General features: G+C 57.6%; 49 protein-coding genes and 6 tRNA genes (2 of these 55 running past the window's edge). 17 read left to right on the forward strand and 38 right to left on the reverse strand.

Annotation, left to right across the window (positions count from 1 at the left end):
• A protein-coding gene (locus tag MUM_RS1000000133555; RefSeq protein WP_081480130.1) for an anti-virulence regulator CigR family protein crosses the window boundary here: on the reverse strand, window positions 1-60 show its 5' portion. It extends 402 nt beyond the left edge of the window; the window shows 60 of its 462 coding nt (coding positions 1-60); the start codon lies at window positions 58-60; the stop codon falls past the left edge of the window.
• A 333-nt stretch (window positions 61-393) separates the two neighbouring features.
• Between MUM_RS1000000133555 and MUM_RS01000000132700 the strand changes: the two genes are divergently transcribed.
• Window positions 394-1,350 (forward strand): tyrosine-type recombinase/integrase, encoded by a 957-nt coding sequence (locus MUM_RS01000000132700; RefSeq protein WP_010175706.1) that lies wholly within the window; start codon window positions 394-396, stop codon window positions 1,348-1,350.
• 259 nt (window positions 1,351-1,609) lie between these two features.
• Here MUM_RS01000000132700 and MUM_RS0125710 read toward each other — a convergent pair whose 3' ends face one another.
• Complete coding sequence (locus MUM_RS0125710; RefSeq protein ID WP_238535551.1) at window positions 1,610-2,605, reverse strand: hypothetical protein; 996 nt, start codon at window positions 2,603-2,605, stop codon at window positions 1,610-1,612.
• Window positions 2,606-2,842: 237 nt separating this feature from the next.
• Here MUM_RS0125710 and MUM_RS0125720 point away from each other — a divergent pair, with 237 nt between their 5' ends.
• Window positions 2,843-4,324 (forward strand): hypothetical protein, encoded by a 1,482-nt coding sequence (locus MUM_RS0125720; protein ID WP_141629543.1) that lies wholly within the window; start codon window positions 2,843-2,845, stop codon window positions 4,322-4,324.
• A gap of 167 nt (window positions 4,325-4,491) precedes the next feature.
• On the opposite strand, the gene MUM_RS1000000134320 is transcribed toward MUM_RS0125720, so the two are convergent.
• Entirely contained in the window at window positions 4,492-4,905 is a 414-nt protein-coding gene (locus MUM_RS1000000134320) for a hypothetical protein (protein ID WP_141629544.1), read from the reverse strand.
• Between the two features lie 219 nt (window positions 4,906-5,124).
• Here MUM_RS1000000134320 and MUM_RS1000000133560 point away from each other — a divergent pair, with 219 nt between their 5' ends.
• Window positions 5,125-5,346, forward strand: coding sequence for a helix-turn-helix domain-containing protein (locus MUM_RS1000000133560; RefSeq protein WP_010175712.1), 222 nt, complete (start codon window positions 5,125-5,127; stop codon window positions 5,344-5,346).
• An 81-nt stretch (window positions 5,347-5,427) separates the two neighbouring features.
• Here MUM_RS1000000133560 and MUM_RS0125725 read toward each other — a convergent pair whose 3' ends face one another.
• On the reverse strand, window positions 5,428-5,793 hold the full coding sequence (locus MUM_RS0125725; protein ID WP_238535552.1) for a hypothetical protein: 366 nt from the start codon (window positions 5,791-5,793) through the stop codon (window positions 5,428-5,430).
• A 140-nt stretch (window positions 5,794-5,933) separates the two neighbouring features.
• Here MUM_RS0125725 and MUM_RS1000000134820 point away from each other — a divergent pair, with 140 nt between their 5' ends.
• Window positions 5,934-6,188, forward strand: a complete 255-nt coding sequence (locus tag MUM_RS1000000134820) for a hypothetical protein (RefSeq protein ID WP_443216251.1) — start codon at window positions 5,934-5,936, stop codon at window positions 6,186-6,188.
• Window positions 6,189-6,322: 134 nt separating this feature from the next.
• Window positions 6,323-6,943 carry a recombinase family protein gene (locus MUM_RS0125730; RefSeq protein WP_010175716.1) on the forward strand — a complete coding sequence of 207 codons (621 nt, stop codon included), beginning with the start codon at window positions 6,323-6,325 and terminating at the stop codon, window positions 6,941-6,943.
• A gap of 220 nt (window positions 6,944-7,163) precedes the next feature.
• Here MUM_RS0125730 and MUM_RS0125735 read toward each other — a convergent pair whose 3' ends face one another.
• A complete protein-coding gene (locus MUM_RS0125735; RefSeq protein ID WP_029616100.1) occupies window positions 7,164-7,958 on the reverse strand; it encodes a hypothetical protein in 795 nt (264 codons plus the stop codon).
• Between the two features lie 131 nt (window positions 7,959-8,089).
• Between MUM_RS0125735 and MUM_RS0125740 the strand changes: the two genes are divergently transcribed.
• Both MUM_RS0125740 and MUM_RS1000000134325 read left to right on the forward strand, forming a co-directional pair.
• On the forward strand, window positions 8,090-8,698 hold the full coding sequence (locus MUM_RS0125740) for a hypothetical protein (RefSeq protein WP_141629545.1): 609 nt from the start codon (window positions 8,090-8,092) through the stop codon (window positions 8,696-8,698).
• A 236-nt stretch (window positions 8,699-8,934) separates the two neighbouring features.
• The gene (locus tag MUM_RS1000000134325) at window positions 8,935-9,621 is read left to right on the forward strand and encodes a hypothetical protein (protein WP_141629546.1); all 687 of its coding nucleotides are present in this window, start codon (window positions 8,935-8,937) and stop codon (window positions 9,619-9,621) included.
• A 146-nt stretch (window positions 9,622-9,767) separates the two neighbouring features.
• On the opposite strand, the gene MUM_RS1000000134330 is transcribed toward MUM_RS1000000134325, so the two are convergent.
• Window positions 9,768-11,531 (reverse strand): NACHT domain-containing protein, encoded by a 1,764-nt coding sequence (locus MUM_RS1000000134330; RefSeq protein ID WP_141629547.1) that lies wholly within the window; start codon window positions 11,529-11,531, stop codon window positions 9,768-9,770.
• Between the two features lie 501 nt (window positions 11,532-12,032).
• Here MUM_RS1000000134330 and MUM_RS0125760 point away from each other — a divergent pair.
• The gene (locus MUM_RS0125760) at window positions 12,033-12,665 is read left to right on the forward strand and encodes a hypothetical protein (protein ID WP_010175727.1); all 633 of its coding nucleotides are present in this window, start codon (window positions 12,033-12,035) and stop codon (window positions 12,663-12,665) included.
• 302 nt (window positions 12,666-12,967) lie between these two features.
• On the opposite strand, the gene MUM_RS0125765 is transcribed toward MUM_RS0125760, so the two are convergent.
• Window positions 12,968-13,044 (reverse strand) — tRNA-Val (locus MUM_RS0125765).
• A 184-nt stretch (window positions 13,045-13,228) separates the two neighbouring features.
• Between MUM_RS0125765 and MUM_RS0125770 the strand changes: the two genes are divergently transcribed.
• Window positions 13,229-14,512: an NAD(P)/FAD-dependent oxidoreductase gene (locus MUM_RS0125770; RefSeq protein WP_010175729.1), complete on the forward strand. Its 1,284-nt coding sequence runs from the start codon at window positions 13,229-13,231 to the stop codon at window positions 14,510-14,512.
• Between the two features lie 165 nt (window positions 14,513-14,677).
• Here MUM_RS0125770 and MUM_RS0125775 read toward each other — a convergent pair.
• The 19 genes from MUM_RS0125775 to leuC all read right to left on the reverse strand — a co-directional run bounded on the left by MUM_RS0125775 (window position 14,678) and on the right by leuC (window position 33,565).
• Window positions 14,678-14,754: transfer RNA gene (locus MUM_RS0125775), tRNA-Asp, on the reverse strand.
• 105 nt (window positions 14,755-14,859) lie between these two features.
• Window positions 14,860-14,936, reverse strand: a tRNA-Asp gene (locus MUM_RS0125780).
• Window positions 14,937-14,991: 55 nt separating this feature from the next.
• Window positions 14,992-15,067, reverse strand: a tRNA-Val gene (locus MUM_RS0125785).
• 106 nt (window positions 15,068-15,173) lie between these two features.
• Entirely contained in the window at window positions 15,174-15,938 is a 765-nt protein-coding gene (locus MUM_RS0125790; protein WP_010175731.1) for an SDR family oxidoreductase, read from the reverse strand.
• Between the two features lie 11 nt (window positions 15,939-15,949).
• On the reverse strand, window positions 15,950-17,161 hold the full coding sequence (locus MUM_RS0125795; RefSeq protein ID WP_010175734.1) for an O-succinylhomoserine sulfhydrylase: 1,212 nt from the start codon (window positions 17,159-17,161) through the stop codon (window positions 15,950-15,952).
• A 66-nt stretch (window positions 17,162-17,227) separates the two neighbouring features.
• Window positions 17,228-18,733 (reverse strand): amidophosphoribosyltransferase, encoded by a 1,506-nt coding sequence (purF, locus tag MUM_RS0125800; RefSeq protein WP_003212683.1) that lies wholly within the window; start codon window positions 18,731-18,733, stop codon window positions 17,228-17,230.
• A 41-nt stretch (window positions 18,734-18,774) separates the two neighbouring features.
• The gene (locus MUM_RS0125805; protein WP_003212681.1) at window positions 18,775-19,332 is read right to left on the reverse strand and encodes a CvpA family protein; all 558 of its coding nucleotides are present in this window, start codon (window positions 19,330-19,332) and stop codon (window positions 18,775-18,777) included.
• Window positions 19,333-19,507: 175 nt separating this feature from the next.
• A complete protein-coding gene (locus MUM_RS0125810) occupies window positions 19,508-20,170 on the reverse strand; it encodes an SPOR domain-containing protein (RefSeq protein WP_010175738.1) in 663 nt (220 codons plus the stop codon).
• On the reverse strand, window positions 20,154-21,461 hold the full coding sequence (gene folC, locus MUM_RS0125815) for a bifunctional tetrahydrofolate synthase/dihydrofolate synthase (protein ID WP_010175739.1): 1,308 nt from the start codon (window positions 21,459-21,461) through the stop codon (window positions 20,154-20,156). Before folC ends, MUM_RS0125810 begins: the two co-directional genes overlap by 17 nt.
• The gene (gene accD, locus MUM_RS0125820) at window positions 21,458-22,378 is read right to left on the reverse strand and encodes an acetyl-CoA carboxylase, carboxyltransferase subunit beta (protein WP_010175741.1); all 921 of its coding nucleotides are present in this window, start codon (window positions 22,376-22,378) and stop codon (window positions 21,458-21,460) included. Before accD ends, folC begins: the two co-directional genes overlap by 4 nt.
• Before the next feature lie 243 nt (window positions 22,379-22,621).
• The gene (locus tag MUM_RS0125825) at window positions 22,622-23,254 is read right to left on the reverse strand and encodes a phosphoribosylanthranilate isomerase (protein ID WP_010175743.1); all 633 of its coding nucleotides are present in this window, start codon (window positions 23,252-23,254) and stop codon (window positions 22,622-22,624) included.
• Between the two features lie 63 nt (window positions 23,255-23,317).
• Window positions 23,318-24,142, reverse strand: coding sequence for a tRNA pseudouridine(38-40) synthase TruA (truA, locus tag MUM_RS0125830; RefSeq protein ID WP_010175744.1), 825 nt, complete (start codon window positions 24,140-24,142; stop codon window positions 23,318-23,320).
• A gap of 156 nt (window positions 24,143-24,298) precedes the next feature.
• A complete protein-coding gene (locus MUM_RS0125835; RefSeq protein ID WP_010175745.1) occupies window positions 24,299-26,860 on the reverse strand; it encodes a FimV/HubP family polar landmark protein in 2,562 nt (853 codons plus the stop codon).
• Window positions 26,861-27,020: 160 nt separating this feature from the next.
• The gene (locus tag MUM_RS0125840; protein ID WP_010175746.1) at window positions 27,021-28,031 is read right to left on the reverse strand and encodes an aspartate-semialdehyde dehydrogenase; all 1,011 of its coding nucleotides are present in this window, start codon (window positions 28,029-28,031) and stop codon (window positions 27,021-27,023) included.
• Window positions 28,032-28,279: 248 nt separating this feature from the next.
• On the reverse strand, window positions 28,280-29,392 hold the full coding sequence (gene asd, locus MUM_RS0125845; RefSeq protein WP_010175747.1) for an aspartate-semialdehyde dehydrogenase: 1,113 nt from the start codon (window positions 29,390-29,392) through the stop codon (window positions 28,280-28,282).
• Window positions 29,393-29,456: 64 nt separating this feature from the next.
• Window positions 29,457-30,539, reverse strand: a complete 1,083-nt coding sequence (leuB, locus tag MUM_RS0125850) for a 3-isopropylmalate dehydrogenase (RefSeq protein WP_010175748.1) — start codon at window positions 30,537-30,539, stop codon at window positions 29,457-29,459.
• 53 nt (window positions 30,540-30,592) lie between these two features.
• Window positions 30,593-31,357 carry a class I SAM-dependent methyltransferase gene (locus MUM_RS0125855; protein ID WP_010175749.1) on the reverse strand — a complete coding sequence of 255 codons (765 nt, stop codon included), beginning with the start codon at window positions 31,355-31,357 and terminating at the stop codon, window positions 30,593-30,595.
• A 134-nt stretch (window positions 31,358-31,491) separates the two neighbouring features.
• Window positions 31,492-32,136 (reverse strand): 3-isopropylmalate dehydratase small subunit, encoded by a 645-nt coding sequence (gene leuD, locus MUM_RS0125860; RefSeq protein ID WP_010175750.1) that lies wholly within the window; start codon window positions 32,134-32,136, stop codon window positions 31,492-31,494.
• A 10-nt stretch (window positions 32,137-32,146) separates the two neighbouring features.
• Window positions 32,147-33,565, reverse strand: a complete 1,419-nt coding sequence (gene leuC / locus MUM_RS0125865; protein ID WP_010175751.1) for a 3-isopropylmalate dehydratase large subunit — start codon at window positions 33,563-33,565, stop codon at window positions 32,147-32,149.
• 145 nt (window positions 33,566-33,710) lie between these two features.
• Here leuC and MUM_RS0125870 point away from each other — a divergent pair, with 145 nt between their 5' ends.
• Both MUM_RS0125870 and MUM_RS0125875 read left to right on the forward strand, forming a co-directional pair.
• On the forward strand, window positions 33,711-34,601 hold the full coding sequence (locus tag MUM_RS0125870) for a LysR family transcriptional regulator (protein WP_003212656.1): 891 nt from the start codon (window positions 33,711-33,713) through the stop codon (window positions 34,599-34,601).
• Between the two features lie 63 nt (window positions 34,602-34,664).
• Window positions 34,665-37,943 carry an EAL domain-containing protein gene (locus tag MUM_RS0125875; RefSeq protein WP_010175753.1) on the forward strand — a complete coding sequence of 1,093 codons (3,279 nt, stop codon included), beginning with the start codon at window positions 34,665-34,667 and terminating at the stop codon, window positions 37,941-37,943.
• Between the two features lie 3 nt (window positions 37,944-37,946).
• On the opposite strand, the gene MUM_RS0125880 is transcribed toward MUM_RS0125875, so the two are convergent.
• The 10 genes from MUM_RS0125880 to gltX all read right to left on the reverse strand — a co-directional run bounded on the left by MUM_RS0125880 (window position 37,947) and on the right by gltX (window position 47,059).
• Window positions 37,947-39,341, reverse strand: a complete 1,395-nt coding sequence (locus MUM_RS0125880) for a hypothetical protein (protein WP_010175756.1) — start codon at window positions 39,339-39,341, stop codon at window positions 37,947-37,949.
• 158 nt (window positions 39,342-39,499) lie between these two features.
• Window positions 39,500-40,438 carry a hypothetical protein gene (locus MUM_RS01000000132705; RefSeq protein ID WP_010175759.1) on the reverse strand — a complete coding sequence of 313 codons (939 nt, stop codon included), beginning with the start codon at window positions 40,436-40,438 and terminating at the stop codon, window positions 39,500-39,502.
• An 89-nt stretch (window positions 40,439-40,527) separates the two neighbouring features.
• The gene (locus MUM_RS0125890; protein WP_010175761.1) at window positions 40,528-41,526 is read right to left on the reverse strand and encodes a hypothetical protein; all 999 of its coding nucleotides are present in this window, start codon (window positions 41,524-41,526) and stop codon (window positions 40,528-40,530) included.
• 568 nt (window positions 41,527-42,094) lie between these two features.
• Window positions 42,095-43,072, reverse strand: a complete 978-nt coding sequence (locus MUM_RS0125895) for a tRNA dihydrouridine synthase (RefSeq protein WP_010175763.1) — start codon at window positions 43,070-43,072, stop codon at window positions 42,095-42,097.
• Window positions 43,073-43,112: 40 nt separating this feature from the next.
• Window positions 43,113-43,562: an acyl-CoA thioesterase gene (locus tag MUM_RS0125900; protein WP_010175766.1), complete on the reverse strand. Its 450-nt coding sequence runs from the start codon at window positions 43,560-43,562 to the stop codon at window positions 43,113-43,115.
• Window positions 43,563-43,612: 50 nt separating this feature from the next.
• The gene (locus MUM_RS0125905) at window positions 43,613-44,446 is read right to left on the reverse strand and encodes an alpha/beta hydrolase (RefSeq protein ID WP_010175768.1); all 834 of its coding nucleotides are present in this window, start codon (window positions 44,444-44,446) and stop codon (window positions 43,613-43,615) included.
• A 28-nt stretch (window positions 44,447-44,474) separates the two neighbouring features.
• Window positions 44,475-45,014 carry a TetR/AcrR family transcriptional regulator gene (locus MUM_RS0125910; protein WP_010175770.1) on the reverse strand — a complete coding sequence of 180 codons (540 nt, stop codon included), beginning with the start codon at window positions 45,012-45,014 and terminating at the stop codon, window positions 44,475-44,477.
• Window positions 45,015-45,198: 184 nt separating this feature from the next.
• Window positions 45,199-45,274: transfer RNA gene (locus MUM_RS0125915), tRNA-Glu, on the reverse strand.
• Window positions 45,275-45,354: 80 nt separating this feature from the next.
• A tRNA-Ala gene (locus tag MUM_RS0125920) sits at window positions 45,355-45,430 on the reverse strand.
• 147 nt (window positions 45,431-45,577) lie between these two features.
• Window positions 45,578-47,059, reverse strand: a complete 1,482-nt coding sequence (gene gltX, locus MUM_RS0125925) for a glutamate--tRNA ligase (RefSeq protein WP_010175772.1) — start codon at window positions 47,057-47,059, stop codon at window positions 45,578-45,580.
• Window positions 47,060-47,255: 196 nt separating this feature from the next.
• Between gltX and MUM_RS0125930 the strand changes: the two genes are divergently transcribed.
• A complete protein-coding gene (locus MUM_RS0125930) occupies window positions 47,256-48,302 on the forward strand; it encodes an HlyD family secretion protein (RefSeq protein ID WP_010175774.1) in 1,047 nt (348 codons plus the stop codon).
• Window positions 48,303-48,351: 49 nt separating this feature from the next.
• Entirely contained in the window at window positions 48,352-49,842 is a 1,491-nt protein-coding gene (locus MUM_RS0125935) for an MDR family MFS transporter (RefSeq protein WP_177325016.1), read from the forward strand.
• Window positions 49,843-49,912: 70 nt separating this feature from the next.
• On the opposite strand, the gene uvrB is transcribed toward MUM_RS0125935, so the two are convergent.
• On the reverse strand, window positions 49,913-51,928 hold the full coding sequence (gene uvrB, locus MUM_RS0125940) for an excinuclease ABC subunit UvrB (protein WP_010175778.1): 2,016 nt from the start codon (window positions 51,926-51,928) through the stop codon (window positions 49,913-49,915).
• A gap of 343 nt (window positions 51,929-52,271) precedes the next feature.
• On the opposite strand from uvrB, the gene MUM_RS0125945 reads away from it, so the two are divergent.
• The 3 genes from MUM_RS0125945 (at window position 52,272) to MUM_RS0125960 (ending at window position 55,316) form a co-directional block, all read left to right on the forward strand.
• Window positions 52,272-53,468, forward strand: a complete 1,197-nt coding sequence (locus MUM_RS0125945) for an amino acid aminotransferase (protein WP_010175780.1) — start codon at window positions 52,272-52,274, stop codon at window positions 53,466-53,468.
• A gap of 108 nt (window positions 53,469-53,576) precedes the next feature.
• A protein-coding gene (locus MUM_RS0125955) for an IS3 family transposase (protein WP_443216250.1) occupies window positions 53,577-54,799 on the forward strand; the annotation gives its coding sequence in 2 pieces (ribosomal slippage) (window positions 53,577-53,946 and window positions 53,946-54,799; 1,224 coding nt in all).
• Between the two features lie 307 nt (window positions 54,800-55,106).
• The gene (locus MUM_RS0125960) at window positions 55,107-55,316 is read left to right on the forward strand and encodes a hypothetical protein (protein WP_010175785.1); all 210 of its coding nucleotides are present in this window, start codon (window positions 55,107-55,109) and stop codon (window positions 55,314-55,316) included.
• Window positions 55,317-55,601: 285 nt separating this feature from the next.
• Here MUM_RS0125960 and ptrR read toward each other — a convergent pair whose 3' ends face one another.
• Window positions 55,602-56,471, reverse strand: coding sequence for a putrescine utilization regulator PtrR (gene ptrR, locus MUM_RS0125965; RefSeq protein WP_010175788.1), 870 nt, complete (start codon window positions 56,469-56,471; stop codon window positions 55,602-55,604).
• A gap of 104 nt (window positions 56,472-56,575) precedes the next feature.
• On the opposite strand from ptrR, the gene MUM_RS0125970 reads away from it, so the two are divergent.
• Window positions 56,576-57,671, forward strand: the 5' portion of a protein-coding gene (locus MUM_RS0125970) for an aldehyde dehydrogenase family protein (protein ID WP_010175790.1). It continues 296 nt past the right edge of the window; the window shows 1,096 of its 1,392 coding nt (coding positions 1-1,096); its start codon is at window positions 56,576-56,578; its stop codon lies off the right edge, out of view.

Consider the following 57,671-nt stretch of genomic DNA (forward strand, 5'->3'; position numbering starts at 1 on the left):
TGAGCCAATGGCCAAAGCAAGGCAGGTAACAGCGGCTACAAACGAGCGAGATTTCAACATGATCGTCTTATCCAAAAGGGAATACCCACTTGAAAGGTAGACGGTATTGCCGATTTTAGTTCCGCATAACTCTGAAGCGGCGGTTTACATGAAGGTGAAAGCCGACCTGAAAAGGTGGGACTTTTGCAAAAGTTTTGCAAATCGCAGGCAACAAAAAAGGGCCCACCTTTCGGTGAGCCCTTCTAGACCGCCCAGCAGAGCGGATTTTGTTTGGTAGGCGCGATTGGACTCGAACCAACGACCCCCACCATGTCAATGTCTGCTTGCGCAAGCTGCAAGCCTTGGTGCTCTTGGATTTCACAGAACGCCCATTCACATCATGAGGCGTCAAAAATGGCCACTTTCCGCTTACTTCCGTCCGGCAACTGGAATGCTCAGGTACGGATTCAAGGTAAATCTCCCCAGTCGAAAACCTTTAGCACCAAGGCCGAAGCAGAGTCATGGGCGAAACATATCGAAGCCGTGACGATGGACCGCAAGCAACACACCATCTATACGCTCGGAATGATTTACTGCGAAACGATGCTCAAGGGTAAAAGCAGCTACGACCACGCACTCAAAATCGTGGAACATCTGGGCAGACACTTCACTCAGCCAATTCACGAAATCACGCCGCAGATGGTTAACGACTTCAAGATTATGCGACTGAGGAAAGTGAAGCCATCTACGTGCAGGACGCAGCTAGCGTTCATGTCCCGCTTCTACAGGTTCGCCAAACGTGGCCTACTGATCGACGTTCGTAACCCTGTAAGCGACATTGCACTTCCCAAACCTGACCGGTCTTCCGACAAGGTGATCCGTGCGAGCGAACTTGAGCGGCTAATGGCGAAGCTATCTCCAACAATGAAGCTCATCGTTGAACTCGCATACGAAACCGCCATGCGGCGATCTGAAATCCTGAAGCTGACGAAAGACTGCCTGCACCTCAAAGAACGCATTGCCGATGTAATCGATGGGAAGAACGGCACTCGTTCAGTCCCCCTCACCCACCGTGCCGTTGAGATACTTGAACTCGCCCAGCTGTGGGCCACTGTGGAACGCCATCCAAATGGCATGATCTTCACTGTCACGCCACACGCCGTATCTCAGGCTGTGCGTCTGGCACGTGTAAAAGCAGGTTTGGGCAGCAGCGTCAGGCTGCACCAACTCAGGCATACGAGAATCACTAACGTCGCGAAGAAGGGGTTCAACAACGCCCAGATCATGATCGTCTCAGGACACAGAGATACTCGATCCGTAGCACGTTACTCCCACCTGAACGTCAGGGATGTGCTGCACCTGATCGACTGATCAAACACACGGGCAGCCATGATGTACCTCGGGATTGGCTGCCTCTAAAACCCCGTAAACCCTCCAAAACCCGGAAAATACGCCACCTACTTACCCAATACTTCAATCACTCATATTAGTTTCATCCCACATTTACTGGGGTGAATGAGCGTCCGAATCAAGCAGAGGCTGGATTCCTCAACAAAAATCAGTTTTAGAAAAATCTCCAGCACAAAAGCTCATTAACTGGCTGGTAAACGCAGCATGCGAGTACGGCACGTTACCGCAACTCGTTGAACAGATCACGCGCGGTCAATGGAACTCGATCTATTTGGCCTGACTCCAGCACCCTTACAATAGAACGACTTTCATCACCCTCAACACGACCATAGAAGAGATAATAACGATCTCGCTCAAAAGTTTTCCAACCTCGACTTTCGAAAATATCCAACTCACAATGGCCGCTTAGTTCATGCTGGGGTGATTGGAAGTTAAAGAAAACTCGATTAAACTTACCTTTTATGATGGAGGAGGGCTGACCGAAAAACAGGAAACTTTTCCCTAAGTACTGTTTTATATTACGCTGAGCCTTCTCGATAGATACTATGAGATCGCGCAACCTGATAGCGTCCTCACCTTCAAACTGGATAGCAATATCAAGGTTTATCTGAGCTAGTCGCACCAACCTACCTACAGTATGAAAGTGCCCCGGGTTGAGCAAATTTCCATCGGCATCAAAAAAATTTTCAAACCCGCGACCATTCACCGATGAACCGCCCCGCACCTCCTTCCTCTTACGCGGGTTTTGGTCCTGATCGTCTTCATCGTCGTCATCCTCCTCATTTTCCGCCAAGGTCTTCCAACCTGCGAATGTGACGAGGTTAATGGCTCGCCTCTCTTTGCCGTTATCTCCATCCCCTCCTCCTGCACTGGCTTTCTTCCTATGAGGGCATTCGACCGTTTCGAATCCGGGCATATGGAAGTAGAATGCAGGGACTCCATCTTTTCGTTTTGGCGTCTTGCGAGGACGTCTACCACACTTGACACCGCATTCAGGGCAGTAGATCAGCCCATGGTGTTCATCATCGAGATAAAACTCCGGAAGAAGCCTAGGAGCATCAACGAGTAATGCTGGTGCCACAGATGCTGGCTGAGGTTCGAGGAGTAGAAAGGCAACATGGGGGATTGAGACCTGTGACATACATTCCTTTGCTTGATCAGGATATTGATAGTCCAAAACTGTGTAAGCTCTGCTGGAATAGTAGCAAGAAGCCATCCATACGCTCTATCCACTCACAAAATAGAGCATGAGTCAACTATCCATTGACAGAAGCCGGTAAAACGTGCATTATGCTCGCCTGTCTCGACGGACAGACCGACACCTAGAATAGCCTCTCACGGACACTGTTTCGGCAGCGTTTTAGAAGAGGCTTTTTTGTGCATACGATTTACCAATTAACCGGCAATACCCGAGGTAACGCCAATGACGTGAACTTAAATAGGAGAAATGATGATGATCGGTTTCGCCCCCAATAAAGTGATCTACACCGCTGTATCCGCTCCAGGCGCGGGTAAGACTCAAGCATTTATTAACCAGATTCCATCCCTGCTTTCAGCGGGACGATCTATCGTTCTTGCACTCCCAACCCTCAACCTCACCGATAGCTTTGTTAGCCGCTTGCCTGCTGACCTTTCTTACCGCGTCATCAATTCCACCACCTGTGATCACGTTGGCTCGGAACTAGAGTCTGCTTTGAAAAAGAAAGAAAGCCATCTGATTATCACGACACATCACAGCATCTTTTCCATACAATCCAATTTGCTTTTTGGCTGGATGCTAGTCATTGATGAACTGCCGACTGTGGTTGATTTTCCAGCCTTTCCTTTCGAACCGTCAGAACTTGATCAGTTGCTGGTGAATGCGATGGAGCACGACGGGCGTCTATACATTCGAGAGGGTTGCTCTGAAGCGGTTGAAACAACACTCGCGACCTTCAAAGCTGTGTCAGCAGGTGCGGAACGCACATCGATGCTGAGTAAGGAAGGGGCTCGCATATACGAATGCCTAAAAGATGGGCATCCGGTCTTTATTGATTCGCCTATTCCTAATGGCAACAGGTATGTTCGAGCAGTTATTGAGTCCAGTTGCTGGGACACCTTAGCAGCGGCAGAAGAGGTGCACGTTCTTGCGGCCAGTGTAGCCGGTAGCCAGTTCGATGATTTTGCTCAGGTACATGGATTCACATACGCACGGTCGGAATTCACGCCAACATTTGATGGCTACACCTCTGCCGTCACGATCTACCCTGTCATGCCCAAGGGACGTAATTACAGTAAATCCGCAGTGACTGAGACTGCTCATAACAGCAGCACTACTGATCACCAGAAGCAGGGGGAAAATCTGGTGATTGACCACATTCTAGAGGTAGTTCTTAAGCAGGCTACTGGAACTCCACTGCTATTCTGCAACGGTTGGGCTAGTTTCAGATGGTTGCCAAGGGGGGCCGTTCACCGTTGCTCAATCGACAGTCGGGGCTTGAACGAGTACCAAAGCGAAACTGATGCCATTCTCTTGTTTGGTGGGAACCCATCGCCATCCGATCAGCTCGCGTTAGAGTTTCTGGCAGCCAAGTATGGTCGCGTATTTCGCCAAGGATTCATCGTCACCAGATTTTTGGAACCCAGCTTACAGGCAGCTACAAGGACAGCACTACGTGACAGAAGCAATACCAAGCCGATACAACTGTTTGTGCAAGATGGACGAGTAGCTGAGTATCTTATCTCCACCTATATGCCGGATGCAGTGATCGATTGGAGTCTATCTGAAATGTGTCCAGTGAGTGAGGACCGTAGAACGACTCTGGACGCACGCAGAGTTGAAGTCTATCAGCTGTTCGCACAAGGAAAGAGGAATGCTGAGATAGTTCGCCTAACCGGTGTGCATCGAAACACCCTACCAAGCTGGAGAGAAGACTGGCGACTTCAGATCGCCTGAGATAGAAGCAATGCACATTGCAATCTTAATAAAAGATCTCAAGATAAAATCTGCACATCAATCCTAAGAAGTCCATTAGGAAAGTTGTGCAGTCTCGACCACACCAACAAAAAACCACCATCACCAGAGAACAATCAGATAAATAATCCCAGCCAATGTAAAAGGGCCTATTTAAATTCAAAACACTTGAGCATATACCTCAAAACATCAGGAGCCACCATTTCGATCGGAGCTCCCATTAAAGTAACATTACTCTGAAACTCGCTTCTTTTCAGATAACCAATCAAACCACGCTGATAAGTATCATAATCAGGATAATTAGGCACCACACAAGATTTACTTTGCTCCCTGACAATCTCTACAGCCCTAATAATTTGTTTGCGACACCCACTTTCTCGAAGATATTGATTTAGGTCATCAACACCATCGACCAGCGTATTTTTTTTAGAGTTCTCATATACCTCTTCGTAGTCTGGATTGTAATTAGCACATGTTCGGTAATATCCCATGGTCGTTTGAGACCAAGCATCCACACAAAAAAAGCACGCAATTAAAAAAAACGGAACATTCGTTGAACGCATCGACCACACCTCTGGATAGTGATTACATTTTATTTTCAGTCGCCACCTAGCAATTCAATGACTCGTAACCTTCATCATTGCTGGTGAATGCAAATTTCTTTGCTCGCACCACACCTCTGATTTGCTCGCGTGTACAGATGGTTAGGATAGCAATGTATCATTTGGTGTGTCATCAGATGGTGTGTTCACGATTGGAGTGCATCCGACCATCATTCAGAGATGCAACCAAATCAGAATCTTAGAAAGGGCTTCGGCCAACGAATCCGAGAGCTACGCACCAGTCAGGGCTTCAGTCAGGAAGCTTTTGCTGATCGGTGTGGCTTCGTTCGAACGTACATGTCACGAATTGAGACGGGGACAGCCAACCCCAGCTTAGATGCAGCCAAGGTGCTTGCTGATGGACTGGGAATGACACTGTCGGAACTGCTGGAGGGGCTTTGACTGGTCTTGCCTTACCGAAGCTGGTCTGTGAAAGACGTTGAGATCGGTATACGTCATTTGGACATCGTGAACTGTGGTTGGTTATGCCGCCTTAGGGCGAAACCCTCGATACACCCAGCCCACCGTCGCACCAATTGCATACAGTCCCAAACAGAGCCCGAACCACACGCCAACAATGACACCTCTGATCTCGAGCTGGTCAGTCCACAGCGAATCAAATTCGGATTTGTGTCGGGTTTCTAAATCGAGAATCCTTACCTCGGTATCCTTTAGGGCAGACCCACCGAAGAAGTCCTGACTGAAAGCATCTGTGTTGAAACGCTTCTCCTTGATCTCTGCCAAGTACTGACGCTCTTCTGTCAGCGGCTTGTCGAATTTCAAAGCAATGCTTTCCTTGCTCGGTACAAGTCGCTCTCCAACCACCATTAGCGAAAGACCGATGATCATAGACACCACCTCCCACAACCGTTGCCATCCATTCATGTTGGTCACTTCCTCATTGTGATTGTTTGCTGTTGTTGGATGGCGGCTAAGGTAGCAGCGGCTGGAAGTCTCCTCCAACATCATAGACCCCATACTGCCTAGCACTGAGCTACGATCTTTGCCACCCCCTCAGGGACAACAGCCATGCAAGACACACAGACACTCATATAGCCACAGCAGATGTCCTCACTCTCCTGCTGCGCAACCAATACGCTTTAGCCGCAGCAATCGAAGAAGTAGCTCTGTGGGCTAAAGCCAGTGGTTCAAGCGAAGCCCACGAGCATGCCATCGCTGCAATGGAGGCACTGGATGCGAACGTATCCGTCATCACAGCTGGAATTCTTAAGCTTCGGCACTAGCTCGCTATCAAAGGAGTAGACCTATCCGATAGTTCGATAGCACCCCACCATCCACTATCAGATATCTATTGCGGATAGCTATGAGATTCTACTATCATTAATCTATACGCATTAACACCAAAGGATAGTCAGCCATGAACGCCCACCTCTACCTCCGAGCATCGACCAAAGACCAAGACGCCAACCGTGCAAAAGTCGCCTTGGAGTTGTTCGCTGTCGAGAAGGGATTGAGCATCGTTGGCGTGTACGCCGAGAACATCAGCGGCACCAAGCTCAACCGTCCTGAGCTGCTCGCCTTGCTCGACACTGCCGAGAGTGGAAGCGTGCTATTGGTTGAGTCCGTAGACCGCCTGAGTCGCCTCTCGCAGGCTGACTGGGAGACTCTCAAGGCCACCATTAAGGCCAAAGGACTTCGTTTGGTAGTGGCTGATCTGCCCACCAGCCACATGCTGGTTGAAGCTAAAGGAATCACCGGGCAAATCATGGATGTGATCAACAACATGCTGATCGATTTGATGGCAACCATGGCACGACTGGATCAGGAGAAGCGTGTGGAACGCATCAAGCAAGGTCTGGAGAACAAGCGTGCTGCGGATCCTGAATGGAAGCCAACAGGCAAAGGTAGAAATACCGCCAAATGGGCGGAGGTACAGTCACTAATGCAGGAACATCCAACCATGTCTGCTGACAAGATCGCTAAGCTGGCTGACTGTGGTGTCGCTACGGTGTACAGAATCAAGCGTGAGTGTTCTTGATACTTCCAACAGCCAGAGCTGTTCTATGGGGCTCTCAGGAGTCCCGAGACTTATTTCTAAACAGCCCAAACGCTCGAATCACGGCTTTATTCTTAGTTAAGCACCTCGAACACAAACTCCAATTCCAAGCTTCAACACGAGATTACTTTCCAGCCTAAAAAATCAAGCTTCATAAACAAGCGCCTGAAAAATTTGGCGGGATTGAGTTTTCACTCAGGATTTAGGGGTGATTTATGATGTAAAGTCGTGCTCCCAGATACCCTAGATTAATGAGATCTACATCAACCTCACCTTTGATAGAATCGAGGTTGTCGGCCTCATCCTTCTGCCAGCTGGCAAACTCGTATATCACGTAAACAGAGTGTTTCTCTAACCTCTCCGTTTCTTTGTTGTTGAAGTATGCTGTCCAATCAGGTCCGTCAAAATAGTTAGGCTGCATGGTTTCTAGGCAGTTTTTTGGGTCAAGTTTTGTCTGAAATCTTGAACGAACTAATCTTACTGACGTGGCATACACCTTTTGCACACTTTCACTTTTGATGTTGTTTGACAGCTCTTGTGCTGTGAGAATAAGCCTCGCTGATTCCAACCATGCAACTCTACACCTAAGAAGTCCTCCACCTCGAGGATCATTGAGCTTAAATAGTGCTTCGTTCAAGCACTCAATGGCTTGTTTCCTATACACCTCATCATCTCTAATCTCTTTCTCCTGCTCGATGCTGGACAGTTGAGCTTTGATTCCCTGAGCTTGCACTTTAATCGTAACAATAACAGCGATAAATCCTAGTGCAGAGATTACAGTAGATAGGACTCCACCGAAGTAGTCCCCGAACACTCCCCAATCACTGGGATCGGTACTGAGGGAGAAGCTTTGAAAGGTTAGAGCCCAAGGCAATAAAACTAGTGCACCACTCAATACCAATATCGAAAAAATCCCCATGATAAATTTTTTTGTCATTCTCTTGATGTCCCCTGCTTGGTTTTCTGCAATCAGATAAGCTATTTTTACTCTTCCCATTCACATGCAGTATACGCTCTGCAAAGTGATTCCTGTAAGGCGGCGGGGAAGGCTTCGTACTGAAAAGGACTGTGCTCCACCGCCATCATGCTCTGATAGAATGGCGCTTTGGCATACAGGGGAGCTATTCAGTGAAAGGAATGTGGAGAAAGGCCGTCGGGGGCGTGCTAGCCACCATCAGTGTAGTAGGAGCGGCACTGATCACCTACTTTGTCGAGAATGGGGCTCTCCCCGCTTGGCTGTCTCACATGCTGGACTGGCTTAAGGATGTTCTGACTCTGACCACTCCTATGGCCATATGGGAGCTGATCTTGCCTGTCTTGGTGATCGTTCTACTCGGTGCGAACTTTGTCCGATCCGAGGGTAGAAAAATTAAGGTGCGAGACGCTAAGATTTCTGAACTACACTCGGAGCTGACTCAGTTGGAAGCTCTTCGTGTGGAACTGGAAAATTCTAATATAGAACTCAGGCGCCAAGCTGAATTCCCAGTTCCGGCTCAGCCGATTTTAAGCTCCGACCAACGCCATATGTTATCGCTGATTGCTGACTTTGAGAATGGCGGTGCGGTTGCTACCCTAAGTAACCTACTGCCTCACTCAAAACTTCAAAAACTGGGCACTATAAGCGCCCTCGATGATTTGATAGAACATCGACTTGTTCAAAAGATAAAAATGTATATTGAATCGAAATATCAGCTAACAGCGGCAGGCCGAAAATTCGTCTTGAATGGTAACCAGTAGCTTTTCCATAGATTCCAGCCCCTGTCGGGTGATGCTGATCAAGAATATCTAGATAATTAAAGTTGAGGTGTCATAGTTGGGGATTTTACCTAGGCGCTGCCCGAACGCCGCAATCACACCAAAAACCACTCAAGGTCATTGCCTCACCGCGGCAAGTTCGGTTAGCTGAGCCGGGATCATGCTCCGCTCCGCCCCACTCAAGACCTACTAATATAAATCATCGAAAGGAACAATAATTGACTACAAACTGGAACCTAAATGAACTGAGGGAACGCGTTATCACAAACCTCCCTAGCAATTCCAAAAAACCAGTCGATCTCATCAACTCCATTGGCCGCTCCTGTGAAATATTCGAATATCACAAATGCCTTGCTCGCGATGCTTTTGAAGCCTTCAGCAAAGAGAACGACCCGAATGGAGTTAAATTTTTTAGCCACGCATTCAACTGTGTCGAAGATGATGACTCTTTCTGGAAAGCACGACTTGTAAGCGAAGCAAATTTGATTGCCTGCGTTGGCATCACTCGAAATTCCTTTGACAGTTTTGGCCAATTACTAAACACCCTAGTACTACCCACCCCCTGCACTGGGAATTTCTATATTTACCAAGTGTCCGAGGCACTACCCCATGGAAGACTACGTAACGAGTTAAAAGTAGCACTCTCTTCCGAATGGTTTAAATACCTAAATGCTTTTATGAATACAGCCAAGCACCGACAACTCATTACTCACACTCCATCCATATCGTTTGTAGATGGTAACCGAGGAGGAAAAGTTGTTGGTTTTGAGTACAAAAACTCCCGTTATCCAGAATACTGGGCTTATGAAGTGCTGGAAGGAACAGTGGCGGTGCAGAACTCACTAGTCAGCTGCGGCCGACTGCTGAACAGCCAGTATCTTGGGGGAGCACGCTTAGCGCCATAGCTTGGAGCGTGGTGAATCAGAGGATGAGATGCCGATGATGGTGCACCAAGGGCTTTGCACATCATTCCTAAGAGATCTATTAGGAACGATGTGCATTCTCAAGACTCTACAAGCAACCCTAAATATTGACACACCTTCAATATCATTTAAGAAAGGTCCATAAATTCGCTTTCTTCTTCATGCCTTGCCACCAAGCCACTCATTCTAATAAAATCCTTTTGCAAGTTCTCGATGGTGGTGACGACATACTGAATCATACCAGCCTCAAATTTTTCACCTCTATCAACCGCAATTTCATAGTACGTTCTTTCTGTACAGGACGGATCATTTCGAAAACCAACCATCCACTCGGGCGTTTCCGGGCTCCAAGTGAACATTTTTGAAAACACTTGTGTATCAATAGAAGCTAAGTGCTTAAAATTATTTGACCTAGTTTTTTCAACTAAATATTTTTCAGCACTCGTAGTGGTCCGAGGCTTCTTAACAACCTTCAATAACTGAAGATATTCTATCGCAATCTCACTCGTAACATTGGGCTGACCATCCAAAATATACAAGACCGTTCGCTCAGCATCAGGAATGTAAAAATACTTCATAGCTCTGTGAGAGTCTATCTGACGTAAAAAATTCAACTCTTCAGGCCATAGCGACCACTTACCATTAAGGACCTGAGCATAAAAACGCTGAGCAACGATGTCGGTGCGAGTTTTAATATATCTCGCCGCGAAAAACTCTTGGACACTTGCATGTACAAATGCCATTTTTTTACCTTCTTCAATCAGAAGACAGGTAATTTTTCTTATATCATCTAAGAACGGTTGAGGCTCTGCGTTAAATCCAACCTCACCAATACTATCAACAGCTATTTGATAAGCCAATTCTTGATTTATCGAAGTTAACTGCTTTTTTCTTGTAGAAAAACAAAATGCCTCGAATATATGCTGAATTTGGCGATCATCAAGCTTAGACTTTCTATGCCTACGCCAGCCCAGCTTAGATGCATCATGACGAATTAATAGAATTTGAAATAACTCATCATAAAACTCTGAAAATCCAAGAGGGATTTTTTGTGCACTACGATAGGAGATCGCCAGAAGAGTAGCCAATAACGGAGTAGTAACTAGCTCTCTAATCTTGGTTGGCGAAGCTTTTATAGCTGCGTGAATTCGTGCAGAAAACTCAGGGTCCTTTGTTATTTTCTTGTAGAAGCCGATTAAATCCTCATGATTCAAGGGTTGAATTTTATATGAATGAAAATTAGTGAGATGCTTACATTCCGAATCCGGCCTCGAAGTCAAAATAATTTTGCAGTCCGGGCACTTATAAGAAAGCTCCTCGATATCCAGCAACAATTTGGCAACGTTTCCCGGTTCAACTTCATCAAAACCATCAAGAAGGATCGATACTTTGCCCTCACTTGAAAATAAAGAAAAAAGCTCATCATCGGGAGCAATCCCCATCACTGCGGCAAACTTATCAATTAAATGCTCCCACAACGTTTTTTTATCAGCATTTCTAAGCTCGATAAATATAGGAATTCTGGTTCCAGATCGAATTTCACTCCCTAAAAGATAACGCAACAGAATAGATTTACCCTGCCCAACGGTACCAAATATTATATTATGATTACTCTTAAATGGTTCGAGATTCTTTAAACGAATAGGTTTTGTAGGCGTCGGTTCGTTTTTAACTATTTGAACCGGATAGAAAAATGATGTCAGACTGAGCGGCCGATCAGTATGCCAAATAGTTTTCACTCTTTGGCTTTCATATAGCCTCTTATGGAGTAGCTTTACCTTTGCAGCAGAGCGAATCACAGCAACTTTTTGCTTTAGTTCTTTATCAACCTTTAAATATAGCTCATCAATCGGTTTACGAAGCAAGGATATCGCTATTGAAAAATCAGGCATTCCATCACCATTTTCACTCAGCGCCCCTCTTGACTCGAGGCCTTAGGGGCTGGACCATTTCACGGGCCACCATTTGGCCTCTATCAACGCTTACAATAACGTCTCCCGCAACACGGGTAAACCAGCCGTGAGCTTATAATCAACAATTCCTTCATGCTTTGAGGTCAATTCAGGAGTGCGACCGAAAATACTCGTCGAAATACCCCAGACTCGGTGCCACAGGTGGCTTTGTAGTGATGCCTAAACAGCGTGTTAGCCGTCAGGCCATTAGTACCATTGAGCTACTGTACTGGCTTGAGCCGTAGCTTTAGCACTACCTAACTCACGATGAAAACTGTTATGCCGGCAGTCATAGTGAAGATAAAAATTCCCATTGAGAACCAATACTCAAGGATGTGAAACATGTCACCCCACCAAGAAGCAGCCTCAGCTATGCCGGCACCACTCCACCTTCTAGTTCACAACTCTGGTAAAGTCACGAGCTTTTACAAGGAGTAGTCCATGAACCGTCGCATTCTTATTGCTATCTTGGGATCAGCCCTGATCCTTATAGCCGTTGTCCTAACCGTGTACTTACTGTCGTTTGGCTTTCACCGTTCCGAGGATCAGGCCGTCTGGGGGGCTTTCGGCGATTACTTTGGGGGCATTCTGAACCCTGTGTTTGCCTTGTTCGCATTCGTTGCGGTTTTATGGTCATTACACTTACAGTCCAAACAACTTGGACAGCTTGCTCTGGATAAGCAAGGAGAAGAAGTTTTACAAGTGGTAAAGGATATAGACGCTAGGCTCACCGAATTGCTGAAAAAAACAACAGGCTCGACTGATTTTTTGCAAATAGTTGCAGAATCCGAGCGCATCTCGATCACTTCTGAGAAATCGGAGCCGTATTCAAGATTCCTTCGACACGCGAAAGAAGCGGGATCAGAAACTGAGGCAACGGTAAGGGATATGTGCATTCAGGTTTCAACGATGCACAATTTTCTACAGCGACACCCCCAGCAGCAGAGCGGAGGGTTCACTCCGGTCATCGAGTATTACGCCATCAAAACATCAAGGTTGATTCCAATGCTCGCAGCAGCAGGAACTCTATCCGAGCCTACTATTACCTTTTTTAAAGTCAGCCGCGCTTCCTAGAAGCAATCAAGTAAATCTGGATACCAAGAGCAACAGTGCCTGATCATCCGACTCGATGCTGAAATAGGAATTGCCCGATCAGGCACGCACGCCCCGCTGATAGTTCTTTCGCTGACGATCACCCTGCCCCACCTCAGACACAGAGAAAAATCAAAGCATAGAACGAACACTTTTGGCGTTCACATTGCCCAGTGTGAACGGAGCCTATATTTTGTGAACGTTCTGCATGAAATCCAAAGCAACAAAAAAGGGCCCACCTTTCGGTGAGCCCTTCTAGACCGCCCAGCAGAGCGGATTTTGTTTGGTAGGCGCGATTGGACTCGAACCAACGACCCCCACCATGTCAAGGTGGTGCTCTAACCAACTGAGCTACGTGCCTGCTGTGAGGCGGCATTCTACGGAATTCCCGAGGGGTGTCAACACCTTTTTTGCAGCTAAGCCTATGAATATGCGAATTTTTTATTTGTGGGCAGCACAGCCGTATTTTTCCGGTGGCTGGCAGCGGATTTTCAACTCAGGTAGGATCGGCGCACTCGTAAAAAATATAAAACAGAGGTTCCAGGATGGCGAACACCCCCTACCCCCAGTCGTATTACGCCGCGTCTGCGAATGCGGTACCTGCTCGCCCGGAGCTGCAAGGTGAAGTCGAAACCGATGTATGTGTGATCGGCGCCGGTTATACCGGGCTTTCCAGCGCGCTGTTCCTGTTGGAGAACGGTTTTCGCGTGACGGTACTGGAAGCCGCCAAGGTGGGTTTTGGCGCGTCGGGCCGTAACGGCGGGCAGATCGTCAACAGCTATAGCCGTGACATTGATGTGATCGAGCGCAGTGTCGGCCCCAAGCAGGCGCAATTGCTGGGCGACATGGCGTTTGAAGGCGGCAGAATCATTCGGGAACGGGTGGCCAAGTATCAGATCCAGTGTGACCTGAAGGACGGCGGAGTGTTCGCCGCGCTGAACGGCAAGCACATGGGCCACCTGGAGTCGCAGAAGCGCCTGTGGGAACGCTACGGCCACACCCAGCTGGAGTTGCTGGACGAGCGGCGCATTCGTGAAGTGGTCGCCTGTGACAACTATGTGGGCGGCCTGCTGGACATGAGCGGCGGGCACATTCACCCGCTGAACCTGGCGCTGGGCGAAGCGGCGGCGGTGGAATCCCTCGGCGGTACGATTTATGAACAGTCGGCGGCGACTCGCATTGAGCGCGGCGCCAATCCGGTGGTGCATACGGCACACGGCAAGGTCAGGGCCAAGTTCATTATTGTCGCGGGCAACGCCTACCTCGGGAACCTGGTGCCGGAGCTGGCAGCCAAGTCCATGCCGTGCGGTACGCAGGTGATTACTACCGCGCCACTGGGCGATGAGCTGGCGAAGACACTGCTGCCGCAGGACTACTGCGTCGAGGACTGCAACTATTTGCTGGATTACTACCGCCTGACCAGCGACAAGCGCCTGATCTTCGGCGGTGGCGTGGTGTATGGCGCGCGTGACCCGGCGAACATCGAAGCGATCATCCGGCCGAAGATGCTCAAGGCGTTTCCGCAGCTCAAGGACGTGAAGATCGATTACGCCTGGACCGGCAATTTCCTGCTGACCCTGTCGCGCCTGCCACAGGTTGGCCGCCTGGGGGATAACATCTATTACTCCCAGGGCTGTAGCGGCCATGGCGTGACGTACACCCACTTGGCGGGCAAGGTCCTGGCGGAAGCCCTGAGAGGCCAGGCAGAGCGTTTTGATGCGTTTGCCGGCCTGCCGCACTACCCGTTCCCGGGTGGGCAACTGTTGCGCACGCCGTTTGCGGCGCTGGGCGCCTGGTACTACGGGCTGCGAGACAAGCTGGGGTTCTGATCCCGGATCACGGGGCTGGCTTGCCGGCCCCTGTCCATCAGGTACCGAGCCAAATCGCAGACACAAAAAACCCCGGTCTTTCGACCAGGGTCTTTGCTATCGATCCAACCAAGCCAGCGGCTTGCTTTGGCGTCTCAGGGCGTTCAGTGGGCCCTGGAACAGATATGGCGCAGCGGACGGGACTCGAACCCGCGACCCCCGGCGTGACAGGCCGGTATTCTAACCGACTGAACTACCGCTGCGTATCGCTCAGACTGCTGAAGTGTCACCTTCAACTGCCTTCAAACATCTGACTGAGCAGCCTTGGCTGTTCAATCTCAAATCTGAAACATCAGACCTGGAAAATATGGCGCAGCGGACGGGACTCGAACCCGCGACCCCCGGCGTGACAGGCCGGTATTCTAACCGACTGAACTACCGCTGCGCGTCGGTGCAACCTTTAACGTTGCGTCTTGCCCGAAGGCAAAACTCTCAAGAAGTGGTGGGTGATGACGGGATCGAACCGCCGACCCTCTGCTTGTAAGGCAGATGCTCTCCCAGCTGAGCTAATCACCCTTTGCTTCGTGAGGCCGCGAAATTTACGCAGGTAGCGGACCTAAGTCAATAGCCCGCTTGAAGTTTTTCTGAAAAAGACAAAATTGCTTCAGGACCGTCACCCGCCCTACTCGCTGTAAATCATCTTCTTGCTCATGCCACCGTCAACGACGAACTCCTGCCCGGTCACGAACCCCGCATTGCGCGACAGCAACCAAGCCACCATCGCCGCCACGTCTTCCACAGTGCCTACCCTGCCCGCCGGGTGCTGGGCGTGATCCGCATCCGTGAGTGGCTCGGCACGCCGTGCAGCCGGGTCACGGGCATCGATCCAGCCCGGGCTCACGGCATTGACCCGCACTTCCGGCCCGAGACTCATGGCCAGCGCGTGGGTCAGGGCCAGCAAACCGCCCTTGCTCGCCGCGTAGGCCTCGGTGTCCGGCTCCGACTGCCGGGCCCGGGTCGAGGCCAGGTTAACGATGGCGCCACCGTGGGCCCGCAGATACGGCGCACAGTGCTTGGCCAGCAACATCGGCCCACTGAGGTTTACCGCCAGCACGCGATTCCAGTAAGCCAGGTCGAGGCTTTCCAGCGTGATATTGCGTGGATCGGCCACTGCCGCATTGCAAACCAATGCGTCCAGACGCCCGAACTGGCCGAGCACCTCGGCCACGCCCTGGGCGACCTGCCGCTCATCGGCCACGTCCATGGTGATAAACCAGGCGTTGTCGCCCAGCACCTTGGACACCTTGGAACCGCGCTCACGGTCGAGGTCCGTGAGCACCACCTGCCAGCCTTCGCTGATCAACCAGGCGGCAATCCCCAGACCGATGCCCCGCGCCGCGCCGGTCACCAGCGCGACCCGTCCGTTACTGGCGGTTGCCGCCTCCATGGACCACTCGATCACAGGGCAGCCAACCCACGGGCCAGATCGGCCTGCAAGTCAGCAACGTCTTCCAGGCCCACCGCAATGCGGATCAGGCTGTCGCGAATACCGGCCGCTTCACGCTCCTGCGGCGCCAGGCGGCCGTGGGAGGTGGTGCTTGGGTGAGTGATGGTGGTCTTGCTGTCACCCAGGTTGGCGGTAATGGAGATCAGGCGGGTTGCATCGATAAAGCGCCAGGCGCCCTCTTTGCCACCCTTGACCTCGAAACTCACCACGGCGCCAAAACCACGCTGCTGACGCTGGGCCAACTCGTGTTGCGGGTGGCTCTTGAGGCCGGCGTAGTGAACCTTTTCGATACCGTCCTGCTGCTCCAGCCACTCGGCCAGCGCCTGGGCATTGGCACAATGGGCCTTCATCCGCAGGCTCAGGGTTTCCAGGCCTTTGAGGAAGATCCAGGCGTTGAACGGGCTCAGGGTCGGGCCAGCGGTGCGCAAGAAGCCCACCACCTCCTTCATCTGCTCGCTGCGCCCGGCAACCACACCGCCCATGCAACGGCCCTGGCCGTCGATGAACTTGGTGGCCGAGTGCACAACGATGTCCGCGCCCAGCTTCAGCGGCTGCTGCAGTGCCGGCGTGCAGAAGCAGTTGTCGACGATCAGCATCGCGCCCTTGGCATGAGCCACTTCGGACAATGCTGCAATGTCCACCAGCTCGGCCAACGGGTTGGACGGCGACTCGACGAACAGCAATTTGGTGTTGGCCTTGATGGCCGTGTCCCAGCCGGACAGGTCTGCCAGCGGCACGTAGTCGACTTCAATGCCAAAACGCTTGAAGTATTTTTCGAACAGGCTGATGGTCGAGCCAAACACGCTGCGCGACACCAGCACATGATCGCCGGCACTGCACAGGCTCATGACCACCGCGAGAATCGCGGCCATGCCCGTGGCAGTGGCGACCGCCTGCTCGGCGCCTTCCAGCGCGGCGATACGCTCTTCGAATGCGCGCACGGTCGGATTGGTGTAGCGCGAATAAACGTTGCCCGGCACTTCACCGGCAAAACGCGCAGCGGCGTCGGCCGCAGTGCGGAACACATAGCTGGAGGTAAAGAACATCGGATCACCGTGCTCACCTTCCGGGGTGCGGTGCTGGCCGGCGCGCACAGCCAGGGTATCGAAAGCTACGCCATCGAGGTCGCTATCCAGGCGACCGGCATCCCATTCCTGACTCATGCTCTACTCCTCAACTCGAATGCTTTATCAAAGATGCAAAACCGGCCCCTAAGGGCCGGTGTCTACTCAGTTGTTGTACAGGTCGATGATCGCGCTGACCGCCTGGGTCTTGATCTTCGAGGAATCGTTACGCGCCTGCTCGATCTTGTTCAGGTAGGCCTCGTCGACATCGCCGGTGACGTACTTGCCGTCGAACACTGCGCAATCGAACTCCTCGATCTTGATCTTGCCACCGCCAACCGCTTCGATCAGGTCCGGCAGGTCCTGGTAGATCAGCCAGTCGGCGCCGATCAAGTCTGCAACGTCCTGGGTCGAACGGTTGTGGGCGATCAGCTCGTGAGCGCTCGGCATGTCGATGCCGTACACGTTCGGGTAACGCACGGCAGGCGCGGCGGAGCAGAAGTAAACGTTCTTCGCCCCGGCTTCGCGGGCCATCTGGATGATCTGCTTGCAAGTGGTGCCACGCACGATGGAGTCATCCACCAGCATTACGTTCTTGCCGCGGAACTCCAGCTCGATCGCATTGAGCTTCTGGCGTACCGACTTCTTGCGCGCCGCCTGGCCCGGCATGATGAAGGTACGGCCGATGTAACGGTTCTTGACGAAGCCTTCGCGGAATTTCACGCCCAGGTGGTTCGCCAGCTCCAGCGCTGCGGTGCGGCTGGTGTCCGGGATCGGGATCACTACGTCAATGTCGTGGTCAGGACGCTCGCGCAGGATCTTGTCGGCCAGCTTCTCGCCCATGCGCAGGCGCGCTTTGTACACCGAAACACCGTCGATGATCGAATCCGGACGCGCCAGGTACACGTGTTCGAAAATGCACGGGGTCAGTTTCGGGTTCAGTGCGCACTGACGGGTGTGCAGCTTGCCGTCTTCAGTGATGTAGACCGCTTCGCCCGGTGCCAAGTCGCGGATCAGGGTAAAGCCCAGCACGTCCAGGGACACGCTTTCGGAGGCGATCATGTACTCGACGCCTTCGTCGGTGTGACGCTGGCCGAACACGATCGGGCGGATGCCGTGAGGGTCGCGGAAACCAACGATACCGTAGCCGGTCACCATTGCGACGACGGCGTAACCACCGACGCAACGGTTGTGCACGTCAGTCACGGCGGCGAACACGTCTTCTTCGGTCGGCTGCAGCTTGCCGCGCTGGGCCAGCTCGTGGGCGAACACGTTCAGCAGTACTTCGGAGTCCGAGTTGGTGTTGACGTGGCGCAGGTCAGATTCGTAAATCTCCTTGGCCAGCTGTTCAACGTTGGTCAGGTTGCCGTTGTGCGCCAGGGTGATGCCATACGGCGAGTTGACGTAAAACGGCTGGGCTTCTGCCGACGTCGAGCTGCCCGCTGTCGGGTAGCGTACGTGGCCAATGCCCATGTGCCCGACCAGGCGCTGCATGTGGCGCTGATGAAACACGTCACGCACCAGACCATTGTCCTTGCGCAGGAATAACCGGCCGTCGTGGCTGGTCACAATACCGGCAGCATCCTGGCCGCGGTGCTGGAGGACGGTTAGCGCGTCATACAGCGCCTGATTCACGTTCGACTTACCGACGATACCGACGATGCCACACATGCGACGCAACCCCTACTTAATGAATCTTGACTGAACACAACTTACTGAGGCGTTTTGGCCGGCAAGAGGTGTTCCTTGAACGGAAGATCAGCGGGTACGCTGATCCCGCTGGCCAGCCACTGACTGCTCCACCCCAAAATGAGGTTTTTGGACCAATCTGCAACCAATAGAAATTTTGGCACGAGTACAGACTCCTGCCACCACGAATCCTGCTGTACCGGCCCCAGGCTCAACAGCCCGACCGCCACAACCACCAGCAAGCCGCCACGTGCGGCGCCGAAGGCCATGCCGAGAAATCGATCGGTCCCGGAGAGGCCGGTGACGCGTATCAATTCGCCGATAAGATAATTGACCATTGCCCCTACCAACAACGTGGCGATGAACATGATGGCGCAGCCCGCGATGACGCGAGCCGAAGGTGTCTCGATATATCCGGCCAGGTAGACCGACAATGAACCGCCGAACATCCAGGCTACAACCCCTGCGATGATCCATGTCAGCAACGACAGAGCTTCTTTAACGAAGCCGCGGCTTAGACTGATCAAAGCGGAGATGGCGACGATTGCAACGATCGCCCAGTCAACCCAGGTAAATGGCACAGTTCAGCCTACAGACGGATAAGGCGGCGCATTTTAGCAGAGCGCCGGGCTATCGGTAAGCTGTGATTGGCAGTGCATTTGAAATCAATGAGTTGCGCCAGATAAATGCAGAAGCCGCCTTGCCGGCGATGGCGGCCTCAAGGACGCCATCGCCGGCAAGCCGGCTCCTACTGTTTTAACCGCGCTCTGGCTGGAAGCGAACCACAAAACCCTTCAGGTTCTGCTGGCGATCCAGCAAGTCCCGCAGGCGATCGGCTTCGGCGCGCTCGATCAACGGCCCGATAAAGACCCGGTTCTTGCCGTCGGCGCTGCGGATATAGGCGTTGTAACCCTGGGTGCGCAGCTTCTTCTGCAACGCATCAGCACTTTCACGGTTAGCCAGGCTGGCCAGTTGGATAGACCAACTGATCGGCAAGCCATTCGGGTCAATACGGCTCTGACCCACGTCCGGCTTGCCCGGTGCCGCCGGCTGCGGCGCCACAGGTTTTGGTGCTGGCGCCGGCGCTGCTGGCTTGGCCACAACCGCCGGAGCAGCAGGCGCAGGCTTGACCACCGGTACGCTCGGCTGAACCGGCATCGACGGCGCCTGCTGTGCGGCGACTTCATCGTCGGTCGGTACCGGCTCTTCTTCCGGCAGCGCTTGCGGCTCGGGAACCACCACCGGCTCAACCTGAACCTGAGGCACCGCCGGCGCCTGGGGCGCAGCCGGGGCTTCGACGGTCACCTGGCGTTGCTCGTCCTGACGGGAAAACAGCATCGGCAGAAAAATCACCGCCAACGCCACCAGAACCAGGGCTCCGACCATTCGCTGCTTGTATGCGCTATCCAGTAATGCCATGTGCAGCTTCCTCCGTGGAGCGCCGGGCCAACCACTCGAGTGCCTCGGCAACACAATAAAATGATCCGAACAACAGAATCTCATCCTCAGGCGTCGCAATCGCGCACTGGGCTTCCAGGGCGGCTGTCACGCTTGCATGGGACGTCACCGACGCACCAAGGTTCTGTAACGCCACCTGCAACTCGACGGCAGGACGACTGCGCGGTGTATCCAGCGGCGCAACCGCCCAGGCTTGAACGTTGCCCAGCAACGGCGCAACCACGCCATCCAGGTCCTTGTCGGACAACAAGCCGAACACCGCCAGTCGGCGACCGGCAGGTGGCGTGCGCGCCAGGCGCTTGGCCAGGTATTCAGCGGCGTGAGGGTTATGCCCCACATCCAGCAGCAGATTCAGGCGCTTGCCCTTCCAGTCGAAGGCTCGTCGATCAAGACGCCCTACCACCCGAGTAGCCTGCAACGTAGCGGCAATCTGCTCGGCATGCCAGGGCAAATCCAGCAACAGGTAGGCTTGCAGCGCGAGCGCGGCGTTTTCCATCGGCAGGTTCAGCAGCGGCAGGTCACGCAATTCAACGGTCTGGCCACGCGCATCAAGCCCGCGCCACTGCCAATGCTGGTCGCCGATCTCGAGATTGAACTCACGCCCACGCAGGAAGAACGGGCAATCCAGCTCACGCACCTTGTCCAGCAAGGTATGCGGCGGGTCGAGGTCGCCGCACAGTGCAGGCTTGCCCTGGCGGAAGATCCCGGCCTTTTCATAGGCCACGGATTCACGGGTGTTACCCAGGTAGTCGGCGTGGTCGACACCAATGCTGGTGATCAGCGCCAGGTCGGCATCCACCACATTGACCGTGTCCAGACGCCCGCCGAGGCCGACTTCCAGCACCACCACATCGAGTTGCGCACGCTCGAACAGCCAGAACGCCGCGAGGGTGCCCATTTCGAAATACGTCAGGGAAATTTCGCCACGCCCGGCATCGAGTGCGGCGAAGGCTTCGCAGAGTTGCTCGTCAGTGGCTTCGACGCCATTGAGTTGCACCCGCTCGTTGTAGCGCAGCAGGTGCGGCGAGTTGTACACGCCGACCTTCAAGCCCTGGGCTTGCAGCAAGGCGGCGACAAAGGCGCAGGTAGAGCCCTTGCCGTTGGTGCCGGTCACCGTGATCACACGCGGTGCCGGCCTGCCCAACCCGAGGCGGGTCGCTACCTGTTGCGAGCGCTCCAGGCCCATGTCGATGGCTGACGGATGCAACTGCTCAAGGTAGGCGAGCCATTCGCCCAGGGTACGTTGGGTCATATGTTTGCAGGCACCGGTGGCACGACAATCGGTTCTACTTTAGGCGCGACGTACACAGGCGTCGGCAGGCCCATCATTTGTGCCAGCAGGTTACCCAGGCGCGGACGCAGCTCGGAACGGGCGATGATCATGTCGATCGCGCCGTGCTCCAGCAGGAACTCACTGCGCTGGAAGCCTTCCGGCAGTTTTTCGCGAACGGTTTGCTCGATAACACGCGGGCCGGCGAAACCGATCAGGGCTTTTGGCTCACCGACGATCACGTCACCCAGCATTGCCAGGCTGGCGGACACGCCGCCGTAGACCGGGTCGGTCAATACGGAGATGAACGGAATGCCTTCTTCACGCAGACGCGCCAGTACCGCAGAGGTCTTGGCCATTTGCATCAGGGAAATCAGTGCTTCCTGCATCCGCGCGCCGCCGGAGGCTGCGAAGCAGATCATCGGGCAACGATTTTCCAGGGCGTAGTTGGCGGCACGTACAAAACGCTCACCGACGATGGCGCCCATGGAGCCGCCCATGAAGGAGAATTCGAAGGCAGAAACCACTACCGGCATGCCCAGCAGCTTGCCGCTGACGGAAATCAGCGCGTCCTTCTCACCGGTCTGCTTCTGGGCAGCGGTCAGGCGGTCCTTGTACTTCTTGCCGTCGCGGAATTTCAGACGGTCGACCGGCTCCAGGTCGGCGCCCAGTTCGGAGCGACCATCGGCATCGAGGAAGATATCAATGCGGGCGCGGGCGCCGATACGCATGTGGTGGTTGCACTTGGGGCAAACGTCCAGGGTCTTTTCCAGCTCCGGGCGGTACAACACCGCGTCGCAGGAAGGGCACTTGTGCCAAAGACCTTCAGGAACCGAGCTTTTCTTCACCTCGGAACGCATGATCGAGGGGATCAGTTTGTCTACTAACCAGTTGCTCATGCTTTCTTTCTCCAGTACCGGTGGCTTGAACACAGCTCCGCGTATGCCCTTGAGCTAAATTCATATGTGGCGATGACACAAGCTGGACGGGGTCAGACGTTCGACCTGCCATTTCCTGCCTGCGCCCTCAGCCTTCCAGACAACCTGCCGTGCAGGGTTGCCACTTCATTTCCGGGCCTCCCACAGGCGGCGCCGGGCTGTTTTACACAGTGGTAGTTATGGACGGCGGCAGACTGCCAGCCGTCACATCGTCCCGCTGCTGTCGCGCACGGCTTGCATGAATGCGCGAATCTTTGCGTGATCCTTGATGCCCTTGCCCTGCTCCACCCCGCCGCTGACGTCCACCGCGTACGGCCGAACCTGCCGGATGGCGCCTGCCACGTTGCCCGGGTTCAGGCCTCCCGCCAGGATGATCGGCTTGCTCAAGCCTTCGGGAATCAACGACCAGTCGAACGCTTCGCCGGTGCCGCCGGGAACGCCTTCGACGTAGGTGTCGAGAAGAACCCCGCGGGCGCCAGTGTAAGCAGCGCACACCGCCGCAATATCGTCGCCGGCCTTGACCCGCAGCGCCTTGATATACGGGCGCTGATAGCTTTCGCACTCGTCAGGGCTTTCATCGCCATGGAACTGCAGCATGTCGAGTTGCACGGCATCGAGGGTTTCATTGAGTTCGCAGCGGCTGGCGTTGACGAACAACCCCACGGTGGTCACGAACGGCGGCAACGCGGCAATGATTGCCCGCGCCTGCAACACATTCACCGCCCGCGGGCTTTTGGCATAAAACACGAAACCGATGGCATCGGCCCCCGCCTCGACCGCCGCCAACGCGTCTTCTATGCGGGTAATCCCGCAAATCTTGCTGCGAACGGCAGACATGTCGATGAAACCTCAGGGCGTGTCCGGGAAAGTCCCGGATGGTAACAAATGCTTTTGAGGGCGTCAGCCGCCAAGTTCGCTGAAACCTGTGAGGAAGTGTGGCCCGATGAACCGCTGCGGCAATTCGAACTCGTCGCGGTACTCCACATCCACCAGGTACAGGCCGAACGGATGCGCCGTGACGCCACCGGTGCGGCGAACACGGCTTTCCAGCACTTCTTTGGCCCACTCCACCGGACGCTCGCCGGTACCGATGGTCATCAGTACCCCGGCGATATTGCGCACCATATGGTGCAGGAAGGCACCGGCGCGGATATCCAGGACGATCATCTTGCCGTGGCGGGTCACCCGCAGGTGATGAACTTCCTTGATCGGCGACTTGGCCTGGCACTGGCCGGCACGAAACGCGCTGAAATCGTGGATGCCCACCAGATGCTGGGCCGCCTCAGCCATACGCTCGGCGTCCAGCGGGCGGTGGTTCCAGGTGATTTCTTCGTTGAGGTGCGCCGGGCGGATCTGATCGTTGTAGATCACATAGCGATAACGCCGGGCGATGGCCTTGAAGCGCGCATGAAAGTGCGCCGGCATCACCTTGGCCCAACTGACACTGACGTCGTGGGGCAAATTGATATTGGCGCCCATGACCCACGCCTTCATCGTGCGCTCGGCCTGGGTATCAAAGTGCACCACTTGCCCGCAAGCGTGTACACCGGCGTCGGTACGCCCGGCACACATCAGCGAGACCGGCGAGTCGGCGACTTTCGACAGAGCCTTCTCCAGGGTTTCCTGCACCGTCGGCACGCCGGAGGCCTGGCGTTGCCAGCCACGATAGCGCGAGCCTTTGTATTCCACGCCCAGGGCGATTCTGAAAAAGCCTGCGGCCGCCATTTCGGCGGCCGCGTTATCTATATTTGCCAAGAACTGAGAGCCTGATGAGTTGCGCAAAGGCGGCCATTATAAGGCCGCGCGCCGGGGACGCCATGAGTTTGGTGCCCGGAAAACAAAACGGCAGCCCGAAGGCTGCCGTGGTGTTCGCCGGATGTATCAAGCCAGCCGGCCGAGCATTTCCTTGGCTTCGCCTTTCTGACCGTCATCGCCTTCATTCAACACTTCGGCCAGGATATCCCGCGCGCCATCGGCATCGCCCATGTCGATGTAGGCCTGGGCCAGGTCAAGCTTGGTCGCCACTTCGTCGGTGCCGGAGAGGAAGTCGAATTCCGGCTCGTCGCCACCCAGCGCCGCGTCTTCGGCGGTAAAGGACGGTTCGATCGGCGGATGTTCCAGGCTTTGCGACAGACGATCCAGCTCGGCGTTGACGTCGTCAAGCTCCGAGGCGAACGCGTCCGGCTTGGCCGCTGCAGGCGCCTCGGGCTCGTCGGCCAGGGACAGGTCGAAGTCTTCCGGCAGGTCGAGGTCGTCCAGGTCGGTCGGCGTCAGGGTCGGCGGCTCTACCGGTGGCAGGTCCTTCATCGGGTCTTCAAGGCCGGAGAGGAAATCGTCGTCGGACTGGGTCGACGATGGCGGATCGAGTTGCAGGTCCAGGTCGAAGTCCGAGAGGTCTTCTTCGCTGGCCTTGGCCTCGGCCTGCTGTTGCAGCACGGACTCAAAGCTCAGGTCGTCCGATTGCGGGTTGACCACGGCCGGCGAAGCGGCTTCCAGGTCGTCCAGGCTCAGGTCGAAATCGGTGTCAAACGCGTCCAGCTCGGGCGCAGGTTCCGGCGCGGGTGCAGGCGGCGCGGGCTCGTCCTTGAGCAGGTCCTTGACGTACTGGGCGTCGAGCGCCGCCGCAGCAACGGCAGCACTGACACCCGCCGCGAGCACAGCCATGGCCGGAAAGCGGCTTTTCAGCTGTTCAACCTGGGCGTGATTGTCGCCGTTGGCGACCAGTTGGCGCTCCTGAGTGACAAACCCGTCTTTGTTGCCCTGCAAACCGTGGACTTCCATCAGTTTGAGACGCAGGTCGCTGCGGGCAGGCTCTTGCTTGATCGCCTCTTCCAGCACTTCAGCGGCCTGGTTCAGGTGACCACGATCGATGTGCGACTGGGCTTGTGCCAGGGCGTCGGCTGGACGCTCGGCAGCAACCGGGGCGACAACCGGCGCAACGACAGGAGCCACCACCGGTGCAACGACTGCCGCTGGAGCTGGCGCCAGCTTGACGTTCGGCGGCGGTACATCAAGGCCTTCGAAACTGTCGGACGGCAAATCATGATCGATGTTCGGTGCGAACTCCGGCTCTTCAGCCAGGGCCCGCGCCATGCGCAGGTGTTTTTCTTCTTCAAGGCGCGCGTTGCGATGACGGGCCCACAGCAGCAGAAGCAACAGCACCAGCAAACCTGCCGCGCCGCCGATCACGCCGAGCACGATCGGGTTGGTCAGCAGGTCGTTGAATTTGCCTTCGGTGGTAGCCGGTGCCGCATCAGCCTTGACCGGCGTCTCGACCGGCGCAGCCACCGGGGTTGCGGCAGCCGCCGGCGCGGCCGGTTGTGCAGCCAGCTCGGCCGGCATTGCAGCCGGAGCAGCAGGCTGCGCCGCAGCGCCACCCGGGGCCTGCAACTTGGCCAGCTGATTGTTCTTGAGCTCGATCAGCCGCTGCAGCTTGTCCAGCTGACTCTGCAGGTCAGCCATGCGGCTTTTCAGTTCTTCATTTTCGCGACGGGTCGAATCCAGGCTTTCCTGGGTCACCGCCAGCTTGTTGTTCAGGGCACGGCTGTCACCTGCGCCGCCTTTTACGCCCTTCTTGGCCGCTTCGGCCGAGACCAGGCTCAAATTGTCCTTGGTATTGGCCTGCGACGGTGCATTACCCGCCTGGGTACGCTTTGTGGCGTCCAGTTGCGCCTTGCCGGCGAGCTGATTGCCACCGCGACGACCTTCGCGCCACGCAGCGTTTTGCGCAGTTACTTCAGCAATCGCCTGGGGCTGCGGCAGGCTGGTGCTCTGGCCCGAATCCGGCAGGCGCAGGACCTGGCCGGTTTTCATCCGGTTGATGTTGCCATCGATAAAGGCGTCAGGGTTCAGCGCCTGAATGGCCAGCATGGTTTGCTGCACCGAGGCGCCATTGCGGTTCTTCGCGGCGATTTCCCACAATGTATCGCGGGAAGTCGTGGTGTGTTCCTTGGCTTTGCTGATTGTCGGCGCGGTGGCCGGCGAGTTCAGGCGTGGCGCGGGCGCCGCTGCGGGCGCACCGGCTACCGGGGTCGACTGGTCGAACTTGGCCGGGTCGAGCAACACGCTGTAGTCGCGCATCAGCCGGCCGTTGGGCCATTGCACTTGCAGCAGGAAACGCACATAGGAATCAGGCAGCGGCTTGCTGGAGGTGACACGCACCACGCTGCGGCCGTTGGGGTTGATCACCGGGGTAAAGGTCAGGTCGTTCAGGAACGCCTGGCGATCGACGCCCGCGTCCACGAAGGCCTGGGACGACGCCAGGCTGGGGGTGATCTCGGAGGCGGTCAGGCCACCGACGTCGAGCAACTCGATTTCCACCGACAGCGGCTGGTTCAGCTTCGACTTGAGGGTCATCTCCCCAAGTTGCAGTGCTTGCGCCATACCGGAGGACAGCGCCGAGGCGGCCGCTATTGCTAACACCAGTTTGCGAACTTGAACCATAGCCTCATCCTTTTTGAACACTCCCCGGCCTGCGAGAAGGTGGGTAACCGCTGCCATTAGGCATGGCGAGCCGATAGGTCACCGACGCGCAATTTTTCCAGCTTGGGGCCAAGCATAGCGCTTGGCTAGAATCAATCTACAAATTGCCGCCAAGTATCTTTTACACAAGGCCTTTTATCAACAACTGCGCCAGCTGTACGGCGTTCAGTGCGGCCCCTTTGCGTACGTTATCTGACGTCAGCCACAAATTTAGTTCCGCCGGGTCATCGACACCGGCGCGCACCCGGCCCACATAGACCACGTCCTGACCGACCGCATCGCCAACAGCAGTAGGGTAATCGCCCTCTTCAACCAACTCGACACCCGTTGCCGAGTCCAGGGCCAGGTTGACGGCAGCGAGGTCCACCGCTGCACCCAATTGCAGGGACACAGTCAGGCTATCGCCAAAAAACACCGGGGCTTGAACGCAAGTGACGGAAATCTTTAGCAAAGGCATTTCCAGCACGGCGCGCAATTCGTGCACCAGGCGCTTTTCCAGCGCGGTGTGGCCTTGGGCGTCAGGCTTGCCGACCTGGGCCAGCAGGTTGAAAGCCATCTGCCGGTCGAAGAACTTCGGCTCCAGCGGACGTACGTTCAACAGTTCGGCGGTCTGGCGGGCGAGTTCACTGACGGCTTCACGGCCCTGGGCGGAAACGGCGAGGTTGGCGGTGACATTGACGCGCTGAATATCCAGCAAGCCACGCAGTGGCGCGAGCACCACGGCCAGCGCGGTGGCGGACGGGCTTGGGCTGCTGACTTGATACGGTTTTTTCAGGCCATCCAGTACCTGAGCATTGGCTTCCGGGACCACGTGCGGCGCCTGATCGGCCGGCAAGGCGCCAGACAAATCGATCAGCGTACAGCCGGCGGCGGTGGCGCGCGGCGAGAAACTCAAGGTGACCGCAGGGCCGGCAGCGAAGAACACCAGCTGGACTTTGCTGAAATCAAATTCGTCGACTTCCCGCACCCGCACGTTTTTGCCGCGAAACGGCACCGAATGCCCGGCCGATTCGCTGCTGGCCAGCAGGTGCAGGTTGCCCACCGGGAAGTCTTGCTCTTCGAGGATTTGCACCAGGGTTTCGCCAACGGTGCCGGTGGCGCCGATCACGGCAATATCAAAGGTCTGGGTCATGGGGGCTGCCTCGGGCATTGCGGGGGGAGCGGCACTTTACCGGGTGGCTGGGGGTGAGGCAATTGAGATGGGCCTTGTGGTGTGGCGGATGGCCCCATCGCGGGCAAGCCCGACTCCCACAGTTGACCGAGTAGTTCAGGCAAACACCGTTCACTGTGGGAGCCGGGCTTGCTCGCGAAGAGGCCCGAAAGCGCAATAAAAAACCCGCGCCTGTCACCAGATCGCGGGTTTCTTATTACAGGCAGCGATTACCGCTCCAGCAGAATCCGCAGCATGCGACGCAACGGCTCAGCCGCGCCCCACAGCAGTTGGTCGCCGACGGTGAACGCGCCCAGGTACTGAGTCCCCATGTTCAGCTTGCGCAGACGGCCAACCGGCACATTCAGGGTACCGGTCACCTTGTTCGGGCTCAGTTCCTGGATGCTGATGTCGCGGTTGTTCGGCACCAGCTTGACCCAAGGGTTGTGCTGGCTGATCAGCCCTTCGATATCGGCGATCGGCACGTCTTTGTTCAGCTTGATGGTCAGCGCCTGGCTGTGGCAGCGCATGGCGCCGATGCGCACGCAGATGCCGTCCACCGGGATCGGGCTCTTGAAGCGACCAAGAATCTTGTTGGTCTCGGCCTGGGCCTTCCACTCTTCACGGCTCTGGCCGTTAGGCAGTTCCTTGTCGATCCAAGGGATCAGGCTACCGGCCAATGGCACACCGAAGTTCTCGGTCGGGTAGGCTTCACTGCGCATGGCTTCAGCCACACGGCGGTCGATGTCGAGGATCGCGCTGGCCGGGTCAGCCAGTTGATCGGCAACAGCGGCGTGGGTCGCGCCCATTTGCTTGATCAGTTCACGCATGTTCTGCGCGCCGGCACCGGAGGCCGCCTGATAGGTCATGGCGCTCATCCACTCCACCAGGCCGGCTTCGAACAAGCCGCCCAGGCCCATCAGCATCAGGCTGACGGTGCAGTTGCCACCGATGTAGTTCTTGGTGCCCGCGTCCAGTTGCTGGTCGATCACCTTGCGGTTCACCGGGTCCAGCACGATCACCGCGTCATCCTGCATGCGCAGGCTGGAAGCGGCGTCGATCCAGTAACCCTGCCAGCCGGCTTCACGCAGCTTAGGGAAGACTTCGCTGGTGTAGTCGCCGCCCTGGCAGGTCAGAATGACGTCGAGGGTCTTCAGTTCTTCAATGTTGTAGGCATCCTTGAGCGGCGCAATATCCTTGCCCACAGACGGCCCTTGACCACCCACATTGGAAGTGGTGAAAAACACCGGCTCAATAAGATCGAAATCCTGCTCTTCCAGCATCCGCTGCATGAGCACGGAACCGACCATACCGCGCCAACCGATCAGACCTACACGTTTCATCGCAACTACACCTTGTTCAAAAGTGGGCCGCCTTGCAGCAACATCTGCAAGCGGGCCCGAGAGATTACAGATTCCGCAGCGCGGCGACTACTGCGTCGCCCATTTCTTGCGTACCGACCTTGGTGCAACCCTGGGACCAGATGTCGCCGGTGCGCAGGCCTTGGTCCAGCACCAGGCTCACGGCCTTCTCGATGGCATCCGCGGCGTCAGTCAGATTGAAGCTGTAACGCAGCATCATCGACACCGACAAAATGGTCGCCAACGGGTTGGCAATGCCCTGCCCGGCGATGTCCGGCGCCGAACCGTGGCACGGCTCGTACATGCCCTTGTTGTTGGCATCCAGGGACGCCGACGGCAGCATGCCGATGGAACCGGTGAGCATCGACGCCTGGTCGGACAGGATGTCGCCGAACAGGTTGTCGGTGACGATCACGTCGAACTGCTTCGGTGCACGCACCAGCTGCATGGCCGCGTTGTCGACGTACATGTGGCTCAGCTCAACGTCCGGGTAGTCCTTGGCGACTTCTTCGACAATTTCACGCCACAGCTGGCTGGACGCCAAGACGTTGGCCTTGTCCACCGAGCAGACCTTCTTGCCACGCACGCGGGCCATGTCGAAACCGACACGGGCGATACGGCGGATTTCACTCTCGCTGTACGGCAGGGTGTCGTAGGCCTGGCGTTCGCCATTCTCCAACTCGCGCACGCCCCGTGGCGAGCCGAAGTAGATACCGCCGGTCAGTTCGCGAACGATCAGGATGTCCAGGCCGGCCACGATTTCCGGCTTCAGGCTGGAAGCATCGGCCAGTTGCGGGTAGAGAATCGCCAGGCGCAGGTTGCCGAACAGACCCAGTTGCGCACGGATTTTCAGCAAGCCGCGCTCAGGGCGGATGTCACGTTCGATCTTGTCCCATTTCGGGCCACCGACGGCGCCCAGCAGCACGGCGTCGGCCGCGCGGGCACGGTCCAGGGTTTCGTCGGCCAGGGGCACGCCGTGCTTGTCGATGGCCGCGCCGCCGATCACGTCGTGGCTCAATTCAAAGCCCAGGCTGTACTTGGTGTTGGCCACTTCCAGGACCTTGACCGCTTCGGCCATGATTTCCGGACCAATGCCGTCGCCAGGGAGAATCAGAATCTGCTTGCTCATGCGTTCCTCATTTCATCAAGCGACCCGCCCGCAGGCAGGTCGGGAAAAATTAATCAGCGTTCGGCCCACACCACCAGCACGTCGGTGCTGAAGGTGCCGTCGGCTTGAATCTCGAAATAATCACGCACTTCCTGGCCCATCGCCTTTTGCAGCGCCAGGATCGCAGCACGCAAGACCTCTGGCGTACGCATGCGCTCAACCCACGAGGTGTATTCCAGGCGCAGGCGCTGGCGGCTGCTGTTGCGCACATGCAAACCGGCTTCGCTGAGCTGGTGCATCCACTCGCCGGCGGAATAATCACGCACGTGGCTGGTGTCGCGCAGCACTTCGACGGTTTGCAGGTAAGTGTCCAACAGCGGGCTGCCCGGTGACAAGACGTCAATAAACGCTGCCACGCCGCCCGGCTTGAGCACCCGGCGCACTTCACGCAGGGCCAGGCCAAGGTCGCTCCAGTGGTGGGCCGAGTAGCGGCTGAACACGAAGTCGAATTCACCGTCAGCGAACGGCAGGCGCTCGGCGGCGCCGTGCACGGTGCGAATGTTGTCCAGCCCCCGGTCCACGGCAGCGGCGGCGACCACGTCGAGCATCTGCTGGGACAGGTCGTAGGCCACCACTTCTTTAACCAGCGGTGCCACGTTGAAGCTCACATGACCGGCGCCGCACCCCAGGTCCAGCAGTCGCGCAGCGCCCTGCCCGGCCAGTTCGGCCTGGAGCAGCGCGAACTCGGTGCCTTGAGCGTGCACGGCGCTGCTCAGGTAGGCCGAGGCCTGTTCGCCGAATTGTTTTTGCACGACTTGGGTGTGGGCGGTGCTGGTCATGGTGATTTTCCTTGGGTTTTGGGGTGTTTGTACGGGCGCTATCGCAGGCAAGCCAGCTCCTACAGTTGATCGAGTTCACGATCAAAAAGTGGGAGCGGGCTTGCCCGCGATGGGCCCGCACGGCCTACCTCAAATCAAGCGTCGCGAAACAACCACGGCTGGCTGGCCCGGTGCTTTGTTTCAAACGCTGCAATCGCATCGCCGTCCTGCAAGGTCAGGCCGATGTCGTCCAGGCCATTGATCAGGCAGTGCTTGCGGAAGGCGTCCACTTCAAAGTGGTACACCTTGCCGTCCGGACGGGTCACGGTCTGTGCCGCCAGGTCGATGGTCAACTGGTAGCCCACATCGGCTTCCACTTGCTGGAATAACTCATCCACTTCGGCATCGCTCAAGATGATCGGCAGCAAGCCGTTCTTGAAGCTGTTGTTGAAGAAGATGTCGGCGTAGCTCGGCGCGATGATGCTGCGAAAGCCATATTCTTCCAGGGCCCACGGCGCGTGCTCACGGCTGGAGCCACAACCGAAGTTTTCCCGGGCCAGCAACACACTGGCGCCCTGGTAACGCTCGGCGTTGAGTACAAAGTCCTTGTTCAACGGGCGCTTGGAGTTGTCCTGGTAGGCGTAGCCCACGTCCAGGTAGCGCCACTCGTCGAACAGGTTCGGGCCAAAACCGGTGCGCTTGATCGACTTCAAGAACTGCTTCGGAATGATCTGGTCGGTGTCCACGTTGGCACGGTCCAACGGCGCGACTAAACCGGTGTGTTGGGTAAAAGCTCTCATCGGGTATTCCTCAGATCAATTCGCGAACGTCGATGAAACGACCGTTGACGGCAGCGGCGGCGGCCATGGCCGGGCTAACGAGGTGGGTACGGCCACCGGCGCCCTGACGCCCTTCGAAGTTACGGTTGGAGGTAGACGCGCAATGTTCGCCCGACTCCAAACGGTCCGGGTTCATCGCCAGGCACATCGAGCAGCCCGGCTCGCGCCATTCAAAACCGGCTTCGAGGAAGATCTTGTCCAGGCCTTCAGCCTCGGCCTGGGCTTTGACCAGACCCGAACCTGGCACCACGATCGCCTGCTTGATGGTCGAAGCAACCTTGCGGCCCTTGGCGATCACCGCCGCAGCGCGCAAGTCTTCGATCCGCGAGTTGGTGCAGGAGCCGATGAATACACGGTCCAACTGAATGTCGGTGATCGCCTGGTTGGCTTTCAGGCCCATGTACTTCAAGGCGCGCTCGATGGAGCCACGTTTGACCAGGTCGGTTTCCTTGGCCGGGTCCGGCACGTGTTGATCAACGGCCAACACCATTTCCGGCGAGGTGCCCCAGCTGACTTGCGGCTTGATCTGGGTCGCGTCGAGTTCAACCACCGTGTCAAATACCGCATCGGCGTCGGAAACCAGGTCTTTCCAGGCTTCAACCGCCGCGTCCCAATCGGCACCGGTGGGTGCGAATGGACGGCCCTTGACGTAGGCAATGGTCTTTTCGTCCGCTGCCACCATGCCCACACGGGCACCGGCTTCGATGGACATGTTGCAGATGGTCATGCGGCCTTCGATGGACAGGTCGCGAATCGCGCTGCCGGCGAATTCGATGGCATGGCCGTTACCGCCGGCGGTGCCGATCTTGCCGATCACGGCGAGCACGATGTCTTTGGCAGTGACGCCGAAAGGCAATTCACCCTCGACCGACACCAGCATGTTCTTCATTTTCTTGGCGACGAGGCACTGGGTGGCGAAGACGTGCTCCACCTCGGACGTACCAATACCGTGAGCCAGGGCACCAAACGCGCCGTGGGTGGAGGTGTGGGAGTCGCCGCAGACCACGGTCATGCCGGGTAACGTGGCGCCCTGCTCCGGGCCGATCACGTGGACGATCCCTTGACGCACGTCATTCATCTTGAATTCGGTGATGCCATATTCGTCGCAGTAATCATCGAGGGTCTGCACCTGGAGGCGCGACACGGTGTCGACGATGGCGTCGATCCCGCCTTTACGCTCAGGCGTGGTCGGCACGTTGTGGTCCGGGGTGGCGATGATGGAGTCGACGCGCCAAGGCTTGCGCCCGGCCAGTCGCAGGCCTTCGAACGCTTGGGGCGAGGTCACTTCATGGATGATGTGACGGTCGATGTAGATCAGCGACGACCCATCATCGCGCCGTTTCACTTCATGGGAATCCCAAAGCTTGTCGTAAAGCGTTTTGCCGGCCATCACTCGGTCCTCATCAGGTGTTTCTATGCCCCGGGCCTTGAACGATTCAATAACCCTTTGGCTTGTGAGGCTGATGGTATGGCGCTACATTAAATAACTCAAATTCATATTTTTTATGCTTTGGATTACCAACTGGAATACGACAATGGACCTGGCCAACCTCAATGCCTTTATCGCCATCGCCGAGACCGGCAGCTTCTCCGGCGCCGGTGAACGCCTGCACCTGACCCAACCGGCCATCAGCAAGCGCATCGCCGGTTTAGAGCAGCAATTAAAGGTGCGACTGTTCGACCGACTGGGGCGCGAAGTCGGCCTCACCGAGGCCGGGCGCGCGTTATTGCCCCGGGCCTATCAGATTCTCAACGTGCTGGACGACACCCGTCGCGCCCTGACCAACCTCACCGGCGAGGTCAGCGGGCGTCTCACTCTGGCCACCAGCCATCACATTGGCCTGCATCGCCTGCCGCCGGTGCTGCGCACGTTTACCCGGGAATACCCGAACGTGGCCCTGGATATTCAGTTTCTCGATTCGGAAGTGGCCTACGAAGAAATCCTCCATGGCCGCGCCGAAGTGGCAGTGATCACCCTGGCCCCGGAGCCGCACACCCTGGTGCGTGCAACGCCAGTGTGGGACGACCCGCTGGACTTCGTGGTGGCCCCGGAACACAGCCTGATCAGCAATGGCAGCGTCAGCCTGGCGGACATCGCCCGGCACCCGGCGGTGTTTCCCGGTGGCAACACCTTTACCCACCATATCGTGCAGCGGTTGTTCGAGGCCCAGGGCCTGACGCCGAACATCGCCATGAGCACCAACTACCTGGAAACCATCAAGATGATGGTCTCCATTGGCCTGGCGTGGAGCGTGTTGCCGCGCACCATGCTCGATGATCAAGTGGCACGCATCGCTTTGCCGGGCATACAGCTCAGTCGCCAGCTAGGCTATATCGTGCACACCGAAAGGACGCTGTCGAACGCTGCGCGGGCTTTCATGAGCCTATTGGATGCACAGGTCGATCTGCCAGGGAATCAGGCTTGAATCGCCGTGGCCCGTAGACCGTGAACCCGCGCCGAACGCCCAATGAGCCAAGGCCCTTTGATAATGCGCAACCCCGTCGATACCGTGCCACCCCTGCCCCGCATCTACGCCCTCGACCCACAGGAGGCGGAGCAAAGCTGGGACAGCGCACCGCAACTGCTGGCTGCGCTCAACGCTGCCCGACTGGGCGCCTGGAGCTGGGACATCGATACCGGCCGGATCAGCTGGTCCCGAGGTACGCAGGCATTGTTTGGCTTCGATCCCCGCCAGCCGCTGCCCAAGGACCTGGAATACCTCGACCTGCTGCCCGCCGAAGACCGGGCCAAAGTGGTGCGGGCGTTTCACGCGGTGCTGGCGGGCGAACCGTTCGCCCAGGCCATGCATCACCGCATCCAATGGCCGGATGGCAGCCTGCACTGGCTGGAAATCAACGGTAGCCTGCAGCCGGAAAAGACCGGTCGCCGCCGAATGATCGGGGTGATCCGCGAGATCACCCAGCAGCGCGAGCGCGAACACGCCCTCAGCCATTCGGAAAAGCGCTTCGCCACGCTGTTTCACTTGTGCCCGCTGATGGTACTGCTGACCCGTCAGGCCGACGGTCTGATCAGCGAAGCCAACCAGTACTTCGAAAGCCTGTTCGGCTGGCCGCTGGCCGATGCCATCGGCCGCAGCACCCTCGACCTGGGCCTCTGGGTGCACCCCGAGCAACGCGCGCTGCTGATCAAGGCCACCCAGCGCAAAGGCACCCCCATCACCATGGAGGTGCAGTTTCGCGCCAGCAACGGGCAAATCCACGACGGCACCCTCAGCGCCCAGAAAGTCGAACTGGACGGCGAGGACTACCTGATCAGCACCTTCCTCGACACCACTGAACGCAAGAATGCCGAGCAAGCCCTCAAGGACAGCCAGGAACGCCTCGACCTGGCCCTGGACTCGGCACAGCTGGGCACCTGGGACTGGCACATTCCCAGCGGCATGCTCTACGGCTCGGCCCGCGCCGCCCAATTACACGGCCTGGAACCCCAACCGTTCCACGAATCCTTCGACGCCTTTTTTGAAGGCATGCCCGATGAAGAGCGCGAGAACATGCGCAACGCCTACCGCACCCTGCGGGAAGGCCCGGCGGGCAACTACCAACTGACCTATCGCGTGCAACTGGAAGATGGCAGCTCCCGCTACCTGGAGAGCCGCGCCCGCCTTTATCGCGATGACCTGGGCGTGCCGCTGCGCATGGCCGGGACCCTGCTGGACATCACCGACCAGGTTGAGCGCGAGCAACGCCTGATCGCCTCGGAAGAAAAATTTGCCAGCCTGTTCCTCGCCAGCCCCGACCCGATTTGCGTCACGCGCCTGGAAACCGGGCAGTTCATCGAGATCAACCCCGCCTTCACCCAAACCTTCGGCTGGACCGCCGCCGAGGTGATCAACAACAACGCCGAACACATCGGCCTGTGGGACGAGTCCAGCCAGCGCCTGCAACGCATCGAGCAGGTGATTCGCGAACAGGCCCTGAGCAACGTGGCAATCATCGTCCATCACAAAAACGGCCAGACGCTGACGTGCGTGATTTCCAGCCGCCTGATCCAGGTCGGCGACCAACCCTGCATTGTCACCACCCTGCGGGACATCACCCAGCAGCAACGCTCGGAAGCGGCGCTCAAGGCCAGCGAAGAGAAATTCGCCAAGGCCTTTCACTCCAGCCCCGACGCCGTGTCGATCACCGAGCGCGATACCGGGCGCTACGTGGAAGTGAATGACGGCTTCTGCCGCCTGACCGGCTACCGCGCCGAAGAGGCGATTGGCCTGACGCTGTACCAGATCGGTATCTGGGCCGATGAAAACCAGCGTGCCGCACTGCTGGCCGAGCTGCAGATCAAGGGCCGCATTCATCACCTGGAAATGCTCTGGCACAACAAGCGTGGCGACGTGCTGGCGGTTGAAGTGTCGGTGGAACCCATCACCCTCAATGAAACCCCGTGCCTGCTGCTGACCGCCCGGGACGTCAGCCTGCTGAAAAACGCCCAGGCGCAGATTCGCCACCTGGCCTATCACGACCCGCTGACCAACCTGCCCAACCGAGCCTTGCTGATGGACCGCCTGAGCCAGCAGATCGCCCTGCTCAAGCGCCACAACCTGCGGGGCGCGCTGCTGTTTCTCGACCTGGACCACTTCAAGCACATCAACGATTCCCTCGGCCACCCGGTGGGCGACACGGTGCTGAAGATCGTCACCGCGCGCCTCGAAGCCAGCGTGCGCATGGAAGACACCGTGGCCCGCCTGGGAGGCGATGAGTTTGTGGTGCTGCTCAGCGGCCTGGAAGGTACGCGCCAGCAAGTCAGCGCTCAGGTCCAGGAGCTGGCCGATACCCTGCGCGAACTGTTATCCGAACCGATGTTTCTCGACGGCCACCGCCTGCAGGTCACCCCGAGCATTGGCGTGGCACTGATTCCCGATCACGGTTCCACGCCGGCGGACTTGCTCAAGCGCGCCGACATCGCCCTGTACCGGGCCAAGGATTCCGGGCGCAACACCACGCAGATGTTCCACAACAGCATGCAGAAAACCGCCAGCGAGCGGCTGCGCATGGAAACCGACCTGCGCCTGGCCTTGTCTCGCGGTGAATTCAGCGTGCACTACCAGCCACAGGTGGATGCCCGGGGCAACCGGATCGTCGGTGCTGAAGCCCTGGTGCGCTGGCAGCACCCGCAACTGGGCGCGCAATCGCCGACGGAATTCATCAAGGTGCTGGAAGACAGCGGGCTGATTCTGGAAGTAGGCACCTGGATCCTCGACGAGGCCTGCGGGACGTTCGCCCGGCTGATCGCCGAGGGCCTGGTGGACCCGTTGAACTTCAGCCTGTGCGTCAACATCAGCCCACGGCAGTTCCGCCAGAACGACTTTGTCGAACGGGTGGAACGCAGCCTGCGTACTCACCAATTGCCCTTTACGCTGCTGAAACTGGAAATCACCGAAGGTATCGTGATCCAGAACCTGGACGACACCATCAGTAAAATGCGCCGCCTGAAGAAACTCGGTGTGAGTTTTGCGATGGATGACTTTGGCACCGGCTATTCATCACTGACGTACCTCAAGCGCCTGCCAGTGGACGCGCTGAAGATCGACCAGTCATTCGTGCGCGATGCGACCCATGACCCCAACGACGCAGAAATCATCCGTGCCATCGTGGCCATGGCTCGCAGCCTGAACCTGGAGGTGATTGCCGAGGGCGTGGAAACTCCTGAGCAACTGGCGTTTCTGCAGGGGTTGGGTTGCCATCTATACCAGGGGTATCTGCACAGTCGGCCAGTGCCGATGGAGGGGTTCAGGCAGCTATTGCTGTAACGCCTACACCAACTTTATTGCGAAACTGCTCCGGTCATTCCAGATCGAGGGCGCCAGCGACTCTTTAGAACCATAAAGGTCTATAGCGCCGTTGACCGCCACGACTGAGTGCCAAAAGTTGGACATTACACCCAATGCCCCATCAGCCAACTCTTGGGCGGTACTGGGTCGCGTAAAGGCATATAGCCCCAGCCGACGGAATCCCTCTTCTGGAGCTTCGCCATTATTGAGAGTCTCCATTGCCACCTCGAAACTTTGCGCTGCACGCCCTTCGTGATTTTCCAATTGCGCCCGCTTGGCACTCACCGCATATAAAAAGTTGGCATCCTTGAGCAGTACCTTGTCAGTGCCATCGAGGTGGGAATGTTGCTCGGCCTTTTTTAACTCTTTGTGGGTAACACGCAACCTGAAACCATCTCGCATGACGACCGCGTAGCCATCCTCTGTTGCGCTGATGTGCTTGTAGATACCGGCGGGGTTTTGCCCCAACTTCATCATCGCCGCTTTCATCGCCGACACGGTCACACAATTACCCTCCATGCCCTGGTAAAACCCACTCCAGATATTCACTGGCTTGACCCCGACCGGCACACTGGAAAGCTGAACAGTGTCTTTGCCTGGATTAACGAGCAGCTCATTCGACAAGGTTTCATCACCGGTAAGCCTGTACCCCATGGCTTTGTCGAGCCCCTCCTGCTTCTGATAGTTGTACTTGACCCCGCCCAGCACCAGGGACGCGCCAAAATTATGCGTCGCCATGACTCCAACGGCCTTATTGCCCTGCAGGAAATCCGAAGAGACATATTGCATAAAACCAATCATGCCCATTCCCTTCAGGAGATTGTGGGGTGTTTCACCCTGCACGGTTTTCTTCAAGGCTGTATTGAACGACGTGCCGGACTGAAGCTGCTTACGCTTCACAAAGGCCGCCAGTATAAAGTTGGCATCTTTTACCGCCCCGGCATCCTTGCCGGTAAACCTTGATGCTTGCGCCGCGAGCTTTAACTCTTCGTGAGTAACCCCAACGTGGAACCCGTCTTTCATCGTGACCTTGTACCCATCCGCGGTGGGTTTTACCTGATCAAATACGTCTAATGGACGTCGCCCGAATTTCAGCATCATCATTTTGATCACAGCCGCATGGCTGCTGACATCAAAAAACTCGCCAAACACACGTTCGGTGGCCGTGAACGCATTAGCTATATCGTCGGGCTTTTCGCCGTTTTTTTTCAAGGACACGCCATAATGCGACTGTTTGTCAGGCTCGGCCGAGACCTTTACGCCCTGGACATATCTGGCGGGTGCCTCTTCGCGACCTGGAGACGCCGGGGATAATAGTTGCTCATCGCCTTGAAACCAGAAAGTACCTGGATGAATACCTGATAACGAAAGAGCCATACAATTACTCCATTAAATCCATCTTGATTAGATAACAATCGAGCCAACCAAAAAGCACAGTTACCCTGCAGGGGAGGTTGACTAGACACTTCACTGCGGGTGTTGCACAAAAAACGAAACCTTACTTAGACGAGTGCTCTGAAGCACATTGACTGGTATCACACCAACGCAATGGCATCGCCGCGTCTTGGCGCGCCACCCTTTTTCCCATACAACTCTTCAATACCGTTGATCACTGCCACGGAGTGCCCGGTGCGGTTGACCATGCCGAGAGTGCCTTTTGCCAGTGTACTGACCGGCACTTTCTTCATATGCGACTTTAAACCTAGCCGCAGGAACCCCTCTCCCGCCCCCCTCTCATCTTCCCCGTCATTGAGGCTGCGAACCGCCGCACTAAAACTTCGCTTCGCAGTGCCGTCATTGTTTTCCATCTGTGCCCGCTTGGCGCTTACCGCAAACAAAAAGTGGGCGTCCTTGAGCATTTGCTTATCGCGGCCGACAAACTTTGCGCCGCGAATGCCCTCGGCCAACTCCTGACGGCTTAACGTGAGAGCAAATCCGTCGCGCATGGTGACCCGGTAACCCTCGGCTATTTTTTTAACCTCTTTATAAATATCCGTCGGGCTCTGGCCAAACTTCGCCATCGCCGCCTTGATAGCCGATACCGTCACACAGTTACCATCAGGCCCCTGGCGGAACCCGCCCCAGATATCATCGGCCTTGGCCCCACCCCGCTTGCTGGAAAGATCCGGAAGATGAGTTGCCTGGGGATCAGGCATTGGCGTGTCCGGTTTCGGCACTACTCGCGGCTGGGGAACGGGCGTTGTGTCACGCGCAACGTTGGCGCCCTTGTCCGACAGCAGGCTTTGTAACTGGGTAAAAAACCGGGTGAACATTTCAAGCACGTTGTTCAGTAGCTGTGAACTCTGCTCCGTATCACGGACACTGCCCTGAGCGTTATTGTCATGGGATAAAGCGTTGCTGGTCGAAAAACCTATCCCCCTCGAAACATTATTCATCGTCACTACCACACCCGACTCACGTTGCAAGTACTCAGACTTTAGAACCACTCCACTGCTAATCGTCATACCAGTCATACACTCGCCTCTATTTACACAGTACTCCCCGGCGTAACCAAGCACAGGGAGCAACCGCTTTCAGTTAGTTATGTGAATCTGTCAGGGGTTTACACCTTCGTCCGGCGACCGGTATCAACCCGCCAACTGTTATCGAACCGGCTCCGGTTACGCCGATTGAAGACCTCGTTCGAACGGTCTTCGGCGGGCCCCGGAGCCGTCAAATCCGTCTCCGGCGAAGGACGCACGTCTGGCGTCACTTCGGGCTGCGGCACTATTGGCGTTTCTGGATCGATTTCGGACTTAACGGGAGGCTGTGGAATGACTGGCGTTTTGTTATCGATGGCGGGTTTTAACGGCGGTTGAGGCACCACCGGGGTGTTGGCGTCAACCGTGGGTGTAACCGGCAGGTGGGGCACTACCACGGTTTTGCCATCGACGTCTTGCGTGACTGTCGTGTGGGGGGCCACTTTCGTCTCAGGGTGAGGGCAGTGGCAGTTAAGCACCTGAACGGTCAGGTTAATATCATTCGTCAGCTTATTCTGCTGCTCTGCATCCGGCCTGACATTTGGCACAGGGGCTGGAACCACTTTCGGTTGAGGGTCGGCCTCTGGCATCACCTTCGGCAGGACTTTGGCGTCCGGTACATCTTTCGGCGCCGGGCCCGGGACTACTTTCGGCTGTGGATTCGACTCTGGCATCACCTTCGGCAGGACACTGGCGTCCGGTACATCTTTCGGCGCCGGGCCCGGGACTACTTTCGGCTGTGGGCTCGCCTCTGGCATCACCTTCGACTGCGGGCCTGTCTCTGGCGACACTTTAGGTAAAGGGGCAGCGTCAAGCTCCCGCTTGGGCTGCCCGCCCTGGGCCGCCAACATGCTTCGTATGGCCTTGAAGGCATAATCAAACATCTCAAACAACTTCTCCAAGGCATCCTTGCTTACCGTAACGTTACTGTCTTTCGGCCCTGAGTCATTATTACGGATCACGGTAGTGGATAAACCATTGAGCGTCTGGTTATCGCGAGACTTATTAACCACCTGCTCTCGATCCAATGGACGATAGTCAGTATTCATGGGCACAGTAGTATTAATCGACAGATTAGACATGGACTCATCCTTATTCGGCGCTCCGCTGAACCGGCGGACGGTGCAGGGAACTAGTGTCTTCAATGGGAAGTAAAAACATGCACGAGTGTTGGCACTCCCTACTTTCGTGGGGCGTGAGGCGGTTGAGTTCCGATAATCGGGCTTCACATAAGGAAACCATAAGGCAAGCAGAGACTTTATCCTATGGACATCCATAGAAAAGTCGTGTCCTGCCTCGCCTTGTACGAAAGTATCTCCGATACATAGAGCAACAGTCAGTGCTGCACGCAACTTAATGAAATCACGGATCCCAAATAAAACGGCGAACGTGTGTTAATTGCCGCGCGCGCAAATACTTCAGCGCGAGCGGCCCAACCTACTACCTGTAAAAATCCGGAATTACTAAAACCCGAAAAACAACATCACTTACATATATAAAGAAACCACATCAAACAAAGAACACTTTCAACACATCGAAAACCATCTATTTACTTCAGGCAATTGATACATACGCAGGTTATTTTAAGCAAAAAAAAAGGGCGCCCGAAGCACCCCTTAAAAAAACGATGAAATTTCTATATATATAAACTTAATCTTGCAACGCCAACGCCTCAGGCTGCCGATCGGGCACCCCCAGCAATCGCCCCACCTGCTCCAGGTCGGTTTCCCGGCGCATCGCCGTAAACAACTCCACCGCCTCGGGGTAGTTGCGGGTCAGCATGGCCAGCCACTGCTTCAAACGACCCGGCGCCTGGCGCTCGGTCAGTTGCTCCACCGATTGCCGCCAGAACTCATGCAGCATTGGCTGCATCTGCGCCCAAGTCATCTCCACCACTTCTTCGCCCGCACGAGCAGCCGCAATCTGCCGGGCCAGGTCAGGGCGAGCCACCAGGCCGCGGCCGAGCATGATGTCTTCGACGCCGCTGATCTCGCGGCAACGTCGCCAGTCTTCAACGCTCCAGATATCGCCGTTGGCGAACACCGGCACCTTGACCACCTCCTGCACACGCGGGATCCACTCCCAGTGCGCCGGCGGCTTATAGCCGTCGGTCTTGGTGCGCGCATGCACCACGATATGCGCCGCACCGCCTTCAGCCAGGGCGGTGGCGCACACAAGGGCACCGTCCGGGCTGTCGAAGCCCAGGCGCATCTTCGCGGTAACGGGAATATGCGCAGGCACGGCGCGCCGTACGTGCTCGACGATCTGGTTGAGCAGCTCCGGCTCCTTGAGCAACACCGCACCGCCACGGGACTTATTGACGGTCTTGGCAGGGCAGCCGAAGTTGAGGTCGACCACCTGGGAGCCCAGCTCGCAGGCCAAGGCGGCGTTTTCGGCGAGGCACACCGGGTCTGAGCCCAGTAACTGCACGCGCAGCGGTACGCCGGCAGCGGTTTTGGCACCGTGCAGCAATTCAGGGGCGAGCTTGTGGAAGTACGCAGGCGTGAGCAGGCGGTCGTTGACCCGGATGAACTCGGTCACGCACCAATCAATACCGCCAACCCGGGTCAGCACGTCCCGCAGGATGTTGTCGACCAACCCCTCCATGGGCGCCAAAGCAATTTGCATGGAAAACACTCAACGAAAAACGTGGCGCAGTTTACGGGTTTCAGGCGCCGGAGGGTAATTCGCCTTGCAGCGCAGGGCCGTAACCCTCAAGAAATTCCGACGGCATGCGCTTGGGCTTGCCGCTGGACAGCTCGATGCAGACAAAGGTGGTTTGCGCTCGCAGCAAGGTGGCACCGTCACGCGGGCGCACCAGCTGGAAGCGTCGGGTCATTTTCAGCCGCTGGTCCCAGTCGACGATCCAGGTGGCCAGCTGCAGCTCGTCGCCTTCGTAGCCCGCCGCGAGGTAATCGATCTCATGGCGCACCACCGCCATGGCGCGGTCCAGCCGGCGATACTCGGTGAGGTCCAACCCCAGGCGCTGGGAGTGGCGCCAGGCGCAGCGTTCCAGCCAGGACACGTACACGGCGTTGTTGGCGTGCCCCAGCCCGTCGATGTCTTCGATACCGACCTGAAGATCGATGATAAACGGCGTTGCCAAATCCCAGCCCATGCGGTGCTCCCGGTCGATTAATGTCGGCGGGGAGCAGTGTAACCCATGGTTCAGGCGGTTTGGCGTTCCGGCACGTGGCCGCCGGCCAGCAGTGCCAGTACGCCTTCGATCACGCGCGGGTCTGCCAGCACCTTCTGGTGGCCGCCCTGCTCCAGGCGCAGCAGGCGGCTGTCGAACCAGGCGTCATGGATCACCTGGCAGGCTTTGACCGAGACGAAGGTGTCGTCTTCGGCGTGCACGATCAGGCCCGGGATATTCATTTGATAGTGAGCGACGTCAAGGTGCTTGAGTGGCATGCCCATCGTCAGTTCGACCTGCTGGATAAACGCCGAACGCGCCCGTGCCGGCAAACCGACCATGCCGGCAAAGCCGCGCAATACGTCGAGAAACCGTGAAGGTGCGGCGATGCTGACCAGCGCCTCGGTGCGCAACCCCAACTGCACCGCCAGCATCGCACTGGCGCCGCCCATGGAGTGACCGACGACAGCGTGCAACGGTGGCAGCTCGGCGGCCGCTTCCAGCATGGCGCGAGCAAACAGCAGCACATGGGCCTCACGCCCCGGCGAACGACCGTGGGCCGGACCGTCCAGGGCAATCACCGAATAACCCGCCTCCACCAATGCAGTGATCAGGCTGGCGAATTGCGTTGGGCGCCCTTCCCAACCGTGCATCAACAACACGGCCGGGCCCTGGCCCCATTTCAGCGCCGACAAGCCGAAACGCAAGGTGATGCGCTCCGATTGCGCCAGCAGCGGCAGCTCCCAGTCACGGGGCGGCAGATCCCGGGGCGTCATGAATGCCCGACGCATCTTGCTCGCGACGGTGTGCGGCGCCAGCCGGCCCAAGGTGCCATTGACGCCACGAATCCAGTTCAACGTGCCCATCGCTCATTCCTCAGGCCAGAAGCCGTTCTTAACGCACTGCGGACTTGGCCGCGCGCAATACACGATCCGACAACTCACCCGGGCCCAGGGCGCGGGCCAGCGACAAGCCGCCGATCATCAGCGCCATGTCGGCCAAGGCCTTGTCGGTGTCTTCGGGGCTGGCGGCCAACTGGGCAGCCATCAATTCGCAATGCTCGTTCAGGGCCTGGCGGAACTCGTCCGGCAAGCGGCTCATCTCGCCCACGGTGGACGGAATCGGGCACGCCTGGGAAGTGGAGTCGCGGTGTTTGCGCGACAGGTAGAACGCTGCCACCAGGGCACGGCGCTCTTCGCCGGTCAGCGTCGAGTCCATGTCTTCAACGGCGGCGCGACGCCGGGCCAGCAATGCAGTGAAGGCCTCCAGCATCAACGCGTCCTTGCTTTCAAAGTGCGCGTAGAAACCACCGACGGTGAGCCCCGCAGCGCCCATCACTTCGCCAACACTCGGCTCGGCCGGGCCACGCTGGATCAAGGCGGCGCCGGCAGCTTGCAGAATACGTTCGCGGGTTTGTGCTTTTTTATCGTTCATCGTTGCCTCCGAATCTCATGCTTCGAATATTATTACCATAATAATATTTCGCAAGCCACCGGCATGACCATTGGTCAGAAGAACAGAGCGGGAAGAGAACGGAGGGATTGGCCAAACGCCAGACAAACAAAAGGGCCATTCAATAATTGAATGACCCTTAAAAATCCCGCAGAGCGGGTAATCGTGGCGTCCCCTAGGGGACTCGAACCCCTGTTACCGCCGTGAAAGGGCGGTGTCCTAGGCCACTAGACGAAGGGGACACAAACCTTCTGTACAACATGATCAGCGCTGAGAACTGATCGACTCAAGGACGGTGTGGCCAGACCTTGAACCTGTAAATTGGTGGAGCTAAACGGGATCGAACCGTTGACCTCTTGCATGCCATGCAAGCGCTCTCCCAGCTGAGCTATAGCCCCTCGTCGGTGAGGACGGGGCGAATCTTAATGGCGTATTCGAAACGTGTCAAATTTATTTTCAACAATTTTCAAAATTTTTTGCCGAGATAACAATCACTTACCGAGCAAACCCCGGAAAACCGGGGTTTGGCCGTTACAACAGCGTGCTTAAGCGATAGCGCCCAGCAGCTTTTCCCATTCCTTGTTTTCTTTCTTCGACACACCACCAAGCAAATCAAGGGCTTGGCGCAGACGGAAACGCGTCAGGTCCGGGCCCAGGATTTCCATCGCGTCGAGTACGGAGACAGAACTGGCATGCCCGGTGATCGCGGCAAACATCAGGGGCATGGCATCGCGCAGTTTCAATTCCAGGGATTCAACCACTGCCTGGATCGTCGCGGTGATTGCATCCTTCTCCCACTGGCGCAGGCTTTCGAGCTTCCACAGGATCAACTGCATCAACTGGCGAACCTGGTCACCCGAGAGCTTCTTCGACTCAAACAGTTTGGGATCCGGGTTCACGCCACCGGCAAAGAAGAAACTCGCCAACGGTGCCACCTGGCTGAACGTCTCTACCCTGCCCTGCACCAGCGGCGCGATCTTCATCATGTACTCGGGGTTCAACGCCCACTGCTGCACACGGCTGGCGAACTCTTCCACCGGCAGGTCACGCAGCCACTGGCCGTTGAGCCACGAGAGTTTCTCGATGTCGAAGATCGGCCCGCCGAGGGACACGCGGGACAAGTCGAAGTTATCGACCATTTCCTGCAGCGAGAACTTCTCGCGCTCGTCCGGCATCGACCAGCCCATGCGGCCCAGGTAGTTGAGCATCGCTTCCGGCATGAAGCCCATGCGCTCGTAGAAGGTCACCGAGGTCGGGTTCTTGCGCTTGGACAGCTTGCTCTTGTCCGGGTTACGCAGCAGCGGCATGTAGCACAGCTGCGGTTGTTCCCAGCCGAAGTACTCGTACAGCAGGATCAGTTTCGGCGCAGACGGCAGCCACTCTTCGCCACGCAGCACGTGGGTGATGCCCATCAGGTGATCGTCGACCACGTTGGCCAGGAAGTACGTCGGCAGGCCGTCGGTCTTCATCAGCACTTGCATGTCCATGCGGTCCCACGGGATCTCGACGTCGCCGCGCAGCATGTCCGGCACCACGCACACGCCTTCGCTCGGCACCTTCATGCGGATAACGTGCGGCTCGCCGGCAGCCAGGCGCCGGGCCACTTCTTCTTTCGACAGCAGCAGTGCGCGGCCGTCATAGCGCGGGGTTTCACCACGGGCCTGTTGCTCGGCGCGCATCTGGTCCAGCTCTTCGGCGGTGCAGAAGCACGGGAAGGCGTGGCCCATGTCGACCAACTGCTGGGTGTACTGCTTGTAGATGTCGCTGCGCTCGCTCTGGCGATACGGGCCGTGGGGGCCGCCGACGTCCGGGCCTTCAGCCCAGGTAATGCCCAACCAGCGCAGGGCATCGAAAATCTGTTGTTCCGACTCACGGGTGGAACGCAGTTGATCGGTGTCTTCGATCCGCAGGATGAATTCACCGCCATGCTGCTTGGCAAAGCAGTAGTTGAACAAGGCGATGTAAGCAGTACCTACGTGGGGATCCCCAGTAGGCGATGGCGCGATGCGCGTGCGGACGGTGGTCATGGCGGGTCTCGAATTGGCGATAAAACTGAAAATGAAACAAGGGGCGAATGGTAACAGCCCCAAGCCCTTGGGCTCCAGCGTGGGGAGGCGAACAAAGGGCATATGAGACAAGCTCCGGTCTCAAGACTCGACATGGCTATTTGCCAGACCGTTCGCTGGCTATATTCCATTACCTTTTGTTACCGACATGATCGCCATGCCTGCCCCGCTCAAACGCCGCCTGTTTATCTTCCTGTTTATCGTGGTCCTGATCGCCGCGGGCTTTTTCGCCCAGTGGTTCTTCAAGGGCCGCTTTTATGAAAGCACCGACAACGCCTATGTCCAGGGCGAAATCACCCGGGTCTCCAGCCAGTTGGGCGCGCGCATCGTCGAGGTCATGGTCGGTGATAACGAACACGTGGAAAAAGGCCAACTGCTGGTCAGACTCGAAGGCGACGACTTCCACCTCGCCGTCGACCGCGCCAACGCCGCCCTGGCCATGCGCGAAGCCGAGCGCGTGCAGGCCCAGAGCAAACTCACCCAGCAAGCCAGCCTGATTGCCGCCGGTGAGGCCAAGGTGTCGTCCAGCCAGGCCACCCTCGGCCGCTCGCAGATCGACCTGAACCGCGCGCAAACCTTGCGCAAGCCCGGCTACGTCTCGGAAGAACGGGTGACCACCCTCGACGCCGACAACCACATCGCCCGTTCCCAGGTGACCATGGCCCAGGCCGACCTGCAGGGCCAGCGCCAGCAGGTCAACGCACTGAACGCCGAGATCAAGCGCCTCGACGCGATGATCGCCAACGCCAGGACCGACCTGGCCCAGGCCGAACTGAACCTGACCCGCAGCGAAATCCACGCCCCCATCAGCGGCCTGATCGGCCAGCGCGCCGCGCGCAATGGCCAATACGTACAGGCCGGCGCCTACCTGCTGTCGATCGTCCCCGACCAGGACATCTGGGTGCAGGCCAACTTCAAGGAAACCCAGATCGGCCACATGCAGCCCGGGCAAACCGCCGAGCTGACGTTTGATGCCTACGGCGACACCCCGATCGAAGGCCGCGTCGCCAACCTGTTCGGGGCCTCCGGCGCGCAATTCAGCCTGCTGCCGCCGGACAATGCCACGGGCAACTTCACCAAGGTCGTACAACGGATTCCGGTCAAACTGACCTTCGCCGCCGACAACCCGCTGCAAGGCAAGATCCGCCCGGGCATGTCGGTGACGGTCAAAGTGAACATCCAAGACCCGCACGATGGCCGGTGATCAACTGCTGCCGCCGGTCGGCGAACCGACCCGGCGCGACTGGATCGCGGTGATGAGCGTGATGCTCGGCGCCTTTATGGCGGTGCTCGACATCCAGATCACCAACTCGTCCCTCAAGGACATCCAGGGCGCGCTGTCGGCCACTCTGGAAGAAGGCTCGTGGATTTCCACCTCCTACCTTGTGGCCGAAATCATCATGATCCCGCTCACCGCCTGGCTGGTGCAGCTGTTGTCGGCACGCCGGCTGGCGGTGTGGGTGTCCGGTGGGTTCCTGATCGCCTCGCTGATGTGCTCCATGGCCTGGAGCCTGGAAAGCATGATCGTGTTCCGCGCCTTGCAGGGCTTTACCGGCGGTGCTCTGATCCCGCTGGCATTCACCCTCACGCTGATCAAGTTGCCCGAACATCACCGCCCCAAAGGCATGGCCATGTTCGCCATGACCGCCACCTTCGCCCCCTCCATCGGGCCGACCATTGGCGGCTGGCTCACCGAAAACTGGGGCTGGGAATACATCTTCTACATCAACATCCCGCCGGGCCTGATCATGATCGCCGGGCTGCTGTACGGCCTGGAAAAAAAGGCGTCCAACTGGGACCTGCTCAAAAGCACCGACTACCTCGGCATCGTCACCATGGCCGTGGGTCTTGGGTGTTTGCAGGTGTTCCTGGAAGAAGGCCATCGCAAAGACTGGCTGGAATCGAGCCTGATCCTCAGCCTGGGCACCGTCGCCCTGCTGAGCCTGATCACTTTTGTGATCGTGCAGATGTCCAAGCCCAACCCGCTGATCAACCTGCGCATCCTCGGCAACCGCAACTTCGGGCTGTCGAGTATTTCGAGCCTGGGGATGGGCGTGGGGTTATACGGCTCGATTTATCTGCTGCCGCTGTACCTGGCACAGATCCAGAACTACAACGCCCTGCAAATCGGCGAAGTGATCATGTGGATGGGGGTTCCGCAGTTGTTCCTGATTCCGCTGGTGCCCAAACTGATGAAATACGTGTCGCCCAAATGGCTGTGCACCCTGGGGTTCGGGCTGTTCGGCCTGGCGAGTTTTTCGTCGGGGGTGCTCAACCCGGACTTTGCCGGCGACCAGTTCAACCGGATCCAGATCATCCGCGCGCTGGGGCAGCCGTTGATCATGGTAACGATTTCGTTGATTGCCACGGCGTACATCCTGCCGAAGGACGCAGGGTCGGCGTCGAGCCTGTTCAATATCCTGCGAAACCTCGGCGGAGCGATCGGGATCGCGCTGCTGGCGACGCTGCTGGATGCGCGTACCAAGACCTACTTTGATTATTTGCGGGAGGCGATTGTGCCGACCAACCCGCAGGTGGCGGAGCGGATGGCGACGTTGACCGAGAAGTTTGGGAGTGAGACGGCGGCGTTGGGCAAGTTGAGTGAGATAGCGCATCAGCAGGCGCAGATCATGGCCTACAACGATGCGTTTCACTTTGTGGGGTTGGCGCTGGGGATCAGCATGGTGGCGATCTTGTTGACCAAGGCGTTGCCGGCGGGGCTCAAGGCTGGGGAATCCCACTGAATAACTGTGTACACCAAACCTGTGGTGAGGGGGCTTGTCCCCCTCACCACAGAAGCGGCATCGCTGTACATCAGACAGCCAACAGACGCTCGCGCAACTTGCCAATCTCATCGCGCATCTGCGCCGCCGCTTCAAACTCCAGGTCCCGCGCCAACTGGTACATCTTCTCTTCCAGCTGGCGAATACGCTTGGTGATCTCGCTCGGCGAACGCAATTCGGCTTCGTACTTGGCGTTCTCCTCGGCCGCCTTGGCCATGCCCTTGCGCTTCTTGCTGCGCGAGCCCGGTACGGTGGCGCCTTCCATGATGTCGGCCACGTCCTTGAACACGCCCTTCGGTGTGATGCCGTTCGCAAGGTTGTAGGCAATCTGCTTGTCGCGACGACGCTCGGTCTCGCCAATCGCGCGCTCCATGGAACCGGTGATCCGGTCCGCATACAGAATCGCCCGGCCATTGAGGTTACGCGCCGCGCGGCCAATGGTCTGGATCAACGAGCGCTCGGAACGCAAGAAGCCCTCCTTGTCCGCATCCAGAATCGCCACCAGGGACACCTCCGGCATATCCAAACCTTCCCGCAGCAGATTGATACCTACCAGCACATCAAAGGTGCCCAGGCGCAGGTCGCGGATGATTTCCACGCGTTCCACGGTGTCGATGTCCGAGTGCAAGTAGCGCACACGCACGCCGTGGTCGGCCAGGTAATCGGTCAAGTCTTCAGACATGCGCTTGGTCAGCGTGGTGACCAGCACCCGCTCTTCCAGGGCCACACGCTTGGTGATTTCCGACAGCAAGTCGTCCACCTGAGTCAGCGCCGGGCGGATTTCGATTTGCGGGTCCACCAGGCCGGTCGGGCGCACCAGTTGTTCAATCACACGCCCGGCATGTTCGGCCTCGTAGTTGCCCGGCGTCGCCGAGACAAAAATCGTCTGCGGGCTGATGCCTTCGAACTCGTCGAAACGCATCGGCCGGTTATCCAGCGCCGACGGCAGGCGGAAGCCGTATTCCACCAGCGTTTCTTTACGCGAACGGTCACCTTTGTACATCGCGCCCACCTGCGGCACGCTGACGTGGGACTCGTCGATCACCAGCAAGGCGTCATCCGGCAGGTAATCAAACAGGGTGGGCGGCGCCTGGCCGGACTCGCGGCCCGAGAGGTAGCGCGAGTAGTTTTCGATGCCGTTGCAGTAGCCCAGCTCGAGGATCATCTCCAGGTCAAAACGGGTGCGCTGCTCCAGGCGCTGGGCTTCCACCAGCTTGTTGTTGGAGCGCAGGTATTCCAGGCGCTCCACCAGTTCGCCCTTGATGCCCTCGATGGCGCCCATCAGGGTTTCACGCGGGGTCACGTAGTGGCTTTTCGGGTAGAAGGTGAAGCGCGGCAGTTTGCGGATCACTTCGCCGGTCAAAGGGTCGAACGCCGACAGGCTCTCGACTTCATCATCGAACAGCTCGATGCGGATCGCTTCCAGGTCGGATTCCGCCGGGTAGATGTCGATCACATCCCCACGCACGCGGAAGCTCGCCCGGGCGAAATCCATGTCGTTGCGGGTGTATTGCAGGCTCGTCAGGCGGCGCAGCAGTTCGCGCTGGTCGAGTTTGTCGCCACGGTCGACGTGCAGCACCATCTTCAAATAGGTTTCCGGGCTGCCCAGGCCGTAGATGCACGACACCGTGGTGACGATGATCGCGTCCTTGCGCTCCAGCAGCGCCTTGGTCGCCGACAGCCGCATCTGCTCGATGTGGTCGTTGATCGAGGCGTCTTTCTCGATAAAGGTGTCGGACGACGGCACGTAGGCTTCCGGCTGGTAGTAGTCGTAGTAGGAAACGAAGTACTCCACCGCGTTGTTCGGGAAGAACGCCTTGAACTCGCCATACAGCTGCGCGGCCAGGGTCTTGTTCGGCGCCAGCACCAGGGTCGGGCGGTTCACCTGGGCGATCACGTTGGCAATGCTGAAGGTCTTGCCGGAGCCGGTCACCCCGAGCAAGGTCTGGTGCGCCAGGCCGGCCTCGATGCCCTCGACCATCAGGCGGATGGCTTCCGGTTGATCGCCGGCGGGCTCGAAGCGGGTGACTAGCTGGAAATCCGACATAACGTACCTCTTGAGTCACCCCGGGGCCGGAAAAAGCAGCGGGGACGAAAAAGACCGCGACCCGCGGCTGTTCGGCGCAGGTTGCAGGAAAAAACCATGATAGCTGTAGAAGTGGAGGCGAATGTGACGGGTTTCAAGGCAATCGTCCTACATGCCTTCGGCCACCAATGTTGCAATAAGACTAACGGTCGGTAAATAAACCGAAAAACTTGGCCGAAAAGCCGTTTCGGCTGTCGCCGTGAGCCCTGATGGCCTCTATACTAGCTCCCCGTTTGTGCACCGCTCTAGTGCATTCGGCTGGAGCGCGACACGTCCCTCCACTCTCTATAGAGCTGCCGCAAAAATGAGCCTGTTCTCCGCTGTCGAAATGGCACCACGCGATCCAATCCTGGGCCTCAACGAAGCATTCAACGCCGATACCCGAACCACCAAGGTCAACCTTGGCGTGGGCGTTTACTGCGACGAGGAGGGGAAGATTCCACTCTTGCGTGCCGTTGCCGAAGCGGAAGCCATTCGAGTGGCGCAACACGCCGCCCGTGGCTACTTGCCGATCGACGGTATCGTCGCCTACGACCAGGCCGTGCAAAAGCTGCTGTTCGGCGCTGAGTCGCCACTGATCAGCTCCGGCCGTGTGATCACCGCCCAGGCAGTCGGCGGCACCGGCGCTCTGAAAATCGGCGCAGACTTCCTCAAGCAACTGCTGCCCAACGCCGTCGTCGCCATCAGCGACCCGAGCTGGGAAAACCACCAGGCGCTGTTTGAAAAAGCCGGCTTCCCGGTACAGACCTATCGCTACTACGACGCCGCCACCCACGACGTCAACCGCGCCGGCCTGCTGGAAGACCTCAACGCCCTGCCGCCGCAGTCCATCGTCGTGCTGCACGCCTGCTGCCACAACCCGACCGGCGTCGACCTGAGCCCGGCCGACTGGCAACAAGTGCTGGACGTGGTCAAGGCGAAAAACCTCGTGCCGTTCCTCGACATGGCCTACCAGGGCTTTGGCGACGGCATCGACGAAGACGCCGCGGCCGTGCGCCTGTTTGCTGAATCGGGCCTGACTTTCTTTGTGTCCAGCTCGTTCTCCAAGTCGTTCTCGCTGTACGGCGAGCGCGTGGGCGCCCTGTCCATCGTCACCGACTCCAAGGAAGAAAGCGCGCGCATCCTGTCCCAGGTCAAGCGTGTGATCCGCACCAACTACTCCAACCCGCCGACCCACGGCGCGGCGATCGTGGCAGCGGTGCTGAACAACCCTGAGCTGCGCGCCCAGTGGGAAGCGGAACTGGCCGAAATGCGCCTGCGCATCCGCGGCATGCGCGAGCAGATGGTGGCTGACCTGGCCAAGGCTGCTCCGGGCCACGACTTCAGCTTCGTCGGTCGCCAGCGCGGGATGTTCTCCTACTCCGGCCTGAGCGTTGAGCAAGTGACCCGCCTGCGCAGCGAGTTTGGTATCTACGCGCTGGACACTGGCCGCATCTGTGTGGCGGCGTTGAACCAGAAGAACATCGATGCCGTGACCAAGGCTATCGTTCAGGTGCTGTAAGCCTGTTGTGATGCACAAAAAGGGGAAGCCGGTGGCTTCCCCTTTTTGTTGCTGATGTTCCGTCCTGAATAAGGTTTACACCTTCTGACCCATTCTCAGGAGGGAGTAATGAATACGGGAGAAAGGCGCAGTCAGCGTGATTACACGCTAACCTTTAAATTGTCGGTCGTCGATCAGGTCGAAAAAGGCGAGTTGAGTTATAAAGAGGCTCAAGAGCGCTATGGCATTCAGGGTAAAACGACTGTACTGAATTGGTTACGCAGGCATGGTCGGCAGGACTGGAGTCAAGGCGCGTCCATTCGCTCCAAGAGACCTCGTTCCATGGATGAGCCCGATAAACCGCTGACACCCGAACAGCGAATCAAAGAGCTTGAAGAAAAGCTTGCCCAAGCCAACCAGAAAGCTCAGTTTTTCGAAGCCGTCGTTGATGTTTTGAAGAACGACTTCGGTGTTTCTGTCGTAAAAAAGCGATCCGGTAAGTCCTCTCCCAGGGGCAGATCCAAGACCTGAGCATTAGTCGGGCTTGCCAGTTCATGGGGATTTCCCGCCAGGCTTATTACAAGCGCAACCGGGCGTGTGATGCCCGGGCCCGTCATGCCCAGGAAGTGATGGGATTCGTGAGGGAAAAGCGACTTCGGCAACCGCGCATTGGCACCCGAAAACTTCACAATCTAATGCGCACTGAGCCAGAAGTGACCGTAAAGGTTGGTCGAGACCGTTTATTCGATATCTTGCGAGATCGGCGCGAACTGGTTCCCCGCAGACGGGCCTATCACAAAACGACAGACAGCCATCATCGCTTTCGCCGTCATCCAAACCTGCTCAAAGATGGGCCGATTCAGGTAGTCGCCAAGGCGCCAGAGCAAGTATGGGTTGCGGACATCACCTACTTACCAACGCAAACGGGTGTGGCTTATCTGAGTTTGATCACCGATGCGTACTCTCGAAAAATCGTGGGGCACCATATCCATGAAAGCTTGCACGCCGAATCGGTGATCCAGGCGTTCAAAAAAGCCCTCAAGCAGCGGACAACGGAACAACGCCTGGTGCATCACTCGGACAGAGGCGTCCAATACTGCTCCGAGCTTTATCAGCGGTTGCATGCCAAGTACGGCATCACCTGCTCAATGACCGATGGCTACGACTGCTACCAAAATGCATTGGCTGAGCGTGTGAATGGGATTTTGAAAAACGAGTTATTGCTGCATCGCCCCAAAGATTTTGCAGAGGCCATCCGGATGGTAGACGAGTCGGTGCTGATCTATAACAACGAGCGGCCTCATCTGTCGCTGAAATACAAAACGCCCGATGCGGTGCATCGGGCGTTTTGAGGCTAAAACAGGTGTAAACCTATTTCAGGACTAGACATGAAACACTCTTTTGTGAACACCGAACCTGTGGTGAGGGGGCTTGTCCCCCGTTGGGCTGCGCAGCGGCCCTAAAACCTGCCACCGTGAACTTTCTGAATGAATGCGGTGCCTGAATCAGGGCCGCTTCGCGCCCCAACGGGGGACAAGCCCCCTCACCACAGGATGGGTGGCTGCCTTGAGAAGTGCGTGGTGAGCCTTAAAAATTCGCTGCTTTCAGTCCGCTACCCCTAGACTGACAGCAAGACTGTCCCTTCCCCATGAGTACCCTATGAGAAACGACGACCTGGACCTGCGTGCCGACCGCGACGAACTGGACCACTTCACCCCGCGCCCAACCCCCGTCAAGCGCCAGAAAAGCCTGGTGCTGCAAGTCGCCCTCGGCGTGTTCCTCGGTGGCCTGGCGCTGTGGCTGGTGCAACTGGGCGCCGGCGCCCTGATGGCCAAACTGGCCATGGGCACCCTGCAATTTGGCGGCTGATCAAGACCCAATGTGGGAGCCGTCGAGCTTTAGCGAGGCCGCGATAGCGGTGGGTCAGGCACCCTTAATGTCGACCGTACCGACGCCATCGCAGCCTCGCTGAAGCTCGACAGCTCCCACAGGGGATCTACTCCCGCCTTCAGTCCGCTCTCTTGTGGCCGGTGCAACTCGGTGCAAGCAGACACCCTGCAATTTGGCGGCCGACAAAGATCAAATGTGGGAGCCGTCGAGCTTTAGCGAGGCCGCGATGGCGGTGGGTCAGGCACCCTCAATACAGAAAACCTGTTAAGCCTTCAGTCCACGCTCTTCCAGCAACCGCACAAAACTGTTCAAACTCTGCGACACCGTGCCCCGGCGCCAGATCAGCCAGGTATTCAAGATCCGAAACGTATCGGTCAGCGGCCACACGCTCACCGTCGTAAATCCCGGCATGCTTTCCAGCATGCTGCGCGGCATCAGCGCCAGCCCCGCACCGGCGCTCACGCACGCCAGCATCCCGTGATAAGACTCCATCTCGAAGATCTTCCCCGGCACCGCGCCATCCTGTGAAAACCAGCGCTCGAAGTGGTGCCGGTACGAACAGTTCGAGCGAAACGTGTAGATGCTCTCCCCGCTCACGTCCTGCCCCCGGGTGATCGGTGCATGGTGCAGCGGTGCAATCACCACCATCTCTTCCTCAAACACCGCCACGCCTTCGAGCGTCGCGTGCAGCACCGGCCCGTCGACAAACGCCGCCGCCAGCCGCCCCGACAACACGCCCTCGATCATCGTCCCGGACGGCCCGGTGGTCAGGTCCAGCTCGACCTTGGCGTGTTTCTGGTTATACGCCGCCAGCAACGCCGGGATGCGCACCGCCGCCGTACTCTCCAGCGAGCCCAGGGCAAACGCGCCCTGGGGCTCCTCTCCCGCCACCGTCGCCCGAGCCTCCTGCACCAGGTCGAGAATGCGCCGGGCATAGCCAAGAAAATTCCACCCGGCCGGGGACAACCGCAGCCGGCTTTTCTCGCGAATAAACAAATCCACGCCCAGGTCCTGCTCCAACTGCTTGATCCGCGTGGTCAGGTTCGACGGCACCCGATGGATCAACTGCGCGGCGGCGCTGATGCTGCCTTGCTCGGCAACGGCTTTGAAAATTTCCAGCTGGACCAGATCCAAGTCATTCTCCAAACGTGAATGTATTGCTTAATATTATTCAGTTTCCGAAAAAGATACAGCCCCGTACGCTGGCCTCCATTCCATTCACTGCGCAGGACGGTGCCATGAGCCAGATTTCTTCCCAGACCCACGCCTTGTCGATCAACCCCGCCAACGGTGAAACGGTCGCCAGCTACCCGTATGAAACCGAGGCGCAGCTGGATGCCGCCCTCACCCGCTCCATCAATGCCTTCCGCAACGGCCGCAATACGCCTGTCGCCCAGCGCGCCGAACTGCTGCTGGCCCTGGCCAGTACCCTGCGTGACCAGGCCGAAGAAATGGCCCGGATGATCACCCTGGAAATGGGCAAACCCATTGCCCAGGCCCGTGGCGAAATCGAAAAATGTGCGCAACTGGCCGAGTGGTACGCCGCCCACGGCCCGGCCATGCTCGCCCCGGAAGCCACCCTGGTGGACAACGGCACCGCCCAGATCGAATACCGCCCTCTGGGCCCGATCCTCGCCGTGATGCCGTGGAACTTCCCGGTGTGGCAAGTGCTGCGCGGCGCCGTGCCGACCATGCTCAGCGGTAACACCTACGTGCTCAAACATGCGCCTAACGTGATGGGCAGCGCGTACCTGATGAAACAAGCCTTCCAGCGCGCCGGCTTCGCCGATGGCCTGTTCGAAGTGATCAACGTCACCCCGGACGGCGTGTCCAAAGCCATCGCCGACCCGCGCATCGCCGCCGTCACCCTCACCGGCAGCGTGCGTGCCGGCATGGCCATCGGCTCCCAGGCCGGTGCCGCGCTGAAGAAATGTGTACTGGAACTGGGCGGCTCCGACCCGTTCATCGTGCTCAACGACGCCAACCTCGACGAAGCCGTGCAAGCCGCCCTGATCGGTCGCTTCCAGAACTCCGGCCAGGTGTGCGCCGCCGCCAAGCGCCTGATCATCGAAGAAGGCGTGGTGGAAGCCTTCACCGCCAAATTCCTCGAAGCCAGCCGCAACCTGATGATGGGCGACCCGACCGCCACCGACACCTACATCGGCCCGATGGCACGCTTCGACCTGCGGGACGAACTCGACGGCCAGGTCCAGGCCACCCTGGCTGAAGGCGCCACCTTGCTGCTGGGCGGCCATAAAGTCGAAGGCGCAGGCAACTTCTACGCACCCACCGTGCTGGCCAACGTCACCGACCAGATGACCTCGTTCAAACAGG

This window comes from Pseudomonas sp. PAMC 25886 (assembly GCF_000242655.1).
GTDB lineage: Bacteria > Pseudomonadota > Gammaproteobacteria > Pseudomonadales > Pseudomonadaceae > Aquipseudomonas.

What these genes read in the sequence shown, in the direction of transcription:
- MUM_RS01000000132700 (WP_010175706.1), top strand. Translation starts at nt 394, where the DNA reads ATGGCCACTTTCCGCTTACTTCCGTCCGGCAACTGGAATGCTCAGGTA.
- MUM_RS0125710 (WP_238535551.1), bottom strand. Translation starts at nt 2,605, where the DNA reads ATGGCTTCTTGCTACTATTCCAGCAGAGCTTACACAGTTTTGGACTAT.
- MUM_RS0125720 (WP_141629543.1), top strand. Translation starts at nt 2,843, where the DNA reads ATGATCGGTTTCGCCCCCAATAAAGTGATCTACACCGCTGTATCCGCT.
- MUM_RS1000000134320 (WP_141629544.1), bottom strand. Translation starts at nt 4,905, where the DNA reads ATGCGTTCAACGAATGTTCCGTTTTTTTTAATTGCGTGCTTTTTTTGT.
- MUM_RS1000000133560 (WP_010175712.1), top strand. Translation starts at nt 5,125, where the DNA reads ATGCAACCAAATCAGAATCTTAGAAAGGGCTTCGGCCAACGAATCCGA.
- MUM_RS0125725 (WP_238535552.1), bottom strand. Translation starts at nt 5,793, where the DNA reads ATGATCATCGGTCTTTCGCTAATGGTGGTTGGAGAGCGACTTGTACCG.
- MUM_RS0125730 (WP_010175716.1), top strand. Translation starts at nt 6,323, where the DNA reads ATGAACGCCCACCTCTACCTCCGAGCATCGACCAAAGACCAAGACGCC.
- MUM_RS0125735 (WP_029616100.1), bottom strand. Translation starts at nt 7,958, where the DNA reads ATGGGAAGAGTAAAAATAGCTTATCTGATTGCAGAAAACCAAGCAGGG.
- MUM_RS1000000134330 (WP_141629547.1), bottom strand. Translation starts at nt 11,531, where the DNA reads ATGCCTGATTTTTCAATAGCGATATCCTTGCTTCGTAAACCGATTGAT.
- MUM_RS0125760 (WP_010175727.1), top strand. Translation starts at nt 12,033, where the DNA reads ATGAACCGTCGCATTCTTATTGCTATCTTGGGATCAGCCCTGATCCTT.
- MUM_RS0125770 (WP_010175729.1), top strand. Translation starts at nt 13,229, where the DNA reads ATGGCGAACACCCCCTACCCCCAGTCGTATTACGCCGCGTCTGCGAAT.
- MUM_RS0125790 (WP_010175731.1), bottom strand. Translation starts at nt 15,938, where the DNA reads ATGGAGGCGGCAACCGCCAGTAACGGACGGGTCGCGCTGGTGACCGGC.
- MUM_RS0125795 (WP_010175734.1), bottom strand. Translation starts at nt 17,161, where the DNA reads ATGAGTCAGGAATGGGATGCCGGTCGCCTGGATAGCGACCTCGATGGC.
- purF (WP_003212683.1), bottom strand. Translation starts at nt 18,733, where the DNA reads ATGTGTGGCATCGTCGGTATCGTCGGTAAGTCGAACGTGAATCAGGCG.
- MUM_RS0125810 (WP_010175738.1), bottom strand. Translation starts at nt 20,170, where the DNA reads ATGGCATTACTGGATAGCGCATACAAGCAGCGAATGGTCGGAGCCCTG.
- folC (WP_010175739.1), bottom strand. Translation starts at nt 21,461, where the DNA reads ATGACCCAACGTACCCTGGGCGAATGGCTCGCCTACCTTGAGCAGTTG.
- accD (WP_010175741.1), bottom strand. Translation starts at nt 22,378, where the DNA reads ATGAGCAACTGGTTAGTAGACAAACTGATCCCCTCGATCATGCGTTCC.
- MUM_RS0125825 (WP_010175743.1), bottom strand. Translation starts at nt 23,254, where the DNA reads ATGTCTGCCGTTCGCAGCAAGATTTGCGGGATTACCCGCATAGAAGAC.
- truA (WP_010175744.1), bottom strand. Translation starts at nt 24,142, where the DNA reads ATGGCGGCCGCAGGCTTTTTCAGAATCGCCCTGGGCGTGGAATACAAA.
- MUM_RS0125835 (WP_010175745.1), bottom strand. Translation starts at nt 26,860, where the DNA reads ATGGTTCAAGTTCGCAAACTGGTGTTAGCAATAGCGGCCGCCTCGGCG.
- MUM_RS0125840 (WP_010175746.1), bottom strand. Translation starts at nt 28,031, where the DNA reads ATGACCCAGACCTTTGATATTGCCGTGATCGGCGCCACCGGCACCGTT.
- asd (WP_010175747.1), bottom strand. Translation starts at nt 29,392, where the DNA reads ATGAAACGTGTAGGTCTGATCGGTTGGCGCGGTATGGTCGGTTCCGTG.
- leuB (WP_010175748.1), bottom strand. Translation starts at nt 30,539, where the DNA reads ATGAGCAAGCAGATTCTGATTCTCCCTGGCGACGGCATTGGTCCGGAA.
- MUM_RS0125855 (WP_010175749.1), bottom strand. Translation starts at nt 31,357, where the DNA reads ATGACCAGCACCGCCCACACCCAAGTCGTGCAAAAACAATTCGGCGAA.
- leuD (WP_010175750.1), bottom strand. Translation starts at nt 32,136, where the DNA reads ATGAGAGCTTTTACCCAACACACCGGTTTAGTCGCGCCGTTGGACCGT.
- leuC (WP_010175751.1), bottom strand. Translation starts at nt 33,565, where the DNA reads ATGGCCGGCAAAACGCTTTACGACAAGCTTTGGGATTCCCATGAAGTG.
- MUM_RS0125870 (WP_003212656.1), top strand. Translation starts at nt 33,711, where the DNA reads ATGGACCTGGCCAACCTCAATGCCTTTATCGCCATCGCCGAGACCGGC.
- MUM_RS0125875 (WP_010175753.1), top strand. Translation starts at nt 34,665, where the DNA reads ATGCGCAACCCCGTCGATACCGTGCCACCCCTGCCCCGCATCTACGCC.
- MUM_RS0125880 (WP_010175756.1), bottom strand. Translation starts at nt 39,341, where the DNA reads ATGGCTCTTTCGTTATCAGGTATTCATCCAGGTACTTTCTGGTTTCAA.
- MUM_RS01000000132705 (WP_010175759.1), bottom strand. Translation starts at nt 40,438, where the DNA reads ATGACTGGTATGACGATTAGCAGTGGAGTGGTTCTAAAGTCTGAGTAC.
- MUM_RS0125890 (WP_010175761.1), bottom strand. Translation starts at nt 41,526, where the DNA reads ATGTCTAATCTGTCGATTAATACTACTGTGCCCATGAATACTGACTAT.
- MUM_RS0125895 (WP_010175763.1), bottom strand. Translation starts at nt 43,072, where the DNA reads ATGCAAATTGCTTTGGCGCCCATGGAGGGGTTGGTCGACAACATCCTG.
- MUM_RS0125900 (WP_010175766.1), bottom strand. Translation starts at nt 43,562, where the DNA reads ATGGGCTGGGATTTGGCAACGCCGTTTATCATCGATCTTCAGGTCGGT.
- MUM_RS0125905 (WP_010175768.1), bottom strand. Translation starts at nt 44,446, where the DNA reads ATGGGCACGTTGAACTGGATTCGTGGCGTCAATGGCACCTTGGGCCGG.
- MUM_RS0125910 (WP_010175770.1), bottom strand. Translation starts at nt 45,014, where the DNA reads ATGAACGATAAAAAAGCACAAACCCGCGAACGTATTCTGCAAGCTGCC.
- gltX (WP_010175772.1), bottom strand. Translation starts at nt 47,059, where the DNA reads ATGACCACCGTCCGCACGCGCATCGCGCCATCGCCTACTGGGGATCCC.
- MUM_RS0125930 (WP_010175774.1), top strand. Translation starts at nt 47,256, where the DNA reads ATGCCTGCCCCGCTCAAACGCCGCCTGTTTATCTTCCTGTTTATCGTG.
- uvrB (WP_010175778.1), bottom strand. Translation starts at nt 51,928, where the DNA reads ATGTCGGATTTCCAGCTAGTCACCCGCTTCGAGCCCGCCGGCGATCAA.
- MUM_RS0125945 (WP_010175780.1), top strand. Translation starts at nt 52,272, where the DNA reads ATGAGCCTGTTCTCCGCTGTCGAAATGGCACCACGCGATCCAATCCTG.
- MUM_RS0125960 (WP_010175785.1), top strand. Translation starts at nt 55,107, where the DNA reads ATGAGAAACGACGACCTGGACCTGCGTGCCGACCGCGACGAACTGGAC.